The following is a 44,553-nucleotide window of genomic DNA, read 5'->3' on the forward strand; positions in this document are numbered from 1 at the left end:
ACCCCCCCGCGGGCCGCGCCCCCAAAACCCCCGCGCCCACCGGCGGGCAGGCCCGCTGCGCTCGCTGGCGCTCGCTCCGCGTGCCTGCCCGTGGCGGTGGCCGGGGTCTGGCCTTCCGCGGCGGTGCTCAGCCGGGTTCCACGTCGTGGGGGAGCGGGGCTCGGCCCTTCGCGGCGCGTTCAGCCGGGGGCCGGTCCTCTGCGGCGGTACTCAGTCGAGTCCACGGCAGGGCGAAGGCGAGGGGGCTCGGGAGTGTGCGGCGGGATTGGGACGCGGGGGATGGATTTGGTTTTGGGGGTGGATTTAGCGCGGTGTTCTTGGGCGTGCGGGAGTGCGCATTGTCGTTTTACTTCGCTCGCGAATGCCGGGCCGGGGATCCGCAAAGCGATACGGGGGGACGGCGAAGTCGGTTCGACCCGATTCGCGGTCCGGGGACGCCCGCGGGGTCCGGACGGGGCGTCCGGGCGCACGAGGGGAGGCGGGCGTGCGCGGGATGGGAGCTGGGAGTGCGGGAGGAGGCGGCTCCGGTCTGCTGAACGATCTTGGCGGGTGTGCTGTCGAGGATGGCAGTTGCGGTGCGGCCGCGACGTGCGGAACGGCCCGGCGTGACGAGCGTCACTCGGTCGGGACGGGTTGTGGGGGACTTCACACCGGGCCCTCGCGGGGGGCCGCATCCGGGCCGGCGGGGGGTGGCGGGATCATGGTGCGGAGGCCCCCGGAGGGAGCGGACCGCCGCGCCGGGGCGGTGCCGAGTGCCGTAAATCGGGGCAGAAAGGGCGGATTTTCACGATCATGCGAAAGTCCCAGCAAGGCAAGGGGATGCGCCTCCGGAGGGTCCAAGTCGAGTACACTCTGTATTCAGGACACTCCAGGGAGTGATTTTCGTGATTTTGTGGCGGGCTAAACGGCACTTCACGTTGCCTTATGGGGCGTGAACTCGCTAGTTTCCCAACCCGTCCGACTCCGTCGAGTGGAAACCTGAGGTGACCCGGCGTGGCTCTTCCGCCCCTAACCCCCGAACAGCGCGCCGCAGCCCTGGAGAAGGCTGCCAAGGCTCGCAAGGAGCGGGCCGAGGTTAAGAACAAGCTCAAGCACGGGGGGACCTCGCTGGCCGAGGTTCTCAAGGAGGGTCAGTCCGACGACGTCATCGGGAAGATGAAGGTGTCGGCCCTCCTGGAATCGCTGCCCGGTGTGGGCAAGGTCCGTGCGAAGCAGATCATGGAGCGCCTGGGCATCGCCGAGTCCCGCCGCGTGCGGGGCCTCGGCGCCAACCAGCGCGCCTCCCTGGAGCGTGAGTTCGGCGGAAGTGCGAACCGCTGACGCGCGACTCACGGGCGGGCGCGGTGGCGAGGCCGCCGCGGCCGGGTCCGGGCTCCCCGGATCCGGCACCATCTCGCCCGGTTCCGGCGCACCCATCACTGCGCCGGAGGGCTCCGAACAACCGCATGGCCCGCTCATGTCCCGCCTGACGGTCCTGTCCGGACCGTCGGGCGTCGGCAAGAGCACGGTCGTCGCCGAGATCCGGCGCTCACACCCCCGGGTGTGGCTGTCGGTCTCGGTGACCACCCGGGCCCCCCGCCCGGGTGAGACCCACGGTGTGCAGTACTTCTTCGTCGACGACGCCGGTTTCGACCGGCTCGTCGCCGAAGGGGAGCTGCTCGAGTGGGCCGAGTTCGCGGGCAACCGCTACGGCACCCCGCGCCGGCCCGTGGAGGAGCGCCTCGCCCGCGGCGAGCCCGTCCTCCTGGAGATCGACCTGCAGGGCGCCCGGCAGGTCCGCGAGACGATGCCCGGGGCGCGCCTGGTCTTCCTCGCGCCGCCCAGCTGGGACGAGCTGGTCCGCCGCCTCACCGGCCGCGGCACCGAGCCGCCCGAGGTGATCGAGCGCCGGCTGGACGCCGCCCGCGTCGAGCTCGCCGCCGAGAAGGAGTTCGACGTCACCCTGGTGAACACGTCCGTCCAGGACGTGTGCGACGAGCTGCTAACCTTGATGGCTGGTCGTTAGTGTCGGCGACCGCCGTGACGGCGGCCGGCACCGCAGTGAATCACTAGTGGAAGGCCACGGAGTGGCAGCCAGCAGCGAAGGCATCACCAACCCGTCGATCGACGAGCTCCTCGAGGTCGTCGAGACCAAGTACGGCCTCGTGAGCATCGCGGCCAAGCGCGCCCGGCAGATCAACGCCTACTACGCCCAGCTCGGCGAGGGCCTGCTGGAGTACGTCGGCCCGCTCGTCGAGACCCAGGTGCAGGAGAAGCCCCTGTCGATCGCGCTCCGCGAGACGCGCGAGGGCCTCCTCAACGCCGAGCCGATCGAGGGCTGAGCGCCCCGGTCCGGGTGAGGCGGCCCGCCGTGCCGGCGGGCGGCCCCGCCGATGCCCCCGGAGCGCCGCCCAGGCGGCGACCCCGGGTGCGACCGGTTCCCGGGCCTGATGGGACAGTGTCCGCATGACCTCCCGTAAGCCGCGCGTCGTCCTCGGTGTGAGCGCCGGGATCGCCGCGTACAAGGTGTGCGAGCTGCTGCGGCGGCTCACCGAGTCGGGTCACGACGTCACCGTCGTCCCGACCGAGGACGCGCTGCGCTTCGTCGGCGAGCCGACCTGGGCGGCGCTGTCGGGCAACCCCGTCTCCACCGCCGTGTGGGACGGGGTCGCGCAGGTCCCGCACGTCCGCCTCGGGCAGGGCGCCGACCTGGTGTTCGTCGCCCCCGCCACCGCCGACCTGCTCGCCCGGGCCGCGCACGGCCTGGCCGACGACCTGCTCACCAACACCCTGCTCACGGCCCGTTGCCCGGTGGTGTTCGCGCCCGCGATGCACACCGAGATGTGGGAGCACCCGGCGACTCGGGCGAACGTCGCGACGCTCCGCGAGCGCGGCGCGATCGTGGTGGAGCCCGCGTCCGGCCGGCTGACCGGCAAGGACACCGGCCCCGGCCGGCTGCCCGACCCCGCCGAGCTGTTCGAGGTGGCCCGGCGCACGCTCGCGCGCGGAAGCGCGGACCGCGACCTCGCCGGGCGGCACGTGGTGGTGTCCGCCGGCGGCACCCGCGAGCCCCTCGACCCCGTCCGGTTCCTCGGCAACCGCTCGTCCGGCCTGCAGGGGTACGCGCTGGCCCGCACCGCGGTGGCCCGCGGCGCGCGGGTGACGCTCGTCGCGGCCAACGTGGCGCTGCCCGACCCGGCCGGCGCGCGCGTCGTGCCGGTGGGGTCCGCCGAGGACATGCGCAAGGCCGTGCTGGAGGCCGCGGGCGACGCCGACGCGGTGGTGATGGCCGCCGCCGTCGCCGACTTCCGCCCGGTCGACTACCGCGACTCGAAGATCAAGAAGACCGAGGGGGGCGAACCGGAGCCGATCCGGCTCGCCAAGAACCCCGACATCCTGGCCGAGCTCGGCGAGCGCCGCCGCGCCGGGCAGGTGATCGTCGGCTTCGCGGCCGAGACCGACGACGTGCTCGCCAACGGCCGCGCCAAGCTCGCCCGCAAGCGCAGCGACCTGCTGGTCGTCAACCAGGTCGGGGCGGACCTCACCTTCGGCCGCCCCGACAACGCCGCGGTGATCCTCGGCGCCGACGGGTCGAGCACCGAGGTCGAGCGTGGCGCGAAGGAGGCCCTGGCCGACGTCGTCTGGGATCTGGTCGCCGCGCGCCTTGATCCCCTGCCCGCGGATTGACCGGAGGCTGCCCGACCGCGACCAACGCCATACCGGCGTCCGGAGCCGATCCCGCTAGACTGCGGGCTTACCACCCTTGAACGCCCGTGCGGGGAGGTCCCCGCCGAACTCGATGACATATCCGTCCTGCGACGTCAGTCAGCAGCCGCTGCAAGGAGTTCACGTACGTGTCTCGCCGCCTGTTCACCTCCGAGTCCGTCACCGAAGGACACCCGGACAAGATCGCGGACCAGATCAGCGACGCGATCCTCGACTCGATGCTCAAGGACGACCCGAAGAGCCGGGTCGCCGTCGAGACGATGATCACGACCGGTCAGGTGCATGTGGCCGGTGAGGTCACCACCGAGACCTATGTGGACATCCCCGGCGTCATCCGGGAGAAGATCCTCGAGATCGGCTACGACTCGTCCAAGAAGGGCTTCGACGGCCACTCCTGCGGCGTGTCGGTGTCCATCGGCGCGCAGTCGCCCGACATCGCGCAGGGCGTCGACGACGCCTACGAGACCCGCGAGGGCGAGGGCGTCGACGACCTGGACCGGCAGGGCGCCGGCGACCAGGGCCTGATGTTCGGCTACGCCACCAACGAGACCCCCGAGCTGATGCCGCTGCCGATCACGCTGGCGCACCGGCTCGCGCAGCGGCTGTCCGCGGTCCGCAAGGAGGGCACCGTCCCCTACCTGCGCCCGGACGGCAAGACCCAGGTCACCATCGAGTACGACGGCGACCGCGGCGTCCGCCTCGACACCGTCGTGGTGTCCAGCCAGCACGCTCCCGACATCGACCTGAAGGAGCTGCTCGCCCCGGACGTCAAGGAGCACGTCGTCGACCCGGTGCTCGCCCAGTTCGACCTGGAGACCGACGGCTACCGGCTGCTGGTCAACCCGACCGGCCGCTTCGAGATCGGCGGCCCGATGGGCGACGCCGGCCTCACCGGCCGCAAGATCATCGTGGACACCTACGGCGGCATGGCCCGGCACGGCGGCGGCGCGTTCTCCGGCAAGGACCCGTCCAAGGTCGACCGGTCCGCCGCGTACGCGATGCGCTGGGTCGCCAAGAACATCGTCGCCGCGCAGCTCGCCGACCGCGCCGAGGTCCAGGTCGCCTACGCGATCGGCAAGGCCCACCCGGTCGGCGTGTTCGTCGAGACGTTCGGCACCGAGAAGGTCGCCCCGGAGAAGATCGAGAAGGCCGTCGCCGACGTCTTCGACCTGCGTCCCGCCGCGATCGTCCGCGACCTGGACCTGCTCCGCCCGATCTACTCGCAGACCGCCGCGTACGGCCACTTCGGCCGCGAGGAGCCGGACTTCTCCTGGGAGTCCACCGACCGCGCCAAGGACCTGGCCTCCGCCGCCGGCCTCTGACGAGCCGTAAGCGCCCCTGACGCGCAGAAGGGCCCTGGAGCACCTCCAGGGCCCTTCCGTACGTCTGAGGGCCACCTGGCCTCTCTCAGAGCCGCCTCATGCCCCTCCGGGTCGGGGAGCGGCGCCGAAGACCGTCTTGCGCCGCGCGAAACGCGCGGCCGCCATCACGGACGGCCGCACGCCGATCAGCGAGCGGGCTGGGAACCCATCCGACAGCCTCAGCCGTCGCGCGAGCGCGTTATCTGACCGGTGGGGCGAAGCCGGAGGCGAGCCCCACCGGGAAGCTCGCGAAGCGAGGTCGCGCTCGCCGAAGACCAGTCAGGGCCCGAGCCGCTAGGCGAGGGCCCTGGGCTGGGATTCAAGAAACACAGTGGTTGCCGCGGTGGAGGCCGTAGTGGGCGGCGATCGTGTAGTGGCCGGGGCCCTTGGCGTTCATCCGGACGAAGTCGCCGGCGCGGGCGAGGCAGGCGTCGCCGCCGGTGACGCTGAGCCAGGGGGACCAGGAGACGCGGACGAGGACGGAGCCGGCCGACGGCATCTCCACGGTCAGCTCGCCGGAGTCGAGGGTCTGGACGGTCGCGGGCGGGTCGACGAGCGGCGTGGGGTAGGCGACGCGGTAGAGCCGCCAGTGCTCGTCGTGCCAGACCTCCGCGAGGTACGGCTGGCCGGCCTTGACGAGCGCGGCTTCGCCCTTGCCGGACCAGTCGGCCTCCTGCTCGGGGAGCACGACGTACTGGACGGCCCATTTTTGCAGCCAGTCGTGGTAGCTGGCGGCGGTGAGGGCGCCGTCCTTGTAGAAGAGCCCGTGGCGTTCGGCGTCGACCTGGCGGTTCCAGCCGCGCGCGAGGATGAAGTGGCGGCTGAGGCCGGCGGCCTCCCAGTGGGAGCGGAGGGGGACGACCTCGATGCGGGTCCGCTGGGCGCCGAGGGCGTGGAGTTCGTCGACGAGGCCCTGGGCGTTGGCGGCGGCGGACGCGGCGGGGGTGGTGTGGACGAGGTCCTCGATGGGCTTCACGACCTGCCATGAGCCGGTGACGATGAACGCCAGGGACAGCACCGCGATGCGGATGCGGCCGTGTGCGCGCGCGACGGCGGACAGGCAGAACATCGCGCCGAAGACCAGCGAGAGGCGCTCGACGTTGCTGCCGACGGGGGAGGGGATCGCCCAGGTGAGCAGGATGCCCAGCAGGTAGACGCCGGCGCCGACGCGGACGAACCGCCAGCTCGGCGGGGCGAAGACGAGGATCGCGACGACGCTGATGATCGCCCACAGCACGATCGCGGTGAAGTCGATCGGCTGGACGCCGTTGAAGGGGAACAGCAGGCTCGTCGTGCCGACCACGACGGGCATGCCGATCGCGACGGAGACGCCGGCGCGGCGCCGTCCGGTGAGGAAGAGCGTGGCGGCGAGGACGAGCAGGAACAGGCCCGCGACGGGGCTGGACGCCGTGGCGAGCAGGCCGAGGCCGACCATCCCGGCGAAGCGGAGCGCGGGCGTGCCGCGCGGGGTGAACGCGACGTGCACCGCCATCAGCGCGAACATGAGGCCGAGGCCGAACGTCACGCGGCCGGAGGCGGTGTTGCACGACAGCGCGAACGCGGCCCAGAGCGCGGCGGGCAGCGCCATGGGGGCCTTGAACCGCCTCAGGAGGTGCGCGGTGAGCCCCGCCGAGACGGTGCCGGCGACCACGGCGACGGTCCGGATGCCGAACAGCGCCATCAGGTACGGGGACAGGAGGCTGTAGGAGGCGGGGTGCATGCCGCCGTACCAGGCGAAGCTGTAGGCGGCGGTGGGGTGCTTCCAGGCGAAGTCGGTCCAGGCGGCCTGGGCGGCGAGGTCGCCGCCCTCGGTGGCCAGGTACAGGGCCCAGACCAGGTGCATGACGGCGGCGGCGACCGTGGCGGCCACGACGGGGTTGCGGGGGTTGGTCCACCGCTTCCACCAGGACGCGCCGGGGCGGCCCGGGCGGGCCGATGACCCGGCCCGGTCCCGGGCGTCGGTCAGCTCTGGAGAATGCGCTGTGGTCACATCGCCTGCACGTGCTCGTCGGACGGCGGGAGCGCGAAGGGCGTCGGGCGACCCCGCTTGTTCGCGGATCGGCCTGATGCGCGCCCCGTTCAAACGGACCACACCTTAGCGCGCGCCGCTGACCGTCGGGCTGATCTGGTAGGACGGGGACGTGACCGAGGACGGAGGCGGGGCGGACCTGATCCCGGGCCTGGACGACGTCCCCAGAGTGCCCGCGGGCAAGGCGCGGCAGGCGACGGCGGCGGCCGGCAGGGGCGGTGGGAAGGCCCCGAAGAAGGGGGCGCGGCGCCCGGCGGAGGAACGGCCCGTCGCGCGTGTCGCCGTCGACATGTCCCTCCCGCATCTGGACCGCCCGTTCGACTACCTCGTCCCGGTGGAGCTCGACGCGAAGGCCGTGCCGGGATGCCGGGTGAGGGTGCGGTTCGCGGGGCAGCTCGTCGACGGGTTCCTGCTGGAGCGGGTCGAGGAGAGCGGCCATGACGGGAAGCTCCTGTACCTGGAGCGGGTGACGTCCCCGGAGCCCGTCCTCACCCCGGAGATCGCCTCGCTCGCGCGGGAGGTCGCCGACCGGTACGCCGGGACGTTCGCGGACGTGCTGAGGCTCGCCGTCCCGCCGCGGCATGCCCGCGTGGAGGGCGAGGCCGTCAAGGAGGAGACCGGCGAGCCGCCGGCGACCGGGCCGGACGAGGGCGAGAACCCCTGGCTCGAATATCCGGCGGGCGTGTCGTTCCTGACGGCGCTGGCGGAGGGCAGGGCGCCGCGGGCGGTGTGGACGGCGCTGCCGGGCCCGGAGTGGGCGGCGGCCATCGCGCGGGCCGTGGCGGTGACGCTGCGCGCCGGGCGCGGCGCCCTCGTCGTCGTGGCGGACGGCCGCGACGTGGCCCGGGTCGACGCGGCGCTGTCCGCGGAGCTGGGGGAGGGGCGGCACGTCGCGCTGACGGCGGAGCTGGGCCCGGCCGAGCGGTACCGGCGGTGGCTGGCGGTGCTGCGGGGGAAGGCGCGGGCGGTGGTCGGGACGCGGGCCGCGATGTTCGCGCCGGTCGCCGATCTGGGCCTCGCCGTGCTGTGGGACGACGGCGACGACGTGCATGCCGAGCCGCACGCCCCCTATCCGCATCCGCGTGAGGTGCTGGCGCTGCGCGCGCACCGGGCGAAGGCGGGCGCGCTGATCGGCGGGTTCACCCGGACGACGGACGCGACCGTGCTGGTCGAGACGGGATGGGCGCACGCCCTGGCCGCCGACCGGGCGCGGGTGCGGCGGGCGATGCCGCGCGTCCGGTACGTGGGGGAGGACGCGCAGCTCGCCCGGGACGCGGCGGCGCGCACGGCGCGGCTGCCGAATCTGGCGTTCGAGGCGGCGCGGCGCGCGCTGGAGGACGGGCCGGTGCTCGTGCAGGTCCCCAGGCGCGGTTACGTGCCGGGCATCGCGTGCGGGCGGTGCCGTACTCCGGCGCACTGCGTCGCCTGCCAGGGGCCGTTGGCGTTGTCGTCGTCGCACGCGGCTCCTTATTGCCGCTGGTGCGGCCGTATCGCGGGCGACTGGCACTGCCCGGAGTGCGGCTTCTTCCAGGTGCGGGCGATCGTCGTGGGCGCGAAGCGCACGGCGGAGGAGCTGGGCCGGGCGTTCCCCGGCGTGCCGGTGCGGACGTCCGGGCGGGAGGCGATCCTGGGGCGGGTCGGACCGGAGCGGGCGCTGGTGGTGTCGACGCCGGGCGCGGAGCCCCCGGCCGACGGCGGCTACACGGCCGGGCTGCTGCTGGACGGCTGGGTGCTGCTGGGGCGGCCCGATCTGCGGGCGGGGGAGGAGACGCTGCGGCGGTGGATGAACGCGGCGGCGCTCGTCCGCCCGGAGGGGCCGGTGGTGGTGGCGGCCGAGGGCGCGCTGCCGGCCGTCCAGGCGCTCGTCCGGTGGGACCCGGTCACCTACGCCGAGCGGGAGCTGGCCGAGCGCCGGGAGGCGGGGTTCCCGCCGGCGGCGCGGATGGCGTCGCTGACCGCGACCCCGGCGGCGATCCGGGAGCTGCTGGCGGACGCGCGGCTGCCGGACGGGGCGGAGGTGCTCGGGCCGGTGCCCGTGCCGAGGCAGCCGGGTGCGGAGGGGCCCGAGAAGGAGCGCGCCCTCATCCGGGTGCCGCGCGCGGCGGGGCCCGCGCTCGCGCGCGCGCTCAAGGAGGCTCAGGGCGTCCGCAGCGCGCGCAAGGCGACCGAGACCGTCCGCGTCCAGATCGACCCCCTCGAACTCATCTGATCCCGGCGAGGGCGTCCGTCCCAGGGCGGATCGCGGCGGCGCGGCGCGGGTGTGCGCGGAGTTGGCCCCCGCGGGAGGCGCGGGCCAATAGGGTTCTCGGGTGGCCGACAACTGGGTGGAGACGACCGCGGGCGACCTGCGGCGCTGGGCGGACGAACGCGGCGAGAAGATCGACGGGCAGGGCGCTCAGCTGCTGCTCGACCTCGCCGGGCGCGAGATGGGGCTGGAGGGCCCGGACGCCCTCACCCCCGCCGCGCTCCGCGGGCTGCTGCTGGAGGTGTTCCCGGACACGGTGGTCGCGGGCGCCGACGAGGTGCCGTCCGTGCTGGACACGCTGCGCCTCATCGCGGCGTTCCTCGGCGACACCGGGGTCGTGCCCGGCGAGCGCGCCGCGGAGCTGGCCGCCGAGATCGAGCGGCTCGCCCCGGAGTTCACCGAGGTGGTCGCCGCGACCGACAGCGCCGAGCGGCAGGTCGCCGCGGAGGTCGTCGCCGGGCTGATGGACGCCGACGGGATCTCCCTCGACGACCAGCCCGCCGTCGAGGAGTGGATGCGGGAGTTCGAGGCGCTGCCCGACGAGGAGCGCTACGCCCGCGCCGAGGAGTACCTGCGCCGCACCGAGGACCTCGTCGTCCCGCCGGTCCGGCTGGCCCCGGTGGCGGACCTGGCGGACGCGGCGCGCCGCTCCGGGCTGACCGCCGAGATCCGCGCGCTGGCCGAGTGGACGGGCGAGCGGGCGCTCACCGAGCTGGACGAGCTGACCGCGGCGGACGCCGAGGCCGCGGTCGCCGCGCTCGGCCTCGCCACGCCGCGCCGCCTCCCCGACGTCGAGGTCGGCGACCAGACCGACCTGCCGGAGCTCGACCGGCTCTGGTGGGCCGCGACCGAGGCCGAGGTGATCCGCGCGGAGGCCGGCAAGGCCGCGGCGGGCCCGGCGCTGCACGACCTCGACTCCGGCGACGACGAGCGCGTGCTGCGCCTCTGGCTGCGGCTGCTGGACTCCGTCGCCGTCCCCGAGCACGACCCGTCCGACGGGCTCGACGCGATCGAGCTGGTCCAGAACGAGCTGACCGGCGTGCTGATCCACCTGTACGAGCAGGAGGAGCCCGCCACCCCGGACGAGCTGGCCGACGCGCTGCTCGGCCACGTCGCCGAGGCCTACGAGATCTCCGACGAGCGGTCGCTGGCGACGGCGGTGCGCGACGCGCTCGTCCTCGAACTGGACGACCTGGCCCGCTGGGGCGTCGTCGAGCCCGCCGGCGACGGGGGCCGCGCGCTCACCCCGCTCGGCGTGTGGGGCGTGCGGGAGCTGCTGCTGTCGGACGGGTTCACCGCGCCGGTCGTCGGGGAGCTGGCCGGCGCGCCGGCCGCCGAGCTGGTCGCCGGGCTCGCCTGGCACCGGCCCGAGACCGCCGACGAGGAGATCGACGGGTGGCTCGCCTCCCACGACGTCAAGGACGCCGCCGCCGACCTGCTGGACGTGATGCGCGGCGGCGGGCCGGGCGCCCGCAACCTCGCCGCCGCCGTCCTGCACCGCGTCGGCCCGGAGGCCGCGCCGGTGGTGCGGGCCGCGCAGGAGCACCCGCTCGTGTCGCCGTACGCGGCGCTCTGGCTGAACGCGGCGGGCGACCCGGCCGGCCGGGAGCTGTCCCGCGCCGAGTACCTGTGGGTGTTCGTCGACACCGTCGCCGGCATGCTGGAGACCGCCGAACCGGAGGAGGCCGTCGCGGCCGCGCTGGTCGACGCGCCGCCCGGGGCGGAGATGCGGGAGATGGTGGACGAGCTGTGGCGCACCGACCACCCGGGCGTCGCGGACGTCCTGGAGGCGCTCGGCGACCACCATCCCGACAAGGCGACCGCCAAGGCCGCCCGCACCGCCGCCTACAAGGCCCGCTCGGCGGGGGCCGCCGGGAACGGCGGCGTGTGAGGTCCGCGTGATCCCTCCGTAGACTGGAGGCCGCGACACCCACGGTCCCGCCCGGCGCGCCCCCACGAGCGGCGCGCGGCGCCCCACCCGCAGGAACGGAGTCCTCGTTGGCCGTCAAGCCCATCCGCCTCTTCGGCGACCCTGTGCTGCGCACGCCCGCGGAGCCGGTGAAGGACTTCGACAAGGAGCTGCGCCAGCTCGTCAAGGACCTCACCGACACGATGATCGACGCTCCCGGGGCGGGCCTGGCGGCGCCGCAGCTCGGCGTGGGCCTGCGCGTGTTCACCTACTACGTCGACGACCGGCTCGGGCACGTGGTGAACCCGACGCTCGACCTGTCGGAGGAGCAGGAGACCGACGACGAGGGCTGCCTGTCGCTGCCCGGCCTGGCGTTCCCGACGCCGCGCTCGGTCGGCGTCGTGGCGAAGGGCTTCAACATGCACGGGGAGCCGATCACGCTGGAGGGCACCCACCTGCTGGCCCGCTGCGTCCAGCACGAGACCGACCACCTCGACGGCATCATCTTCATCGACCGGATGGACCCCGAGCAGCGCAAGGCCGCGATGAAGGCGATCCGGGAGGCCGAGTGGTTCGGCGACCCGGCGCCCGTCGTGAAGGAGTCGCCGCACCGGACCTTCGGGAAGGCGATCTAGATGCCGCCCGCCCCTTCGGACGCACCGCACCGGCACGCCCTCGGCGAGGTGAGCGGCTGATGCGCCTCGTCTTCGCGGGAACCCCCGAGACCTCCGTCCCGGCGCTGGACGCGCTGCTCGCGTCCGACCACGAGGTGGCCGCGGTGGTGACCCGGCCGGACGCCCGGTCCGGCCGCGGCCGGCACCTGGAGGCGAGCCCCGTCGCGGTCCGCGCCGCCGAGGCGGGCGTCGAGGTGCTCAAGCCCGCCAAGGCCCGCGACCCGGAGTTCCTCGACCGGCTCCGCGCGATCGCGCCCGACTGCTGCCCGGTCGTCGCCTACGGGGCGCTGCTCCCGCGCGAGGCGCTCGACATCCCCCGGCACGGCTGGGTGAACCTGCACTTCTCGCTGCTGCCCGCGTGGCGCGGCGCGGCGCCCGTCCAGCGGGCGATCCTGCACGGCGACGACGTCACCGGCGCGGCCACGTTCCAGATCGAGGAGGGCCTCGACACCGGCCCGGTCTACGGGGTGCTCACCGAACCCATCCGCCCCACCGACACCACGGGCGACCTGCTCGGACGGCTCGCCGTCGCGGGCGCCGGCCTGCTGCTCGACACGATGAACGGCATCGAGGCCGGCGTCCTCGAACCGCGCCCGCAGCCCACCGAGGGCGTGTCGCACGCGGCCAAGCTGACCCCCGAGGACGGCCGCGTCGACTGGCGGACGCCCGCGCTGCACATCGACCGCCTGGTCCGCGCCTGCACGCCCGCGCCCGGCGCGTGGACGACGTTCCGCGACGCCCGCCTCAAGCTCGGCCCGGTGCGCCCCGCCCCGGACGCGGAGGGGCTGGCGCCGGGCGGGCTGCGCGCCGGGAAGAAGGAGGTGCTGGTCGGCACGGCCACGCACCCCGTCGCGCTCGGCGACGTCCAGCCGCAGGGCAAGCGCCGCATGGCGGCCGCCGACTGGATCCGCGGCGTCGACCTCACCGACAAGGACGCGTTGCACTGATGCCGCCGACCCGTGGCGGCCGCGGCCGCCCCGACCGCAACCGCAGGCCCGGCGGCCCTCGCAAGACGGGCCGCCCGCAGGACCTCGTCCGGCGCACCGCGTTCGACGTGATCCGCGCCGTCGAGACCCGCGACGCGTACGCGAACCTGCTGCTGCCCACCCGCCTGCGCGACCGCGGCATCACCGGCCGCGACGCCGCCCTCGCCACCGAGCTGACCTACGGCACGCTGCGCGGCCGCGGCACCTACGACGCGGTCCTCGCCCTGTGCAGCGACCGCGAGCTGCGCCGCATCGACGCGCCGCTGCTGGACGTGCTGCGCCTCGGCGCCCACCAGATCCTCGCCACCCGCATCCCGCCGCACGCCGCGGTCGGGACGGCGGTGGAGCTGGCGCGGTCGGTGTCGGGCCCCGGCCAGGCGAAGTTCGCGAACGCGGTGCTCCGCAAGGTCGCCTCCCGCGACCTGGACGCCTGGCTCGCGATCGTCGCGCCCGCCGACGCCGACGCCACCACCCGGCTGTCGATCGCGCACAGCCACCCGAAGTGGATCGTGTCGGCGCTGCGCGACGCGCTCGGCCCCGACCGCGACGAGATCGGCGCCCTGCTGGAGGCCGACAACGCGCGCCCCCGGGTGACGCTGGTCGCCCGCCCCGGCCGCGCGACCGCGCAGGAGCTCTACGACGCGGGCGCCGCACCGGCCCCGTACTCGCCGTACGCGGCCGTGCTGGCGGAGGGCGACCCGGCGCACATCGACGCCGTCCGGGACGGCCGCGCCGCCGTCCAGGACGAGGCGAGCCAGATGGTCGCGCTCGCGCTCGCGGCGGCCCCGCTGGACGGGCGGGACGCCCGCTGGGCGGACGTCTGCGCCGGCCCCGGCGGCAAGGCGGGCCTGCTGGCCGCCGTGGCCGCCGGACGCGACGCGCGCCTCCTCGCCGCCGACGTCCAGCCGCACCGCGCGGGCCTCGTCCGGCGGGCGGTCGACGATCGGACGGGCGTCGTCGCGGCGGACGGCACCGCCCCGGCGTGGCGCCCCGGCGCGTTCGACCGCGTGATGGTGGACGCGCCCTGCACCGGCCTGGGCGCGCTGCGGCGCCGTCCCGAGGCCCGCTGGCGCCGCGGCCCCGAGTCGGTCGCCGAACTCGGGCCGCTGCAGCGCCGGCTGCTGGCGACCGCGCTGGAGTCGGTCCGTCCCGGCGGCGTCGTCGCCTACGTCACCTGCTCGCCGCACCTCGCCGAGACGCGGGTGGTGGTGGACGACGTGCTGCGCGACCGCGGCGACGTCGAACGGCTCGACGCGCCCGCCGTCCTCGCCTCGGTCGCGGCGGACCTCACCGGCGTGGGCGACGGCCCGTACGCGCAGTTCTGGCCGCACCGGCACGGAACCGACGCGATGTTCCTCGCCCTCCTGCGCCGCGGGGACTGATTCGCCGGTGCTCACCGGCTTCATGCTCGCGATGACGTACCTCGGCAGCGCCGGGTTCTACATCCCGGCGCTCGTGGTCCTCTACTGGTGCGTCCATCCGCGGCTCGCCGCGCGCGCGATCGTCCTCCTGTCGTTCGGGTCGACGCTCAACACGGTCCTGAAGCTGGTGTGGCACGCCCCGCGCCCGTTCTGGACGGACCCGTCCGTCCACGGGCGGCAGCCGCTCGCCTCGTTCGGGATGCCGTCGGGACACGCCCAGAACGCGGTCGTGACCTGGGGGTTCTTCGCGTCCCGGACGCGCCGCCCCGGCGTGTGGGCGGCGGCGGCCGCCGTCATCGCGCTGATCGGGGCGTCCCGGGTCTACCTGGGCGTGCACTCGTCCGGCCAGGTCCTCGCCGGATGGGCGATCGGCCTGGGCGTCCTGGTCGCGGGGCTGTGGCTCGAACCGCGGGCCGTCCCGTGGTGGAGCGCGCGCCCGCTGCTCCTCCAGGCGGCGATGGCGCTGGTGATCGCGCTGGCGTTCCTGGGCGGCGCCTGGCTCGCCGTCCGCTCCCTGCACGGCTGGCACTGGCCGGCCGCGTGGGCGAGGGCCATCGTCGCGGACGGCGGGCACACCCGCCCCATCACCGTGAACGAGGCGGCCGCCGCCTCCGGCGGCCTGTTCGGGATCCTCGCGGGGATGTCGATCGCCGCCGCGCGCGGCTGGTTCGACGCGGGCGGCCCCCTCGGGCGCCGCCTCGCGCGCCTGGTCGTCGGCGCCGCGGGCGCGGGCGTGATCTCCTCGCTCGACCTGCTTCCCTGGCCCCGCGCGGCCGAGGCGTTCACCGTCCAGGCGCTGCTCGCCCTGTGGGCGACGGCGGGCGCGCCGGAGGCGTTCGTCCGGCTCGGCCTGGCGCGCCGGGCCACCCCTCCGCTCACCCGGCCGGGTGATGGGCCGGACGAACCGGCCCAATAGACTCGGGGCATCATGGCACCACAGATCGCACCCAGCATCCTCTCCGCGGACTTCGCCCGCCTGGCCGAGGACGTCGCGCTCATCTCCGGCACCGCCGACTGGGTGCACGTCGACGTCATGGACAACCACTTCGTGCCCAACCTCACCCTGGGCCTCCCGGTCGTCGAGGCGCTGCTCAAGCACAGCGCGCTGCCCCTCGACTGCCACCTGATGATCGAGGACCCGGACCGGTGGGCGCCGCAGTACGCCGAGGCCGGGGCGGGCTCCGTCACCATCCACGCCGAGGCCGCCAAGGCGCCGATCCGCACGCTCCGCGCCATCCGCGCCGCCGGCGCGCGCGCCGGGCTCGGTGTGAATCCAGCCACTCCGGTCGAGGGCTTCGAGGACCTCCTCGGCGAGATCGACATGCTCCTGCTGATGACCGTCGAGCCCGGGTTCGGCGGGCAGAGGTTCCTGGACGTCGTGCTGCCGAAGGTCCGCCGCGCCCGCGACATGATCAAGGGCCGGGACCTGCCGGTGTGGGTCCAGGTGGACGGCGGCGTCAGCGCCGAGACGATCGAGCGCTGCGCGGAGGCCGGAGCGGACGTCTTCGTCGCGGGCAGCGCCGTCTACGGCGCCGACGACCCGTCCGAGGCCGTCCGGAGGCTGAAGGCGCAGGCGGAGAAGGCGACCGCGGCCGCCTCGTGGTGATGGTTCGATGACCGCATGGTGACACTGCCCTGTACGGCCGTCCTTTTCGACGTGGACGGCACGCTCGTCGACTCGACCCCGCTGGTCGAGGCCGCCGCCCGCGTCTGGGCGGCGGAGTACGGGCTCGACGCCGACGAGTTCCTGTCGGGCGCGCACGGCCGCCGCACGAGCGACCGCGTCGCCGACTTCCTGCCCGCCGACCGGGTCGCCGCGGCCACCGCCCGCCTCGACGCGCTGGAGGCCGAGCGCACCGACGGGATCACCGCGCTGCCCGGCGCCCTGGCCCTGCTGACCGCGATGAACGGCATGCCGTGGGCGATGGTGACGTCCATGGACAAGGAGCAGCTCCGGGTCCGCACCGGGGTCGCCGGCGTCCCGCTGCCGCCCGTCGTCGTCACCGCCGAGGACGTCTCGCGCGGCAAGCCCGACCCGTCCGGGTACCTGCTGGCGGCCGGCCGCCTCGGCGTCGACCCGTCGGCCTGCGTGGTCGTCGAGGACGCCCCGGCCGGCATCGCCGCGGGCCGCGCCGCCGGCGCGACCGTCCTGGCCGTGGGCACCAGCCACGACCGGGCCGAGCTGACCGGGGCGCACGCGATCGTCCCGGACCTGACGCACGTCGCCACCGCGCCCGGCGGCCTGCGCCTCGCCCCCTGAGCCGCCCGGCCCGGCCGGCGGGGGCGGGCCGAGTCGTGGCCGCGCCGCCGGGCCCACGTTGGGATGGCGGTCACCACGGGCTCGGCGGCGCGGAGTCGGGTGCGGGGAGCGGAGGCGGGATCCGGATCGGGGTCTACCCGGCGCCGGAGATCGTTGAACGTTGAACCGCGCAAGGATAGGCCGAGCGAGCGCTTGGTAGGCCGCATGCGGCCGTGGCGATGCTCACATAGGGCCGGGAATGGTTCGCATGGCACACTGGTTCCCAAAGCATGAACGCGTGCTCCGGGGTCGGTGCAATTCCGAACCGGCGGTGACAGTCCGCGACCCGGCCGAAGCCATCGGCCGGTTGACCTGGTGGAACTCCAGGACCGACGGTGAAAGTCCGGATGGGAGGCAGCGCGCAGTGCACCCCTGGTGGCCCAGGGGTGCCGCAGTGTCGACGCACGTACCCCCGGAGCCGGGTTCCGTAGCAGCGGAACAAGGAGGCCCGGGGAATGTTCACCGGCATCGTCGAGGAGCTCGGCGAGATCGTTGCGGTCGAGGCCGAGGGCGACTCGGCCGTCCTCACGATCCGCGGCCCGCTCGTCACCGAGGACGCCGTCCACGGCGCGTCGATCGCCGTCAACGGCGTCTGTCTCACCGTGGTGGACGTCAAGGACGGGACCTTCACCGCCGACGCGATGAAGGAGACCCTGGACCGGTCCAGCCTCGGCGCGCTGGAACCCGGGTCCAAGGTCAACCTGGAGCGGCCCGTCCGGCTCTCGGACCGGCTCGGCGGCCACCTCGTCCAGGGCCACGTCGACGGCGTCGGAACGATCCTCTCCCGAGAACCGGGCGAACGCTGGGACGTCGTCACCGTCTCGCTCCCCGCGCCGCTGGCCCGCTACGTGGTCGGCAAGGGCTCGATCACGGTCGACGGCATCAGCCTCACGGTCGTCGAGGCCGGCGCCGACCGGTTCAGCGTCGCGCTCATCCCGACGACGCTGTCCCTCACCACGCTCGGCCACAAGAAGCCCGGCGACCCCGTCAACCTCGAAGTCGACGTCGTCGCCAAGTACGTCGAGCGGATGCTCGGCGACCGCGCGGCGGCGGGCGGCCCGGCGAGTGATCCCGACCCGGTGGGCGGCGCGGCATGAGCTGGCTCGACGCGGGCTTCGACATCTTCGGCGAGCACATCCTCTGGACCGACCTCGCCGGCAACGTGCTGTCGCTCGCCGTGGTGTGGCTCGCCATGCGCAAGACCCTCTGGACGTGGCCGGTGCAACTGGTCGGCGCGCTGCTGCTGCTCGCGGCGTCCGTGCACGCCGACGTCCCCGGCAACGCCCTCAAGCAGGTGCTCTTCGGCGTCCTCGCCGTCTACGGCTGGGCGATGTGGGCGCGCGGACGGCGCGGCGGCGACCCCCTGGTCGTGCGGAGCGCGACGGCGAAGGAGCGCGCCGTGCTGATCGCGGCCCTCGTCGTCGGCACCGCCGCGGTCGCCGAGCTGTTCCTCCACGTCGACTGGCTCAAGGCCGCCTGGTCGCCGTGGGCGAACGCCTACATCTTCGTCGGCAGCGCCGTCGCGACGTTCGCGCAGAGCCGCGCGCTCGTCGACTTCTGGATCGTGTGGGTGCTGGTCGACCTGGTCGGCGTGCCGGTCGCCCTGCATTCCGGGCTGTACGTGTCCGGCGCGGTCTACGTGATCTTCTTCGTGATGGTGATGGTCGGGTTCAGGAACTGGCTGCGGGAAGCGAAGGCAGTACCGGCCCCCGGGAACAAGGCGGTGACCGCATGAGCGGCAACGACGGACTCAACGACGGACCGAACGGCGGCGGGATCTTCGACCCCATCGAGGAGGCGGTCGCCGACATCGCGGCGGGACGCCCCGTCGTGGTGGTCGACGACGAGGACCGCGAGAACGAGGGCGACATCATCTTCGCCGCGTCGAAGGCGACGCCGGAGCTGCTCACCTTCACGATCCGGTACACCAGCGGCGTGATCTGCGTCCCGATGGAGGGCGCCGACCTCGACCGGCTGCAGATCCCGCTGATGACCGCGCAGAACAGCGAGCGCATGCGCACCGCCTACACCGTCAGCGTCGACGCGCGGCTCGGCGTCAGCACCGGCATCTCCGCCGCCGACCGGGCCCGGACGATCCGGACGCTCGCCGACTCGGCGTCCGAGCCGGGCGACCTCGTCCGCCCCGGCCACATCTTCCCGCTCCGCTACCGCGAGGGCGGCGTGCTGCGCCGCCGCGGCCACACCGAGGCCGCCGTCGACCTCGCCCGGATGGCCGGGCTCACCCCCGCGGGCGTCCTCGCCGAGGTCGTCAACGAGGACGGCACCATGGCGCGCCTCCCCGAGCTGCAGGTGTTCGCCAAGGAGCACGGCCTCAAGCTGATCTCCATCGAGCAGCTCGCCGAGCACCGCCGCCGCACCGAGGCGATGGTCACCCGGGTCGTCGAGACCCGGCTGCCGAACCGGTACGGGATGTGGCGCGCCGTCGGGTTCTCCAGCGAGCTCGACGGCGGCGAGCACCTCGCGCTCGTCCTCGGCGACCTCGCCGACGGCGAGGACGTCCTGGTCCGCGCGCACTCCGAATGCCTCACCGGCGACGTCCTGCACTCCGAGCGCTGCGACTGCGGCACCCAGCTCGACGCCGCCATGGAGCGCATCGCCGAGGAGGGCCGCGGCGTCGTGGTCTACCTGCGCGGCCACGAGGGCCGCGGCATCGGCCTGCTCGCCAAGCTGCGCGCCTACGCCCTGCAGGACGCCGGCTCCGACACCGTCGACGCCAACCTCGAACTCGGCCTGCCCGCCGACGCGCGCGAGTACTCCAACGCCGCGCATATGCTGCGTGACCTGGGCGTCCGCTCGATCCGGGTGCTCACCAACAACCCCGACAAGCTGGCGGGCCTGGACGGGTTCGGGCTGGACGTGCGCGGCCGCGAGACGATGCCCGTCGTCGTCACCGAGCACAACCGGCGCTACCTGACGGTCAAGCGGGACCGTCTCGGACACGAGATCGAGGGACTCTCATGAGCGGCGCGGGACGCCCCGAGGACACGGTCGTCGACGCGGCCGGGCTGACGCTCGGCGTCGTCTGCACCCGCTGGCACGGGCAGATCACCGACCAGCTGCTGGAGCGCGCCGTCGCCGCGGCGAAGGCGTGCGGGATCGACGCGCCCGTGGTCGTCCGGGTCGCCGGCGCCCTGGAGATCCCCGTCATCGCCCAGCAGATGGCCCGCGACCTCGACGCGGTCGTCTGCCTCGGCGCGGTGATCCGGGGCGCGACCGCCCATTTCGACTATGTCTGCGAGTCCGTGACGAGCGGTGTGACACGCGTTGCACTGGACGAGTCGACTCCGGTGGGCAACGGGGTCCTCACATGTGACACCATTGAGCAGGCACTGGAACGCAGCGGGCTGCCGGGCAGCTCCGAGGACAAGGGATGGGAGGCGACTGTGGCCGCACTCGACACGGCACTGACCCTGCGAGGTCTGCGGCATCACGGTCACGCCGGGCACGGCCTGGAGCATCTGGGCTCCTGAGGTCATCCCGGTCACCCGTACGCAACCCATTCCGAAAGGCAATTCCGTGCTGTCACTCGTCCTGCCCAAGGGGTCGCTGGAGAAGGCGACCATGCAGCTGTTCGACGCCGCCGACCTCACCGTCCGGCGCGCCTCGGACCGCGACTACCGCGCCTCGATCGACGACCCGCGCATCGACCGCGTCCGCGTGCTGCGCCCGCAGGAGATCCCGACCTACCTCGAACAGGGCCTGTTCGACCTCGGCATCACCGGCCGCGACTGGATCACCGAGACCGACTCCGACGTGGTCAGCCTCGGCGAGCTCCAGTACTCCAAGGCGACCTCCAACCCGGTCCGCGTGATCATGGCGGTGCCGGAGGACGCGCCCTGGCAGAGCGTGTCCGACCTGCCGGAGGGCGTCCGGATCTCCACCGAGTTCCCCGCGATGACCAAGCGGTTCCTCGACAAGCACGGCGTCAAGGCGAAGGTCGTCCCGTCCTACGGCGCGACGGAGGCGAAGGTCCCCGACATCGTGGACGCGATCGTCGACCTCACCGAGACCGGCTCGTCGCTCCGCAAGAACGGCCTGCGCATCCTCGACACGCTGCTGACCAGCTACACCGAGCTGGTCGCGAACCGCGAGGCCTACGAGGACGCCGAGAAGCGCGCCGCGATGGAGGACGTCTCCCTGCTGCTGCAGGGCGCGATCCGCGCGCGCGGCAACGTGCTGCTGAAGCTGAACGTCGCCCAGTCCGACCTGCAGAAGGTCCTGGACATCATGCCGTCGATGTCGGCGCCCACGGTCACCTCGCTGGCCGGCGGCGACTCCAGCGCGGTCGAGTCCGTGGTCGCCAAGCGCGGCGTGAACACGCTGATCCCCGCGCTGAAGGCGGCCGGCGCCCACGACATCCTCGAGATCCCCATCTCGAAGATCGTTGACTGAGGTCAGGGCCCTTCCGGTCGTGTGGCGCCCGCGCACCACACGGCTCGTGGCCTACATCACGGCGGGCGTGGTCGTGGTCGGCCTGATCGCGCTCGCCGTGGTGGTGGCCCCGCAGTTCAAGCTGTTCGACCGGGTGCTGATCGTGGTGTTCGGCCTGGTCGTCGCGTGGGTCCTGCACATGCTGGCCCGCTGCCGCGTGGTCGCCGGCGAGGCGGGCCTCACGGTCGTCAACGCCTTCCGCACCCGCCGCCTCGCCTGGCCCGAGGTGCTCGGCGTGTCGATGGTCGAGGGCGACCCCTGGCCCACCCTCGACCTCGCCGACGGGACGTCCATCGGCGCGATGGGCATCAACGGCGCCGAGAAGGCCCTCGCCGCCCGCCAGCTCACCGAGCTGAAGGCCCTCCTGCGCACCCGCAGCGAAACCCCCGACCCCGCCTGACACCGCCTGTTCTAGGCTGTTGGCAGGACCAGGCGCTTAGTCATGTGTCATTGTATGGACATGAGCGCGCAGAGTATCGAGTCATGTGCGGAAAGTGGTCACATGGAGCGTGGGGCGCTGCCAGACTGGGTGATCCCCCCGCCGGGCGGCTTCACCGCCGACCACTTCCTGAGCATGCGCGGTCTGCCCCGGCACACGGAGCTGATCGACGGGAGCCTGGTCTTCGCGAGCCCGCAGCGCAAGTGGCACAGCAGGGTGATCAACCTTCTCTGGGACGAACTCGACCGCCAGGCGCCGGAGGATCTGCGAGTCGATCGGGAGATGGCCGTGAAGCTTACCAAGCGACAGGTGCCGGAACCCGATGTGCTGCTGGTGACCGCTGAGGCGTACGACCGGGAGGAACCGGCCACCTACTACCATCCCGAGGACCTGGTGCTCGCCGTCGAGGCCGTCTCGCCGGACTCTGAGGAGCGGGACCGGGGGACCAAGCCCGCGAAGTACGCCGCGGCCGGGATCAAGCATTTCTGGCGGGTCGAGGAGGATGCGGGCCGGACCGTCGTGTACGTCTACGAACTCGACCCCGGCACCGCCTCGTACGTGCCCACGGGCATCTACCACGACCGGCTCAAGGTGACGGTGCCGTTCGACCTCGACATCGACCTCAACGCCGTGGGGAAGCGGCGGTAGGCCTACCGCGGCCGGTCAGTCGGTGGTGGTGTTGGTGGGGGCGGGTGGGACGCGGTAGGTGTCGGGGGCGCCGAAGGCCCAGTCGAGCATGCGGGCGGCGTCGGTGAAGCGGGCGCGCTCGTCGGTGGTGGAGCTGTTGAGGACGATGCCGGTGAAGGTGCGGCCGTCGCGGCGGGCGGCGAACATCAGGGAGTAGCCGGCGGCGTCGGTGGTGCCGGTCTTGATGCCGATCGCGCCCTTGTAGGAGCCGAGGAGCCGGTTGGTGTTGGTCCACGTGTAGGCGTGGTGGGTCCTGGTCCTGGCGAGCCTGTAGGTGCGGCGGGCGACGGTGGCGCGGAACGTGCCGTCGTCCATCGCGTAGCCGGCGAGGCGTACCTGGTCGCGGGCGGTGGAGCGGGTGGACGTGGCGGTCGGCCAGGGCAGGCCGTCGAAGTCGGCGTAGGTGGTGTGGTCGAGGCCGAGCTCGCGGGCCGCGTCGTTCATCTTGGCGACGAACCTCGCCTTGCCGGGGCCGTAGGTGTCGGCGAGGGCGTAGGCGGCGTCGCAGCCGGACGGCAGCAGCAGCGCGTTGAGCAGCTCGCGCGCGGTGAGCCGGTCGCCCGCGTGCAGGCCGGCGGTGCTGCCGTCGTGCTTCTTCGCGTACGTGAGGTACTTGCGCCTGATCGTGATCTTCCGGCCGAGCCCGCCCTCGTGCAGGACGACGAGCGCCGTCATCACCTTGGTGATGCTGGCGATGGGGCGTTCGGTGTCGGCGGCGCGGGACCACGCGGTCGTGTCGTCCGTCACGTCGTACAGCAGTGCGGACTTCGCGACGACGCCGGACGGTCCGGCGGCGGGACGCGCCGCCGCGCGCGCCGGGGCCGCGACGAGCAGCGGGGCGGCGGCGAGCGGGAGGGCGGCGAGCGTCATCGCGCGGTGGCGGGCGGCGAGTGCGGTGATCACATTCGGACACTGCCAGCCGGACGGGCCGCGTTCAAGCACCCGTGCGGGCCCGCCACCTGCGGAAACGCGGCGAAATCGGGATTTGTACGATTCGCCATACAGATCGACCTGTATGGTTGACCGTACAGATCGGAGGGGTGATGGGAATCGACGCGTGGATCGGGCGGCTGCCCAAGGTCGAGCTGCACGTGCACCTGGAGGGGTCGCTGCGCCCGGAGACGCTGCTGGCGCTGGCGCGCCGCCACGGCGCCGACCTGGGCGCCGAGTCGGCCGCGGACCTGGAGGGGCTCTACCGGTTCGAGGACTTCGGCGACTTCGCGCGGCTGTTCTTCGCCGGCCTCGACGTGCTGCGCGGCGCCGAGGACTTCGCGGACGCCACCGCCGCGCTGGCCGCCGAGCTGGCGGCGCAGAACGTCCGGTACGCCGAGGTCACCACGACTCCGGTGCAGCACCACCGGCGCGGGGTCGCGCTGGAGGAGTACGCCGCCGGGCTGGACGAGGGGCGGCGGCGCGCCCGCGACGAGCACGGGGTGGAGATCGGCTGGATCTGCGACATCTCCCGCGAGTCGGAGGCGCCGGACTTGCATCTCACCGTGGACTTCCTGCTCGGCCGGACGGCGCCCGCCGGGGTCGTCGGCCTCGGTCTCGGCGGGGTGGAGGAGGGGTTCCCGCCCGAGCCGTTCGCGTCCTCGTTCGCCAAGGCGAAGGCGGCCGGGCTGGCCGCGCTGCCGCACGCCGGGGAGACCGCGGGCCCGGAGAGCGTCTGGGGCGCGCTGGCGCCGCGCGCTGCTGGACGCGCAGGCCGCCGCGCTGGAGGCCGCGTACGCCCCCGCCGCGACGAAGGCCGCCGTCCGGCGGGAACTCGGCGACGTCGCCCTGTGACGAGGAGGGACCTGCCATGGCACGCCCGCCGGGGGCGGACCGCCCGCTGTACGTGCGCATCGCGATGTCGCTCAAGAGCCGGATCCTCGCCGGGCACTACGCGCCCGGCGAGCGGCTGCCCGGGGAGGACGACCTCGCCGCGGCGATGGGCGCCAGCCGCAGCACCGTCCGCCAGGCGCTGGCCGAGCTCCGCGACACCGGCTACGTCACCAGCCGCCGCGGGGCGGGCAGCTACGTCGCGGACCCGCTGCCGATCGAGCCGCTGTCGCCGAGGTCGGGGCCGGTCTACACCGGTTTCCTCGACGATCTGGACAACGAGGCGCACCACGTCGTCGAACGCGACCGCGCGCAGGACGCGCTCGCCGCGGACGAGGCGCTCGCCGCGCGCCTGAAGGTCCCGTTGGGCGCGCCGCTGGTCCGCTACCGCGCCACCCGGCTCCGCCACGGCGTCCCGTACGGCGTCGCGACCGACGTCGTGCCGCAGGCGGTCGCCGAGCGCATCACTCCCGGTGTGCTCGCCGCGAGCCCGTCGATCGTCGACGCGCTGGCGCTCGCGGGGAGCCGCGTCGCCGAGAGCCTGCAGCGCCTCGAACCCGCCGTCCTGGACGCGGCGGACGCCGGGCGCTGCGGCGCGTCCCCCGGCGACCCGGCGCTCGCCATCACCGGCACCGCCTACGACGCCGGCCGCGCGCCGGTCGACGCCTACACCCTGACGGTCGTCACCGGCTACGGCATCGGCCTGCACCTGACCCGCGCCGGCACCTCCTAGAGGGCGGTCACGAGCGTGACGGCGCCGGCGGTGATGAGGGCGGCGGCCCACACGCGGTCCAGGTTGAACCAGGCGCGGCGGAGGATCGCGAGCCCCACGATCTCGTAGACGGCGACGGCGATGGTCCCCGCGACCGCCAGCATCGCCAGTGTGTGCACGCCGGTCACGAAGATCGCGGCGGACACGGCGTTCCCGGACGCCGACGCGAGGCCGTGGTGGTGGCCGGCGGGGACGGTCCCGGACGCGGTGAGCACGGGCAGCAGCATCAGGCCCGCGCCGTGCGCCGACGACATCAGGAACGACCAGGCGGCGAGCTGCCACAGCGAGATCCGCATGCCGACCCAGCGGAAGTGCCGCCGCGACAGCAGCCGCCACAGCCCGAACCCGACCAGCACGATCCCGCCGCCGATCGCGACCGCCTGGGTCGCCACGACCGACCGGGTGAGCGCGACGAGGACCGCGACGGCCCCGACGGACGCGGCGTGGCCCGCGGCGATCGCGGGGAGCGACTGCAGGACGAGGGCCCTGCTGCGCTCCTGGAGGCCGCGGGCCACGGCGAACAGCCAGCCCATCGCCGGGTTGAGGCCGTGGAAGGCGCCCATCGCGACGAGCGCGGCGAGCGAACCGTCCTTCACCGCTACGGGTAGCAGTAGGAGTCGGACGAGGCGTCGCCGCCCTGCAGCCGCGTCTGGTGGGGGCGCCGGCCCCGGAACGCGTCGCCGTGCGGGAAGAACCGCTCGTCGAGGGCGAACCCGTCGGCGGTGGAGTCGAGCTTGGCCATCCAGGCGCCGACGCCGTCGGGGTAGAACTGGTCGTCCCAGGAGCCGTAGAGCGAGTTGGTGACGTAGACGCGCTTCCCGTCGCGGCTGACCTCGACCATCTGCGGGCCGCCGGCGAGCGGCAGGTCCGGCGCGGCCGGGTGCGGGGCGCGCCCGACGATGCCGCCGAGGCGCACCGAGCCCGCCTCGACGGGGTGGAACGGGTCGCTGACGTCGTAGCGCTTCAGCTCGCCGGTGCCCCAGCACGACACGTACAGCCACTGGTCGTCCACCGACAGGTCGATGTCGGTGACCAGCGGCGGGACGGCGCCGAAGGGCTTGATGACGTCCGGCAGAACCGACGCGTCGGCGGGTTCGGCGGGGATGGTGATGACCTTCGTCGCGGCCCACCGGTCGCCGTCGCGGTGCCACAGCCACACCGACGCCGACAGGTCCTCGACGCTGACGACGACGCCGGCGAAGCCGTACTGCTTGGTCGGGTCGTGCGCGGGCCGCAGCTCCAGCACCATCTGGTGCTCGTCGCCGAGATCGACCTCCTGGACGTGGCGGCGCTTGCGCAGGTCCCAGAAGTGCAGCGAGTGCCCGTACTTGCGGCCGAGGAGCAGCTCCCCTACGACGCCGTCCTCGATCATGGACGGGGTGCCCCACTCGGAGGTGATGAGCACGTCGTGCGCGATGTGCCACCAGGCGTCGTAGGCGAAGTACTGCGGGCCGCGGTCGACCTCCCAGCGGCCGAGGACGTCGAACGAGGTGTGGTCGAGCAGCGCGATCCCGCCCGGCCCGTCCTCGCCGTTCGCGCCGCCGAGCGCGGTGAGGTACAGCCCCTCGGGTCCGCAGTGGACGGTGTGGGGCCGCGAGTACCCGGCGCGTTTCGCCAGCTCGTCCGCCTCCAGCACCTTCACGATCTCCGGCGACGTCGGCCTGTCCTTCGTGTCGATGACGTAGACGCGCGACGACCGCAGCCCCGGCACGATCAGGTAGCGGCGCTCCACATGCGGGTGCGGCGCGTACGGGCACAGGGCGCTGCTGCACGCGTTCCACCCGAAGTGGTGCAGCTCGTCGCCGAGGTACGGCAGGTCCGTCCAGCCGACGACGTCGCCGTAGGACGCCGAGCCCGGGTCGACGTCGAGGACGGCGATCGCGTCCGGCTTCTCCGCCGAGCGGTCGAACGCGGCGACGTAGGCCAGCTTCTCCGGCGGCGCCGACACCGCGTCGCGCGGCGAGGCGTAGAAGGTCGGGTCTGGCTTCCACAGTGCCATGGAGGGTCCCTTCAGGAGACGGTGACCGGGTGGCGGACGACGGCGCCGAACAGGTAGCCGAGCGTGTTGTAGGGCGCGGTGGACGGCTGGGACGCGCCGGTGTCGTCGGTCGCGCGGGCGAGCAGCTCGTGGTGTCCGGGGCCGTCCGGCCGCCACGGGAACTCCCAGCGGACCCAGCCGCGCGGGTCGGCGTGCCGGTCCCGCAGGCGGGCGTGCCGCCAGGTGCGGCCGCCGTCCGCGCTGACCTCGACCTTCCGCACGCGCCCGGTGCCGGACCAGGACCGTCCGTGCAGGACCTGGGGGCGGGCGGGCAGCGGCGCGTCCCACGGCAGCTCGAACGCCGACTTGACGTTCATGCGGGTGAGCGGCGCGCTGCCCTCGGGCGGGTAGCCGGGGCCGAAGAGCCGGTAGTAGCGGGTGTTCCAGGGGGAGAAGAGCGGCTCGTCGGCGACCTGGATGTCGCCGACCCACTTGATGTTGGCGACGCCCACCCAGGACGGGACGACCAGCCGGACCGGGAAGCCGTGGTCGGGCGGCAGCGGCGCGCCGTTCATCTCGTAGGCGAGCAGGACGTCCTTGAGCGCCTTGGCGACGGGCAGGGGGCGCCTGACCCGGCCGAGGTTCTCGCCTTTGTCCACGTAGTCAGCGTCCAGTCCGCGGGGGAGGATGTCCACAGCCTCGGGGGTGAGACCCGCGCGTTCGAGGACGGTCGACAGCGGCACGCCGCGCCAGCGGGCGACGCCGACCGCGCCGAGCTTCCACGGGGTCCCGGACACCTCCTGGCCCTGCTGGGAGGCGTAGAAGCTGCGGCCGTTGCCGGTGCATTCGATGAACGAGGTGATGGTCTCGGCGCGCATGCCGAGGAGGTCCTCGTAGGAGAACTCGACGGGGCGGGACTCGGGCGGGGCGCCGCGCAGGCCGGTGCCCCAGAGCTTGAGGCGCCAGGTGCGGGCGTCGACGAGCGGTGTCGCGACGTGGTTGCGGACGAAGAACCGGTCCACCTGGGTGAGGTGGCCCTGGCCGCGCATGGCCTCCCAGCGCATCTCCGCGTTGGTGCCCTGCGGGATGAACAGCTCGGGCGGCAGCGGCTTGACGATCCCGGTGGCCGTCGCGGTGTCGGTGGCCGGGGCGGCGGGGTCGGCGAACGCGGGCCGTGAGGCGGCGGCCGCGCCGAGGGCGGCGCCGAGGCCCGCGCCGGCGGACAGCCGCAGCATGCCGCGCCGCGACAGCGCGCGGCCGGACGAGGCGGCCTGGGCCGCCCGCACGCGTTCGTAGGTCGCCTCGTCGGTCAGGTCGCCGCCGGGGCCGGGCTGGGGACGGTGGGGGGTGTCACCGGTTCGCATGTGCTCGATGCTGCTGACCGGCCGCCCGAAAGTCAACTTTCCCTACAGGTTCACCATGGAAACGGCGCCGGAAACGGGGGATGCGGACGTCTGGGACTCGGCCGCTCCGCTGGGTAGCCTGGCGAACATGGTGGAGACGGCGCCGACGGCGGCGGACGAGGTCGCCTCGCCCGCGGACCTCGCGAGCCTGCTGGACCGGCACGCCTACCTCTGCGACGAGGGCCTCGGCACCGCGTGCTTCCTCGCCCTGCGGATGGGCCGCCCGCTGTTCCTGGAGGGCGAGGCCGGGGTCGGCAAGACCGAGCTGGCCAAGACCCTCGCGACGGCGCTCGGCGCACCGCTGATCCGCCTGCAGTGCTACGAGGGCCTCGACGCCTCGCAGGCCCTGTACGACTGGGACTTCCCGCGCCAGCTCCTGCACCTGCGCGTCGCCGAGGCCGCCGGCGTCGGCGACGTCGCGCGGCTGGAAGGCGAGCTGTACGACCGGCGGTTCCTGCTGGCCCGGCCGCTGCTGCGCGCCCTGGAGACCGCGCCGAGCGTGCTGCTCGTCGACGAGCTGGACCGCGCCGACGACGAGTTCGAGGCGTTCCTGCTCGAGGTGCTCAGCGACTTCACCATCACCGTCCCCGAGCTCGGCACGATCCGGGCCGAGCGCCCGCCGGTCGTCGTCGTCACGTCCAACCGGACCCGCGAGGTGCACGACGCGCTCAAGCGGCGCTGCCTGTACCACTGGCTGGAGCACCCGTCGTTCGACCGCGAGGTCGCCATCATCCGGCGGCGGCTGCCCGCCGCGGCCGAGCGGCTGGCCGGGCAGGTCGCGGGCGCGGCGCAGCGGCTGCGCGCCCGGGACCTGCTCAAGCCGCCGGGCGTCGCGGAGTCGCTGGACTGGACCGAGGCGCTGGTCGCGCTCGGCGTCCGCGACCTGGACCCCGGCACCGCCGCGGTCACGCTCGGCGCCGTGCTCAAGTACCGCGAGGACCAGCAGCGGGTGCTCGCCGGCGGGCTCGACGCCCTGCTCGACGGGGGGTGAGCGGGTGCGGGACGTCACCGAGACGATGGTCGGGTTCGCCAGGACGCTGCGCGCCGCGGGCGGCACCGCCGACCCCGAGCGGGTCCAGGCGATGCTCGCCGCGCTCGACCACCTCGACGTCCTCGACCCCGCCGAGGTGTACTGGGCGGGACGGCTGACGCTGTGCGCTGACCCCGACGACCTCGCCCGCTACGACCGCTGCTTCGCCGCGTACTTCTCCGGCGCGACGGCCCGCCCGGCGCGCCGCCCGCCGCCCGTGGTGGTGCGCCGCACGACGGTCGCGGAGCCGTCCGGCGGCGCCGGCGGCGAGGACGACGGCGAGCCGAGGGCGGCGACCGCCAGCGCCGTCGAGGTGCTGCGCGACCGGGACGTGGCACGGCTCACCGCCGCCGAGCGCGCCGAGGTCGCGCGGCTGATCGCGGTGCTGGACGCGGGCGCCGAGCGGCGCCGGTCGCGCCGGTTCGCACCGGCGCCGGCGGGCCGCCTCGACCCGGCCAGGACCGTCCGGGAGACGCTGCGCCGCGGCGGCGAGACGTCCCTGCTGCGGCACCGGGCGCACCGCACCCGGCCGCGCCGCGTCGTGCTGCTCGTGGACGTCAGCGGGTCGATGAGCCCGTACGCGGACGCGCTGCTGCGGTTCGCGCACGCCGCGGCCCGCTCCGGCGGCCGGGACGTGGAGGTCTTCAGCGCCGGTACGCGGCTGACCCGGCTCACCCGCGAGCTGCGGCACCGGGACGCGGACGCGGCGATGGCGGCGGCGTCCGCCGCGATCCCGGACTGGAGCGGCGGCACCCGGCTCGGCGAGGAGCTGAAGGAGTTCCTCGACCGGTTCGGGCAGCGCGGCCTGGCGCGCGGCGCGGTGGTGGTGATCGCCTCCGACGGCTGGGAGCGCGGCGACGCGGCGCTGCTCGGCGAGCAGACGGCCCGGCTGCGGCGGCTCGCGCACCGGGTGATCTGGGCGAACCCGCACAAGGCGCGGCCCGGGTACGAGCCGCTCACCGCGGGGATGGCGGCGGCGCTCCCGCACGTGGACGACTTCACCTCCGGCCACAGCCTCGCCGCCCTGGAGGAGCTGGCGCGGCTGATCGCCGACACCGGAAGGGGACGGGCGCATGCGCGACGTGCTGGATGACATCGCCGGCTGGTACGCGGCGGGGGAGACGTTCGGGCTGGCGACGGTGGTGAACACCTTCCGCAGCGCGCCGCGCCCGGCGGGCGCGGCGATGGCGGTGTCGGCGGGCGGCGAGGTCGCCGGCAGCGTGTCGGGCGGCTGCGTCGAGGGCGCCGTCTACGAGCTGGCGCGGTCGGTGATGGAGAGCGGGGAGCCGGTCGTCCAGCGGTACGGGGTGACCGACGACGACGCGTTCGCGGTCGGGCTGACCTGCGGCGGGATCCTGGACGTGCTGGTCGAGCCGGTGAGCCCCGCGACGTTCCCGGAGTTCGCGGACGTCGCCGCGGCGATCGCGGCGCGCGAGCCGGTGGCCGTCGCGACGGTCGTCGCCGGCCCGGGCCGGATCGGCGCGCGCCGCGTCGTCTGGCGGGACCGGGCGGCGGGCTCGCTCGCGCCGGGGGAGCCGCACGCGGCGCGGCTGGACGCGGCGGTCGACGACGACGCGCGCGGCATGCTGGCGCAGGGCCTCACCGGGCAGCGGCACTACGGCCGCGAGGGGGAGCGGCGGCTGGACGACCTCGCGGTGTTCGTCCACTCGTTCGCGCCGCCGCCCCGGCTGCTGGTGTTCGGCGCGATCGACTTCGCGGCGGCGGTCGCGCGGGTCGGCAAGTTCCTCGGCTACCACGTCACGGTCTGCGACGCGCGGCCGGTGTTCGCGACGCCCAAGCGGTTCCCGGACGCCGACGAGGTCGTGGTGAAGTGGCCGCACAAGTACCTGGAGGAGTCCGGCGGCGCGATCGACGAGCGGACCGCGATCGCCGTCCTCACCCACGACCCGAAGTTCGACGTCCCGCTGCTGGAGGTGGCGCTGCGGACGCGCGCCGGGTACGTCGGCGCGATGGGGTCGCGGCGCACCCACGACGACCGGCTCGCACGGCTGCGCGAGGCGGGCCTCACCGGCGCGGAGCTCGGGCGGCTGCGCTCGCCGATCGGCCTGGACCTCGGCGCGCGGACGCCGGAGGAGACCGCGGTGTCGATCGCGGCGGAGTTGGTGCAGCTGCGGTGGGGCGGGTCGGGGCGGCCGCTCACCGACACCAGCGGCAGGATCCACGCCGGCGGCTGATCCGCGGGCTACCCTCGGCGGATGACCGCGAAGGAGTTGAGCCGGAACGGCGCGGAGCCCCCGGCCGGGCTGCTGCTCGCCGCGGGCGAGGGCAGCCGCCTCGGCCGCCCGAAGGCGCTGGTGGAGCTGGACGGGGAGCGCCTCGTCGACCGGGGCGTCCGGACGCTGCGCGACGGCGGCTGCGCCCCGGTGCTGGTGGTGGCGGGCGCCGCGCAGGTCGAGGTGATCGGCGCGGTGGTGGTGCCGAACCCGGACTGGCGGGACGGGATGGGCTCGTCGCTGCGCGCGGGGCTCGCCGCGCTGCCGCCCGGCTGCCCCGCCGCGGTCGTCGCGCTCGTCGACCAGCCGCGGGTCACCGCCGCCGCAGTCGCCCTGCTCGTCGCGGCCTACGACGCGGGCGCGGAGATCGCCGTGGCGACCTACGGGGGCGCGCCGCGCAACCCCGTCCTGCTGCGGGCCGAGCACTTCGCCGCCGCCGCCGAGGCGGCGGTCGGGGACACGGGCGCGCGCGGCTTCCTGCGCGCCCATCCCGACCTGGTGACCCGGGTGCCCTGCGACGGCGTCGCGTCCCCGGACGACATCGACACCCCCGAGGACCTCGCCGCCTTCACCGGCGACCGCTGACCCGCCGCGGGGCGGGCCGGCGGGCCGGCCCGCCGGCCCGCCCCGCGGCGGGTCGGGCTCGTCAGGGCGACTCGTCGTGGCGGCTCGCCTGGTCAGCGGGAGCGGGCCTCGGTGACGGCGCGCTCGTAGGTCAGGAGCGTGTCGATGAACAGGCGGCGCTGCGCGGGGGTGAGCGGTTCCAGCGCGGTGCGCCACGCGCCCGCGCCCTGACCGAGCCACCCGTTGATCGCGGGCAGGTGCGCGCCGGCGACGCTGACGATGGTGCGGCGCCGGTCGGCGGGGTCCTCGCGGCGCTCCAGGATGCCCTGCCGGCTGAGGTCGCCGACCATCAGGCTGACCGTGGCGGGCGCGACCTCCAGCCGCCCGGCCAGCTCGTTGACGCTCATCGGGCCGTCGAACAGCAGGTAGGCCAGCAGCGACAGGTGGCGCGGCGCCAGGTCGAACGCCGCCAGCTCGTCCGGGACCCGGATCCGCTTGGCCGCCGACACCAGCCGCGGCATCAGCAGCAGCATCGTCCGGATGCCGTCGTCGACGTCCGGTCCCGCGCTCTCTTCGGTTGACATGCCTCTGCGTCCAAAATAGCTTTGCTCTATAAAAGACTTTGCTTGCAAAGCAAAGTCTCGTTCCGTGCGTCCAGGATAGGAGACCGGCTCGTGAGCGACTGGAACAGGGCGATCATCGAGGAGTTCCGGGCGAACGGCGGCGCGGTCGGCGGCCCGTTCGCCGGCGCCGACCTGCTGCTGCTGACCGCCACCGGCGCCAGGACCGGCAGGCGGCGCACCACGCCGCTCGGATACCTGGCCGACGGCGACCGGCTGCTGGTGTTCGCGTCCAACGCCGGCGCCGACCACGACCCGGAGTGGTACCGCAACGTCCGCGCCGACCCGCGCGTCACGGTCGAGGTCGGGACGGAGACCTTCGAGGGCGTCGCGCTCCCGGTCGAAGGGGAGGAGCGCGACCGGCTGTACGCGCGGCAGGGCGAACTCGTCCCCGCCTACGCCGAGTACCAGCGCCAGACGTCCCGCGTCATCCCGGTCGTCGCGCTGCACCGCGCCCACCTGGACGGGCGGGCGTGGGCCGTCGGCGACGAACTGGTGCGGATCCACGACGACCTGCGCGCGCAGCTCGCCGGCCTTCGCGACGCCGTCCTCGCCTCCCTCGACGGGCGTCCCGCTCCGCTGCCCGACCTGCGGGGGCAGCTGCGCGAGCACTGCGTGTCGGTGTGCGACGTGCTCGGCGAGCACCACGACAACGAGGAGGGCCGCGCGTTCCCGCGCCTGGAGGCGCAGTTCCCCGGCCTCGCGCCGGTCATCGAGCGGCTCCGCCGCGAGCACGTCGAGGTGACCGGCGCCCGCAAGGAGCTCCAGGCCATGGTGGACGACCTCGGCTCCGCCGACCCCGGCCGTGTGCGCGCGGAACTCGACCGGATCACCGCCGAGCTGGACGCGCACTTCGCCTACGAAGAAGAGCAGCTCGGCGCCGTGCTCAACGCCATCGGCCCCATCTGGCGCACCGGCCCGCACCGGGCATAGAGCGCGGGGGCCGGGCGCGCGCGGGGTCAGGACGCGGGCAGGACGCTCTCGTCGAGGGCGCCGCAGTCGACGGCGCGGCGGAGCCGGTCGGTGAGCGCGCGGATCGTGGCGGGCTCGTCCAGCACCCCGCCGGCCGCGGCCTGCTCGTGCCAGGCGCGGACCCGGCCGATCACCTCGTCGGCGCCGGTCAGGTGGAAGGCGTACACGGCGGCGTAGCGGCTCGGCAGGTGCGCGGGATGCAGGTCCCAGCCCTGGTAGAAGCCGTGCCGCAGGGAGTGCCCGACCTGCGCGGCGTGCGCCTGCCAGGTCGCGTTGACCTCGTCCGGGCCGTCGTTGCGCGGGATCACGTTGGACGAGCCGTCCGACAGCCGGACGCCCGTCCCGGCGAACGCGACCTGCATGACGTGCCGCGCGAAGTCGCAGGCGGGGTGGTCGAGGCGCTGCTCCTCGGGCGGCAGGCCGAGCGCGGCGGTGTAGTCGAACACGCCGAAGTGCGCGGCGGTGAGCCGGCCGCCCGCGGCGGCCGCGATGCCGGGCAGCGCGATCCGCCCGTCCGGGGTGAAGATCGCCTCGGTGGTCTCCACCTGGACCTCGAAGCGCAGGATGCCGGACGGCAGCCCGAGCGCGGTCTCCAGCCGGTCCAGGTACTCGACGAACAGCGCGACGTGGTCGGCCGCGACGACCTTGGGGAAGGTGATGGTGAACCCGCCGGGCAGCCGGCCCAGCCGGTCGCGCAGCGCGGTGAGGAACCCGTCCAGGGTGCGCATCGCGCGGTCCTGGCCGCCGTCGGCGAACGACTTGACCCGCACGCCCCAGTAGTGCGGCAGCCCCTTGACCTGGTAGGCGGCGGCGACGGCCTCGACGACCTGGGCGATGTGCGCGTCCTCCTCGTCGTCGGTGCGCACCCCGTAACCGTCCTCGAAGTCGATCCGCACGTCCTCGATCGGCTCGCGGGAGAGCTTGGCGGCGACCCGCTCGCGGACCGGGCCGGCCAGCTCCGGGTCGAGCCCGAACGCGGCGCCGAACGACCCGGCGCCGGGGGTGTGGGTGTTCAGCAGGCGCAGCGCCTCCGCGCCGAAGTCGGCGGGCGTCGAGCGGGAGAACCGGTCGGCCGGGACGTAGACCGTGTGCACCGGCTGGCGGCCGTCGGCGCCCCCGGGGAAGCGCTCGCGGTGCTCGTCGCGGACGGCGGCTATGCGCGCGGACAGGTCGTCGAACGAGGAGACGCTGAGGTTCACCCCGCCATGATCCCCCAAGAGCCGGGCGATTGTCAGGAGACGCCCCTTCCGGACCGGAGACCGGGACCGGTTCCTCCGGATTAGGGCTACTATAACTAGCCGGGCGGCAAGTAAGTGGGTTCCCGTGTCGCGGGACCTCAGGGGAAGGTGACCATGACCGAACACGGGACGGCCGAGCGCCCGGCGCTCAGTACCCGGCAGATCTACATCGCCATCTTCGGGCTGATGCTCGGGATGTTCCTGGCGATGCTCGACAACCTGATCGTCGGCACCGCGCTGCCCACGATCGTCGGCGACCTCGGCGGGCTGGAGCACCTGTCGTGGGTGGTGACGGCCTACACGCTGGCCACCGCCGCCGCCACCCCCATCTGGGGCAAGCTCGGCGACCTGTACGGCCGCAAGGGCATGTTCATGACGTCGATCGTGGTGTTCCTGGCCGGGTCGATGCTGTCCGGCCTGGCGCAGAACATGGGCGAGCTGATCGGCTTCCGCGCGCTGCAGGGCCTCGGCGCCGGCGGCCTGATGGTCGGCGCCATGTCGATCATCGGCGACCTGGTGCCGCCCCGCGAGCGGGGCCGCTTCCAGGGCCTGATCGGCGCGATGATGCCGGTCGCGTTCGTCGGCGGCCCGCTGCTCGGCGGCTTCCTCACCGACCACTTCAGCTGGCGCTGGGCGTTCTACGTCAACGTCCCGATCGGCGCGATCGCGCTGCTGGTCATCGCGTTCGGGATGCGGCTGCACACCGCCCGCATCAAGGCCCGCATCGACTACGTCGGCGCGACCCTGCTGACCATCGGGATCGTGTGCGTGACGCTGGTCGCGAGCTGGGGCGGCTCGCAGTACCCGTGGGGCTCCGCGCGGATCATCGCGCTCGCCGTCGTCGGCGTCGTCGCGCTCGTGGTCTTCGTGTTCGCCGAGACCAAGGTGCCCGAGCCGATCCTGCCGCCGCGGCTGTTCCGCAGCCGCAACTTCACCGCCGCGCAGATCCTCAGCTTCATGGTCGGCGCCGCGATGTTCGGCGCGGTGAACTACCTGCCGCTCTACATGCAGACCGTCCAGGGCGCGAGCCCCACCACCAGCGGCCTGCTGCTGCTCCCGCTGATGTTCGGCATGCTCGCGATGATGCTGACCAGCGGCCAGCTCATCACCCGCACCGGCCGCTACCGGCACTTCCCGATCATCGGCGGCGCGGTGCTGACCGGCGGGATGCTGCTCCTGCTGATGCTGAAGGTCGACACGAGCACGCTCACCAGCTCGTTCCTGACCATGGGCGTCGGCCTCGGGATGGGCCTGATCATGCAGAACACGATGCTGGTCACCCAGAACAGCGTCGAGCTGCGCGACATGGGCTCGGCCAGCGGGTCGGTCACCCTGTTCCGCACCGTCGGCGGGTCGCTGGGCGTCGCGCTCCTCGGCTCCATCTACAACAACCGGTTCGAGGACGAGGCGGTGCGCAGGCTCGGCGCGGACGCCGGGCACAAGCTCGCCTCCGGAGGCCAGCACGTCACCCCCGACATGCTGAGCAAGCTCCCCGCCGCCGTCCGCGACGCGTTCGAGGCGGGCGTCACCAGCGGCGTGCACGGCATCGCCATCGGCGGGACGGTCCTCGCGGCGATCGCGTTCGTCGTCGCGTGGTTCATCAAGGAGGTCCCGCTGCGCGGCAGCGCTCCCGCGCCGAAGGCCCCGGTGGAGGACGTGCCGTCCGCCGACGTGGTCACCGAGTCGGCCTGACGCACGCGCAGAGGAGGGGAGACGGAGCCGTCGTGCTCCGTCTCCCCTCGCCCGTGCGCTAGTCGATCGGGGCCTCCCAGGCGGCCTTCCACGTGATCGGCCCGACGATCCCGTCGACCTGCAGGTGCTTGCGCTGCTGGAACTCGCGGCAGATGTCCTCCGAGTCCGCGCCGTAGACGCCGTCCACGGTGATCGTCCACCCCCGGTTGCCCATCTGCGCCTGCCACGTCCGGACGTCGTCGCCCTTCATGGGCGGCGGCTGCTCGAGGTTCCGGCCGGGGAACGGCGGTGCCTTGACCGGAGCGGTCTGCTGCGTCATCGGTCGCTTCCCTTCTTTGTCGGGTTCCCATCCAGATTCCCGGACGGCCCGTTAAGCGAGCAATCCGCTCCCGGGAAGATTCCGGCAAACAGCCGCGAATAAGATCGATTTAGCTGTTCGAGCGGCTATTTATGCGGCGTTCGGAAATTCAACGTTCAAGGATGCGCCGGTCGGGGAACGACGGCCGCGCGCGGCGGCTCCACCGGGCCCCGGACGTCCGCCAGGACGGCCTGCCCCTGCCGGTCCACGAACTTGGTGAACAGCTCCTGCGAGTACCCGAAGACGACGGCCCAGGCGATGATCTGGCCCGGCGAGTCGAGCGCGCTGAGCCCGGGGACGAACCCGCCGCGCATGAGGAGCAGCCCGAGGACGGCGGTGAGCGCCCCGGTGGGCAGCTTCAGCAGGGCCAGCGCGATCGGTATCCCGAACGCGGTGCTCGTCCCCCGGACCTTCCGCAGGGCGGCGGCCGCGGCGATGCTCGCCGCCGTCAGCCCGATGAACTCCACGGCGAGGTAGTCGCCGCGCCCGGCGGCGTCCGCGGTCGCCCGGGCCTTGCCCATGTCGGGGATCCGCTCCCTGGACGCCGTGGGGCAGACGGCGGCGAACCCGCCCCCCAGCACGGGCGCCGCCGGCGGGTTGAAGCACAGCGGCACCGCCCTCGGCCAGACCATCGAGATCACCGCGACCGCGACCGCGAGGCCGGTCAGGAAGGCGGTGATCCACCGGACGAGGCGCGCGAAGCTCTGGGCGCGCAGCTTCTCGCGCAGTTCGGCGTCCCAGGCGGCCTTCAGCGCCTCCACGATCGTCATGAGCCGGTCGGGCGCCAGGCCGATGTCCCTGGACGCCTCCTGGGCGGCCCGCACCTCCAGCGCGATCCGCTCGACGGCGGTCCTGCGCTCGTCCTCGGCGCTGAGGTGCCGCCTGACGATGGCGAACATGCCGGGCAGGCACGGCTCGAGCTCCTTCGCCGGGAGGGTCCGCAACCAGAGGGAGAGGCCCGAGTTGATGTGGAGCTGCGCGGCGGTCACGTGCGAGGCCCGCGGGCTGCGCCGATGCGTGCCGAAATCGATGACGGCGCGGGCCTGGCGCAGCTCGTCGCGCGCGCTCTGCAGCAGCCTCGCGTGCTCCGCGGAGATCTCCGTCGAAGCCTCACGCGCCTCGATGAGGGACTCCAGCTCGCGCGCGTTGGAGCGGAGCTGCTCGCACAGCGTCCACGAACCGCGCTCGCGGCGCCATTCGTGGAACCTGGCCGCGAACGGCGGCCGCGGAGAGTGCTCGTTCATCGCGTCGCCATCCTCCCGGAGGAAACGTCACCGAGAATTCGTCGCCGTCGCGGATTTCCGCTCATGACAATGGTGACGTCCCCTCGGGATGGCCGACGCGAACGGCCGCCAAGGGGCGTTTATGGCAGGGTCACGATTCCCCAGGTGCCGGTGAAGCGCTCGCCCGGCTTGAGGTCGATGAGGCCCTCACCCGACGCGAACGCGTTGGGCGGGCAGGTCATCGGCTCCACGCCGAGGCCCTCGCGCGGGTCCGGGGCGTTGTCGGCGGTGTAGATCTCCATCCAGGGGTGCGCGTCGTCGGCCCACAGCCGGACGGTCCGGCCGTTGCCGCTGAGCGTCACCCAGGCCAGCCCGTCCTCGTCGCGGTGCACCCCGGCGAACGCGTTGTCGATCCTCCGCGCGCCGAGCACCGGCCCGTCGCGCAGGTCGTGGTCGGTGCCCGTGACGTCCGCGTCCCCGCCGACCGGGATCATCCGCTCGTTCACCGGGACGTACCGGTCGGCGTGCAGCGTCACCGTGCACTGGTCGATCGGGACGCCGACCGTCAGGTAGGGGTGGGCGCCGTGCCCGTACGGCGCCGTCCGGGCGCCGGTGTTGGCGGCCGTCAGCCTGACGCGCAGCCCGTCCGCGGCGTCCAGGACGTACTCGACCTCCAGGTCGAGGCGGAACGGATACCCGGCGGTGGCGAGCAGCCGGTGCGTCAGCCGGACCCGGTCCTCGGCGTGCTCGGCGACCCGCCACGCCGCCCACCGGACGAGCCCGTGGATCGCGCAGTCCAGGTCGGGCTCGGACACGTCCAGCTGGTAGGCGGTGCCCGCGTACTCGTACCGGCCGCGGTCGACCCGGTTCGGCCACGGGATCAGCAGGTGCCCGAACGCCGCGGGCGCCGGCTCGTCGGCGCCGTGCGACAGCACCAGCGGCCGCCCCTCGTGCGTCAGCTCGCGCAGGCTCGCGCCCGACTCGGTGATGACGGCCCGGTAGGGCCCGGCGCCGATGGCGTACTGCGCTCCGGTGATCGACTCGGTCATGCCCCGGACGGTACCCCCTGCCCGACCCGCTACGCGATCTCCGCGAGGGCCTGCAGGGCCGCGCTGAACACGTTCGACGGCGGTTCGACGATCCCCGCGCCGACCTGGCCGGTCCCGGCCTCCCGCCCGGCGATCCCGGTGTCGATGACGGGCAGGATCCCGGTCCGCACGACCCGCGTCACGTCGATCCCGGCGGGGGTCCCGCGGAACGACAGCAGCGGGATCTGCAGCACCGGGTGCTCGGCGAGGGTGATCTCGTACATCCGCTGCGTGGCGGCCACCGCGTCCGGCACCTCGCCGCCGACGAACCGGACGATCGCCGGCGCGGCGGCCAGCGCGAACCCGCCCGTCCCGGCCGTCTCGGTGATCGCCGAGTCGCCGATGTCGGGGTTGGCGTCGTCCGGGCCGTACCCGCCGAGGTACAGCCCGTCCGGCACCCCGGCCGGGCCGGTGAACCAGCGGTCGCCCGTCCCCGACACCTGGATGCCGAAGTCGGTGCCGTTGCGCGACATCGCGACGACCATGCTCGACCCGGCGACGCCCCGCGCCGCGTCCGCGCACGCCTTCGCCGCCGCCATCCCCGCGTTCAGGAAGAAGTGGTCGTTCCCGGCGGCGAACCGGAGCACCTCGGCGGCCCGGTCGCGCGGCACCTCCTCGGCGGCGGCGAGGTCCGGCGCCAGCTCCCGCAGCAGCAGCGACGTCGCCGCCCGGTTCCGGTTGTGCAGCTCGTCGCCCATCTGCAGCGCCTGCGCGATGACCGCCATCAGGTCGAGCGGGCCGTGCCGCCGGACGGCCGCCCGCAGCGCCGGGCCGAGCACCTCGCCCATCCAGGCGAGCCGCTCGATCACCTCCGGGCCGTACGCCCCGTACCGCAGCACCTTCCCGAGCCCCTCGTTCAGCGAGCAGCACGCGGTGCCGCCATGCTCGGCGTCCTCCACGACCAGCATCCACATCGACGGGGAGACCACGCCCGCCATCGGGCCGACCGCGCCGTGGTGGTGGCACGGCTCCAGGACCGCGGCGCCGCGCTCCAGCTCCCGCTCGGCGCCGCGCGGCGTCTCCGCGAGGCCCTCCAAAATCATCGCGCCGATCAGCGCGCCGCGCATCGGCCCGGACGCGCGGTCCCACTCCAGCGGCGGTCCCGCGTGCAGGAACGTTCCCTTCTCCAAGCCGAGCACGTCGCGCGCCGGGCGGACGTCCACCAGGTGCGGGCGCGCGGTCGTCATCCGCCGCACCGCCTCGGCGTTCGCGTCCGCGTGCCCCGGGTCGCCGAGCACCGCCGCCAGCGCCGCCGCCGTCCCCGGCGGCGGGGGCCGCCAGTCGACCCGCTCCACCGGGACGGCCTGGCCGGCCAGCGCGTCCGCGAGGACGTCCACGCCCGCCGCGACGACCCGCGGGTCCCGCGTGAGCAGCCCGCCGAGCGGCGGCCGCGCGTCCGTCATCCGGGCACCCCCTCCACCAGCGCGACCGCGTGCCGCGCCGCCTCCGCGTTCGAGGCGAACACCTCCGCGCCCGCGTCCCGCAGCGCCTCCGCCTGCCGGTCGCGGCCCTGCGGGTCGGCGGGCGTCCCGCACAGCGACACCACCGCGGCGAGATCCGGGCGGTCGCGCAGCGCGGCGGCGAGGACCGGCGCCAGCGACGCGGCCGGGTCGGGTTCGGCGCCGTGGCCGAGCACCACGTCCAGGAGCAGCACGCCGCACGCCGCGTCCGCCGCCTCCCGCGCGAGGGCCTCCAGCCGCAGCGTCGGGTCGATCATCGGATGGGCGCGGCCCCGGGTGTAGGCGTCGTCGCCGAAGTCGGTGAGCCGGTGCCCGCGCGCCTCCAGGTCCCAGCCGAGCGCGTCGCGCGCGATCACCTCCGCCTCGTCGCGGAGCGTCCCGCCGGCGAACAGCCCGCGCAGCGACCGGCCGGCCGGCACCCGCGCGGTCCGCGGCGCGGCCCAGCACGGCCACCGCGGGACGGCCGCGCCGAGCGCCCTCAGCGCCTTCTCCACCGCCCGGGTCAGGTCGTCCTCGCCGGGCGCCGGCAGCGCGAACACCACCGGCGTGTCCAGCCGCCGCGCCGCCTCCCGGATCAGGTCCGCGACCTGCGGCGCCGGCGGCTTGGACACCAGCACGATCAGCTCGGTGCCCGGGTCGGCGTCCAGCGCGGCGAGCGCCGCCAGCGCCGACCGGCCGCTGACCTCCGGCGACAGGTCCCGCCCGCCGACCCCGAGCACGTGCCGGACCCCGGTGCCCGCCGCGTCCAGCAGGCACATCACCTGCTGCGCGCCCGTCCCGGACGCCGCCACGACACCGACCGGCCCCGGCCGCACCGCGTTCGCGAACCCGAGCCCGGCGCCGCCGACGACGGCCGTCCCGCAGTCCGGCCCCATCACGATCAGCCCGCGCCGCGCCGCCGCCTCCTTCAGTGCGATCTCCTGCGCGACCGGCACGTTGTCACTGAAGATCATCACGTTCAGGCCGGCGTCGAGCGCGTCCATCGCCTCCGGGAACACGTGCGGCCCCGGCACCGAGACCAGCGCGACCGACGCCTCGCCGCGCGCCGCGGCGGACGCCGTGGTGCGCGGGGCGGGCGGCGCGCCGAGCATCCCGCCGCCGTCCGGGACGTGCGCGGCCTCCTGCAGCAGGGCGTCCAGCGCCTCGCGCGCCCCGTCGAGGTCCCCGCCCTCCGCCCGCACGGCGACGACCATGTCCGCCGGCCCGGCGTCCGCTGGAACCGCGAACCCCATCCGCGCGAGCAGCTCCAGGTTCGGCTCCGTGCCCATCGCCGTCATCGCCGACGCCACGTCCGGCCGCTCCGCCAGCCGGCGGCTCACCCGCATCAGGGTGACCGAATCGCGGTAGGCCCCCCGCCGCACCTCGACCCAGTCGGCGCTCATGCCGCCCCGCGCCCGCCCGGACCGGGCATGCGGGTCTCTTGCGGGGGGACGGCTCCCCGCGCCCCCCGGTTCGCTCCGCTCATGCCGTGTGCTCCGCCGGGCGGCGGCCGGGGGACGCGAGGGCGAGGGTGGCGCGGCAGCCCGCGAGGACCCCCCACGCCAGGTCGGTGCCGGAGGTGTGGCCGATCGCCAGCAGCCGGCGGACGGCCGCGGACGGCGGCTCGTGCCCGGCGACGCAGCGCAGCACCGCGGCGATCTCGCCGCCGGCGCCGCCCTCCGCCGCGCAGTGCAGCAGCGTCGCGGCCAGCGCGGTCGTGCGGGTCCCGGCGTCGGCGGTGACGGCCGCGCCCAGCCAGTCGGCCAGCCACACCGCCGTGCCGCTCTCCGGAACGGCGCCGAAGGCGCCCCGGGGGGTGCGGGGGGTCTTCCCCGCTCGGACGGCGGGGGCGGCGACGGCGCCGCCGACCAGCCGCAGCGACACCAGCAGCCCGCACAGGATGTCGTCGCCGCTCGGCGTCAGCCCGGGACCGAGGCCGACGATCCGCTCGGCGGCCTCGACGGCGCCCGCGAGGTCGCCCGCGGCGCAGCACTCGGCGAGCGCCAGCGGGTCGGGATGCCCGGCGAGCCCGCCGCCCGCCATCCCCGCGGCGACGAACGCGTCCTCCAGGACGGCGACGCCGCGGGCCAGCGCGGCGGGCTGGATCGGGCCGAGCACGGGCGTCGGGTCCCACCAGCGGCGCACCCGCACGCACAGCGCCCCCGCCTCCACGCGGCCGTCGCCGACCGTCGCCTCGTCGCCCTCCCGGACGGACCGGAACGGCTGCTCGCGGCGCTCGGCGGCGACCACCACGGCGTTCGGCAGCCGGACCGCGTCGCAGGTGACGACGGCCAGCACGCGCGGCTCGGGGCCCCCGCGGGTCTCCAGGTACAGCGCGGACGGGAACACCGCGATGACCCGGGCCGCGCGGCGCGGCGGGTCGAGCAGCGGCCGCAGCGCCAGGCTCGCCGCGCCGGCGGCGGGCGGCCGCCGTCCCGGACGGGCCGGGAGCGGGATCGGGTCGCGGACGAGTGCGGTCACGGATCCTCCCGGAGCCGGTGTCGGCTGCCGCCCGGATCGCGGGCGGCCCGGCCTCCGCTGAGACGGTAGAACGGGCCTCCGCGCGGACGTATGGGGAAAGCTGCCAAGGATGGTTGTCATCGTTCGTCTTTGTTGTCAGTGTTGATCAGGAACCGGTAGCGATCACGCCACACGCGGCGATGTACGCACCAAAAGGCGAGGTGACCCCTGGCATGAGTTACACCAGCGCGGACCCGGGCCCACCGGCCCTCCGGCTCGCGAGCACCGGAACACTGACCTACGGCCTGTCCGTCGGCGAGGTCCTCGGCGCCAGCACCCTGAACGGCGCACGCCTCATCGCGGGACGGTCCGGACTCGACCGTGTCGTGCAGCGGCTCAACGTGATGGAGGTCCCCGACATCCTGTCGTGGGTCAAACCCCACGAGCTGCTGCTGACCACCGGCTACCCCCTCCGCAACACCCCGCAGTCGCTGGACAACCTGGTCGCCGACCTGGACGAGCGCGGCCTCGCGGCCCTGGCCATCAAGCTCGGCCGCTACCTGGACTCGCTGCCCGCCGAGATGATCGCCCAGGCGGACCGGCGCGGCTTCCCGCTCATCCTGCTCCCCAACGACGTCGGCTTCGACGACATCCTGAACCAGGTCCTCACCGACATCCTGAACCGGCAGGCGGCCGTCCTCGCCCGCACCGAGGAGGTGCACCGGGCGCTCGTGCAGATCGTGCTGTGCGGCGGCGGCCTGCAGGAGGTCGTCGACGAGGTCGCGACGCTGCTGGACGTGGCGGTCGTGGTGCTGGACGGCGAGCAGCGGGTGCTCGCCGGCGCGGGCCCGGACGAGCACGTCCAGGCGATGCGGGGCTTCGACGCGGGCCGGCACGCGGCCTGCGGGCGCGGCGGCTGCGGCATCATCGGCGCGCACGGCACCGGCGACCACCTGGTGGTCCCGGTCGTCGCGGGCGGCTTCGACCACGGCCGGATCATCGCGTTCAGCCCGGCGGGCACGCTGCGCGGATCCGACCTCGGCATCCTGGAGCGGGCCGCGACCGTCGCGGCGCTGGTGGTGACCAAGCAGCAGGCCGTCGCGGCGGTGGAGAGCAAGTACCGCGCCGACTTCCTGCGCGACATCCTGGCGGGCCGCGCAGGCGACGACGACCGGGTCATCGCGCACTGCGGCGGGTTCGGCTGGGACCTGGACCGCCCGGTGGCGGTGGTCGTCGCGGAGCTGGACGGCCGCCCGCGCGGCACGGCCGGCTCCCCGGGCGCGGCCGGGGTGACCGTCCCGGCGCCGACGCCGAGCCCGGAGAACGAGGGCAGAACCCGCAAGCACGGCGATACCGGGCGCGGTCGCGCCGCCGACACCCGGCGCGGGGGCGCCCCCCCCCCGGCGGGCGCCCGCCCCCCCGGCCCCCGCGCGGCGCCGGCGCGCCCCCCCGCC

41 protein-coding genes, 1 pseudogene and 1 riboswitch are annotated in these 44,553 nt (G+C 74.4%); of the genes and pseudogenes, 29 read left to right on the plus strand and 13 right to left on the minus strand.

Features of this window, described 5'->3' with window-relative positions; translation table 11 throughout:
* The first annotated feature begins 993 nt into the window (after positions 1 to 993).
* The 5 genes from mihF (at position 994) to metK (ending at position 5,027) form a co-directional block, all read left to right on the plus strand.
* Positions 994 to 1,320: an integration host factor, actinobacterial type gene (gene mihF, locus ABT299_RS18135; RefSeq protein WP_021597647.1), complete on the plus strand. Its 327-nt coding sequence runs from the start codon at positions 994 to 996 to the stop codon at positions 1,318 to 1,320.
* A gap of 136 nt (positions 1,321 to 1,456) precedes the next feature.
* Positions 1,457 to 2,005 (plus strand): guanylate kinase, encoded by a 549-nt coding sequence (gmk, locus tag ABT299_RS18140; RefSeq protein ID WP_190861798.1) that lies wholly within the window; start codon positions 1,457 to 1,459, stop codon positions 2,003 to 2,005.
* A 61-nt stretch (positions 2,006 to 2,066) separates the two neighbouring features.
* Positions 2,067 to 2,321 (plus strand): DNA-directed RNA polymerase subunit omega, encoded by a 255-nt coding sequence (rpoZ, locus tag ABT299_RS18145; RefSeq protein WP_151542026.1) that lies wholly within the window; start codon positions 2,067 to 2,069, stop codon positions 2,319 to 2,321.
* A gap of 124 nt (positions 2,322 to 2,445) precedes the next feature.
* Positions 2,446 to 3,666: a bifunctional phosphopantothenoylcysteine decarboxylase/phosphopantothenate--cysteine ligase CoaBC gene (gene coaBC / locus ABT299_RS18150; protein ID WP_190861795.1), complete on the plus strand. Its 1,221-nt coding sequence runs from the start codon at positions 2,446 to 2,448 to the stop codon at positions 3,664 to 3,666.
* A 167-nt stretch (positions 3,667 to 3,833) separates the two neighbouring features.
* On the plus strand, positions 3,834 to 5,027 hold the full coding sequence (metK, locus tag ABT299_RS18155) for a methionine adenosyltransferase (protein ID WP_190861793.1): 1,194 nt from the start codon (positions 3,834 to 3,836) through the stop codon (positions 5,025 to 5,027).
* A gap of 358 nt (positions 5,028 to 5,385) precedes the next feature.
* Here metK and ABT299_RS18160 read toward each other — a convergent pair whose 3' ends face one another.
* Entirely contained in the window at positions 5,386 to 7,056 is a 1,671-nt protein-coding gene (locus ABT299_RS18160) for a DUF8823 domain-containing protein (protein WP_500251472.1), read from the minus strand.
* A gap of 151 nt (positions 7,057 to 7,207) precedes the next feature.
* On the opposite strand from ABT299_RS18160, the gene ABT299_RS18165 reads away from it, so the two are divergent.
* The 15 genes from ABT299_RS18165 (at position 7,208) to ABT299_RS18235 (ending at position 22,168) form a co-directional block, all read left to right on the plus strand.
* Positions 7,208 to 9,304 carry a primosomal protein N' gene (locus ABT299_RS18165; protein ID WP_500251473.1) on the plus strand — a complete coding sequence of 699 codons (2,097 nt, stop codon included), beginning with the start codon at positions 7,208 to 7,210 and terminating at the stop codon, positions 9,302 to 9,304.
* A 100-nt stretch (positions 9,305 to 9,404) separates the two neighbouring features.
* Positions 9,405 to 11,231, plus strand: coding sequence for a hypothetical protein (locus tag ABT299_RS18170; RefSeq protein WP_500251474.1), 1,827 nt, complete (start codon positions 9,405 to 9,407; stop codon positions 11,229 to 11,231).
* A 107-nt stretch (positions 11,232 to 11,338) separates the two neighbouring features.
* Positions 11,339 to 11,884, plus strand: coding sequence for a peptide deformylase (def, locus tag ABT299_RS18175; RefSeq protein ID WP_190861787.1), 546 nt, complete (start codon positions 11,339 to 11,341; stop codon positions 11,882 to 11,884).
* Positions 11,885 to 11,943: 59 nt separating this feature from the next.
* Positions 11,944 to 12,870 carry a methionyl-tRNA formyltransferase gene (gene fmt / locus ABT299_RS18180; RefSeq protein ID WP_387032036.1) on the plus strand — a complete coding sequence of 309 codons (927 nt, stop codon included), beginning with the start codon at positions 11,944 to 11,946 and terminating at the stop codon, positions 12,868 to 12,870.
* Positions 12,870 to 14,291: an RsmB/NOP family class I SAM-dependent RNA methyltransferase gene (locus ABT299_RS18185; RefSeq protein WP_433138420.1), complete on the plus strand. Its 1,422-nt coding sequence runs from the start codon at positions 12,870 to 12,872 to the stop codon at positions 14,289 to 14,291. The genes fmt and ABT299_RS18185 overlap by 1 nt, the downstream gene beginning before the upstream one ends.
* A 7-nt stretch (positions 14,292 to 14,298) precedes the next feature.
* The gene (locus ABT299_RS18190) at positions 14,299 to 15,246 is read left to right on the plus strand and encodes a phosphatase PAP2 family protein (protein ID WP_500251475.1); all 948 of its coding nucleotides are present in this window, start codon (positions 14,299 to 14,301) and stop codon (positions 15,244 to 15,246) included.
* Between the two features lie 12 nt (positions 15,247 to 15,258).
* Positions 15,259 to 15,936 carry a ribulose-phosphate 3-epimerase gene (rpe, locus tag ABT299_RS18195; protein WP_190861778.1) on the plus strand — a complete coding sequence of 226 codons (678 nt, stop codon included), beginning with the start codon at positions 15,259 to 15,261 and terminating at the stop codon, positions 15,934 to 15,936.
* 15 nt (positions 15,937 to 15,951) lie between these two features.
* Positions 15,952 to 16,590: an HAD-IA family hydrolase gene (locus tag ABT299_RS18200; protein ID WP_190861776.1), complete on the plus strand. Its 639-nt coding sequence runs from the start codon at positions 15,952 to 15,954 to the stop codon at positions 16,588 to 16,590.
* A gap of 273 nt (positions 16,591 to 16,863) precedes the next feature.
* A riboswitch (FMN riboswitch) is annotated at positions 16,864 to 16,994 on the plus strand.
* 90 nt (positions 16,995 to 17,084) lie between these two features.
* Positions 17,085 to 17,726 carry a riboflavin synthase gene (locus ABT299_RS18205; RefSeq protein WP_500197531.1) on the plus strand — a complete coding sequence of 214 codons (642 nt, stop codon included), beginning with the start codon at positions 17,085 to 17,087 and terminating at the stop codon, positions 17,724 to 17,726.
* Positions 17,723 to 18,364, plus strand: a complete 642-nt coding sequence (gene pnuC, locus ABT299_RS18210) for a nicotinamide riboside transporter PnuC (protein WP_387032047.1) — start codon at positions 17,723 to 17,725, stop codon at positions 18,362 to 18,364. The genes ABT299_RS18205 and pnuC overlap by 4 nt, the downstream gene beginning before the upstream one ends.
* On the plus strand, positions 18,361 to 19,611 hold the full coding sequence (locus tag ABT299_RS18215) for a bifunctional 3,4-dihydroxy-2-butanone-4-phosphate synthase/GTP cyclohydrolase II (protein ID WP_387032049.1): 1,251 nt from the start codon (positions 18,361 to 18,363) through the stop codon (positions 19,609 to 19,611). Before pnuC ends, ABT299_RS18215 begins: the two co-directional genes overlap by 4 nt.
* Positions 19,608 to 20,120 (plus strand): 6,7-dimethyl-8-ribityllumazine synthase, encoded by a 513-nt coding sequence (ribH, locus tag ABT299_RS18220; protein ID WP_387032052.1) that lies wholly within the window; start codon positions 19,608 to 19,610, stop codon positions 20,118 to 20,120. Before ABT299_RS18215 ends, ribH begins: the two co-directional genes overlap by 4 nt.
* Positions 20,121 to 20,166: 46 nt before the next feature.
* Positions 20,167 to 21,042, plus strand: coding sequence for an ATP phosphoribosyltransferase (hisG, locus tag ABT299_RS18225; protein WP_190861768.1), 876 nt, complete (start codon positions 20,167 to 20,169; stop codon positions 21,040 to 21,042).
* A 46-nt stretch (positions 21,043 to 21,088) separates the two neighbouring features.
* Positions 21,089 to 21,481 carry a PH domain-containing protein gene (locus ABT299_RS18230; RefSeq protein ID WP_387032054.1) on the plus strand — a complete coding sequence of 131 codons (393 nt, stop codon included), beginning with the start codon at positions 21,089 to 21,091 and terminating at the stop codon, positions 21,479 to 21,481.
* Positions 21,482 to 21,583: 102 nt separating this feature from the next.
* Positions 21,584 to 22,168 (plus strand): Uma2 family endonuclease, encoded by a 585-nt coding sequence (locus tag ABT299_RS18235; protein ID WP_500251476.1) that lies wholly within the window; start codon positions 21,584 to 21,586, stop codon positions 22,166 to 22,168.
* Between the two features lie 15 nt (positions 22,169 to 22,183).
* Here ABT299_RS18235 and ABT299_RS18240 read toward each other — a convergent pair whose 3' ends face one another.
* The gene (locus ABT299_RS18240) at positions 22,184 to 23,110 is read right to left on the minus strand and encodes a D-alanyl-D-alanine carboxypeptidase family protein (protein ID WP_500251477.1); all 927 of its coding nucleotides are present in this window, start codon (positions 23,108 to 23,110) and stop codon (positions 22,184 to 22,186) included.
* Positions 23,111 to 23,250: 140 nt separating this feature from the next.
* On the opposite strand from ABT299_RS18240, the pseudogene ABT299_RS18245 reads away from it, so the two are divergent.
* Positions 23,251 to 23,853 (plus strand): annotated as a pseudogene (locus tag ABT299_RS18245) (adenosine deaminase); the annotation flags it as partial.
* 155 nt (positions 23,854 to 24,008) lie between these two features.
* Positions 24,009 to 24,761: a GntR family transcriptional regulator gene (locus ABT299_RS18250; RefSeq protein WP_500251478.1), complete on the plus strand. Its 753-nt coding sequence runs from the start codon at positions 24,009 to 24,011 to the stop codon at positions 24,759 to 24,761.
* On the opposite strand, the gene ABT299_RS18255 is transcribed toward ABT299_RS18250, so the two are convergent.
* From ABT299_RS18255 to ABT299_RS18265, 3 genes are read right to left on the minus strand one after another with little or no spacing between them, the layout of a single operon-like run.
* Positions 24,758 to 25,396, minus strand: a complete 639-nt coding sequence (locus tag ABT299_RS18255) for a hypothetical protein (RefSeq protein ID WP_433231884.1) — start codon at positions 25,394 to 25,396, stop codon at positions 24,758 to 24,760. The two genes, ABT299_RS18250 and ABT299_RS18255, sit on opposite strands and share 4 nt — an antisense overlap.
* 2 nt (positions 25,397 to 25,398) lie before the next feature.
* Positions 25,399 to 26,799 (minus strand): selenium-binding family protein, encoded by a 1,401-nt coding sequence (locus ABT299_RS18260; RefSeq protein ID WP_500197540.1) that lies wholly within the window; start codon positions 26,797 to 26,799, stop codon positions 25,399 to 25,401.
* Between the two features lie 11 nt (positions 26,800 to 26,810).
* Positions 26,811 to 28,142, minus strand: coding sequence for a sulfite oxidase (locus ABT299_RS18265; RefSeq protein ID WP_500251479.1), 1,332 nt, complete (start codon positions 28,140 to 28,142; stop codon positions 26,811 to 26,813).
* 127 nt (positions 28,143 to 28,269) lie between these two features.
* On the opposite strand from ABT299_RS18265, the gene ABT299_RS18270 reads away from it, so the two are divergent.
* The 4 genes from ABT299_RS18270 to ABT299_RS18285 are packed head-to-tail and all read left to right on the plus strand — an operon-like array spanning position 28,270 to position 32,030.
* Complete coding sequence (locus ABT299_RS18270; RefSeq protein ID WP_500251480.1) at positions 28,270 to 29,172, plus strand: AAA family ATPase; 903 nt, start codon at positions 28,270 to 28,272, stop codon at positions 29,170 to 29,172.
* A 4-nt stretch (positions 29,173 to 29,176) separates the two neighbouring features.
* Positions 29,177 to 30,304 carry a vWA domain-containing protein gene (locus tag ABT299_RS18275; RefSeq protein ID WP_500251481.1) on the plus strand — a complete coding sequence of 376 codons (1,128 nt, stop codon included), beginning with the start codon at positions 29,177 to 29,179 and terminating at the stop codon, positions 30,302 to 30,304.
* Entirely contained in the window at positions 30,285 to 31,406 is a 1,122-nt protein-coding gene (locus ABT299_RS18280; protein ID WP_190861752.1) for an XdhC family protein, read from the plus strand. The genes ABT299_RS18275 and ABT299_RS18280 overlap by 20 nt, the downstream gene beginning before the upstream one ends.
* 21 nt (positions 31,407 to 31,427) lie before the next feature.
* Positions 31,428 to 32,030: a nucleotidyltransferase family protein gene (locus tag ABT299_RS18285; RefSeq protein WP_190861750.1), complete on the plus strand. Its 603-nt coding sequence runs from the start codon at positions 31,428 to 31,430 to the stop codon at positions 32,028 to 32,030.
* 92 nt (positions 32,031 to 32,122) lie between these two features.
* On the opposite strand, the gene ABT299_RS18290 is transcribed toward ABT299_RS18285, so the two are convergent.
* Complete coding sequence (locus tag ABT299_RS18290) at positions 32,123 to 32,593, minus strand: MarR family winged helix-turn-helix transcriptional regulator (protein WP_190861749.1); 471 nt, start codon at positions 32,591 to 32,593, stop codon at positions 32,123 to 32,125.
* 90 nt (positions 32,594 to 32,683) lie between these two features.
* On the opposite strand from ABT299_RS18290, the gene ABT299_RS18295 reads away from it, so the two are divergent.
* Positions 32,684 to 33,562: a nitroreductase/quinone reductase family protein gene (locus tag ABT299_RS18295; protein ID WP_500251482.1), complete on the plus strand. Its 879-nt coding sequence runs from the start codon at positions 32,684 to 32,686 to the stop codon at positions 33,560 to 33,562.
* Positions 33,563 to 33,588: 26 nt separating this feature from the next.
* Here the strand turns inward: ABT299_RS18295 and ABT299_RS18300 are convergent, their stop codons facing one another.
* On the minus strand, positions 33,589 to 34,800 hold the full coding sequence (locus ABT299_RS18300; RefSeq protein ID WP_500251483.1) for a DUF6986 family protein: 1,212 nt from the start codon (positions 34,798 to 34,800) through the stop codon (positions 33,589 to 33,591).
* A gap of 153 nt (positions 34,801 to 34,953) precedes the next feature.
* Here ABT299_RS18300 and ABT299_RS18305 point away from each other — a divergent pair, with 153 nt between their 5' ends.
* On the plus strand, positions 34,954 to 36,531 hold the full coding sequence (locus tag ABT299_RS18305) for an MDR family MFS transporter (protein ID WP_500251484.1): 1,578 nt from the start codon (positions 34,954 to 34,956) through the stop codon (positions 36,529 to 36,531).
* A 58-nt stretch (positions 36,532 to 36,589) separates the two neighbouring features.
* Here ABT299_RS18305 and ABT299_RS18310 read toward each other — a convergent pair whose 3' ends face one another.
* The 6 genes from ABT299_RS18310 to ABT299_RS18335 all read right to left on the minus strand — a co-directional run bounded on the left by ABT299_RS18310 (position 36,590) and on the right by ABT299_RS18335 (position 43,120).
* The gene (locus ABT299_RS18310) at positions 36,590 to 36,850 is read right to left on the minus strand and encodes a peptidoglycan-binding domain-containing protein (protein WP_190861746.1); all 261 of its coding nucleotides are present in this window, start codon (positions 36,848 to 36,850) and stop codon (positions 36,590 to 36,592) included.
* Between the two features lie 155 nt (positions 36,851 to 37,005).
* Positions 37,006 to 38,133 carry a hypothetical protein gene (locus tag ABT299_RS18315; RefSeq protein WP_190861745.1) on the minus strand — a complete coding sequence of 376 codons (1,128 nt, stop codon included), beginning with the start codon at positions 38,131 to 38,133 and terminating at the stop codon, positions 37,006 to 37,008.
* 119 nt (positions 38,134 to 38,252) lie between these two features.
* A complete protein-coding gene (locus ABT299_RS18320) occupies positions 38,253 to 39,161 on the minus strand; it encodes an aldose 1-epimerase family protein (RefSeq protein ID WP_500251485.1) in 909 nt (302 codons plus the stop codon).
* 29 nt (positions 39,162 to 39,190) lie between these two features.
* On the minus strand, positions 39,191 to 40,603 hold the full coding sequence (locus tag ABT299_RS18325; protein WP_190861741.1) for a YlbE family protein: 1,413 nt from the start codon (positions 40,601 to 40,603) through the stop codon (positions 39,191 to 39,193).
* Positions 40,600 to 42,042, minus strand: a complete 1,443-nt coding sequence (locus ABT299_RS18330; protein WP_500251486.1) for an AllF/FdrA family protein — start codon at positions 42,040 to 42,042, stop codon at positions 40,600 to 40,602. The genes ABT299_RS18325 and ABT299_RS18330 overlap by 4 nt, the downstream gene beginning before the upstream one ends.
* A 79-nt stretch (positions 42,043 to 42,121) precedes the next feature.
* Positions 42,122 to 43,120 carry an oxamate carbamoyltransferase subunit AllH family protein gene (locus tag ABT299_RS18335; RefSeq protein WP_500251487.1) on the minus strand — a complete coding sequence of 333 codons (999 nt, stop codon included), beginning with the start codon at positions 43,118 to 43,120 and terminating at the stop codon, positions 42,122 to 42,124.
* A 212-nt stretch (positions 43,121 to 43,332) separates the two neighbouring features.
* Between ABT299_RS18335 and ABT299_RS18340 the strand changes: the two genes are divergently transcribed.
* Positions 43,333 to 44,553 (plus strand): PucR family transcriptional regulator ligand-binding domain-containing protein (locus ABT299_RS18340; RefSeq protein ID WP_500251488.1); only part of this gene is annotated, 1,221 nt, incomplete at its 3' end.

This window comes from Spirillospora sp. NPDC000708 (assembly GCF_040299565.1).
In the GTDB taxonomy this organism is placed as follows: domain Bacteria; phylum Actinomycetota; class Actinomycetes; order Streptosporangiales; family Streptosporangiaceae; genus Spirillospora.

Excerpts from the sequence above, each read along its gene's own strand:
- ABT299_RS18315 (WP_190861745.1), bottom strand. The coding sequence starts at position 38,133 with ATGAACGAGCACTCTCCGCGGCCGCCGTTCGCGGCCAGGTTCCACGAA.
- ABT299_RS18305 (WP_500251484.1), top strand. The coding sequence starts at position 34,954 with ATGACCGAACACGGGACGGCCGAGCGCCCGGCGCTCAGTACCCGGCAG.
- ABT299_RS18265 (WP_500251479.1), bottom strand. The coding sequence starts at position 28,142 with ATGCGAACCGGTGACACCCCCCACCGTCCCCAGCCCGGCCCCGGCGGC.
- ABT299_RS18330 (WP_500251486.1), bottom strand. The coding sequence starts at position 42,042 with ATGAGCGCCGACTGGGTCGAGGTGCGGCGGGGGGCCTACCGCGATTCG.
- ABT299_RS18215 (WP_387032049.1), top strand. The coding sequence starts at position 18,361 with ATGAGCGGCAACGACGGACTCAACGACGGACCGAACGGCGGCGGGATC.
- gmk (WP_190861798.1), top strand. The coding sequence starts at position 1,457 with ATGTCCCGCCTGACGGTCCTGTCCGGACCGTCGGGCGTCGGCAAGAGC.
- ABT299_RS18285 (WP_190861750.1), top strand. The coding sequence starts at position 31,428 with ATGACCGCGAAGGAGTTGAGCCGGAACGGCGCGGAGCCCCCGGCCGGG.
- ABT299_RS18270 (WP_500251480.1), top strand. The coding sequence starts at position 28,270 with ATGGTGGAGACGGCGCCGACGGCGGCGGACGAGGTCGCCTCGCCCGCG.
- ABT299_RS18250 (WP_500251478.1), top strand. The coding sequence starts at position 24,009 with ATGGCACGCCCGCCGGGGGCGGACCGCCCGCTGTACGTGCGCATCGCG.
- fmt (WP_387032036.1), top strand. The coding sequence starts at position 11,944 with ATGCGCCTCGTCTTCGCGGGAACCCCCGAGACCTCCGTCCCGGCGCTG.
- pnuC (WP_387032047.1), top strand. The coding sequence starts at position 17,723 with ATGAGCTGGCTCGACGCGGGCTTCGACATCTTCGGCGAGCACATCCTC.
- ABT299_RS18320 (WP_500251485.1), bottom strand. The coding sequence starts at position 39,161 with ATGACCGAGTCGATCACCGGAGCGCAGTACGCCATCGGCGCCGGGCCC.
- rpe (WP_190861778.1), top strand. The coding sequence starts at position 15,259 with ATGGCACCACAGATCGCACCCAGCATCCTCTCCGCGGACTTCGCCCGC.
- ABT299_RS18280 (WP_190861752.1), top strand. The coding sequence starts at position 30,285 with ATGCGCGACGTGCTGGATGACATCGCCGGCTGGTACGCGGCGGGGGAG.
- ABT299_RS18260 (WP_500197540.1), bottom strand. The coding sequence starts at position 26,799 with ATGGCACTGTGGAAGCCAGACCCGACCTTCTACGCCTCGCCGCGCGAC.
- ABT299_RS18200 (WP_190861776.1), top strand. The coding sequence starts at position 15,952 with ATGGTGACACTGCCCTGTACGGCCGTCCTTTTCGACGTGGACGGCACG.
- coaBC (WP_190861795.1), top strand. The coding sequence starts at position 2,446 with ATGACCTCCCGTAAGCCGCGCGTCGTCCTCGGTGTGAGCGCCGGGATC.
- ribH (WP_387032052.1), top strand. The coding sequence starts at position 19,608 with ATGAGCGGCGCGGGACGCCCCGAGGACACGGTCGTCGACGCGGCCGGG.
- ABT299_RS18325 (WP_190861741.1), bottom strand. The coding sequence starts at position 40,603 with ATGACGGACGCGCGGCCGCCGCTCGGCGGGCTGCTCACGCGGGACCCG.
- ABT299_RS18205 (WP_500197531.1), top strand. The coding sequence starts at position 17,085 with ATGTTCACCGGCATCGTCGAGGAGCTCGGCGAGATCGTTGCGGTCGAG.
- ABT299_RS18235 (WP_500251476.1), top strand. The coding sequence starts at position 21,584 with ATGGAGCGTGGGGCGCTGCCAGACTGGGTGATCCCCCCGCCGGGCGGC.
- ABT299_RS18290 (WP_190861749.1), bottom strand. The coding sequence starts at position 32,593 with ATGTCAACCGAAGAGAGCGCGGGACCGGACGTCGACGACGGCATCCGG.
- ABT299_RS18185 (WP_433138420.1), top strand. The coding sequence starts at position 12,870 with ATGCCGCCGACCCGTGGCGGCCGCGGCCGCCCCGACCGCAACCGCAGG.
- ABT299_RS18310 (WP_190861746.1), bottom strand. The coding sequence starts at position 36,850 with ATGACGCAGCAGACCGCTCCGGTCAAGGCACCGCCGTTCCCCGGCCGG.